The organism is Paenibacillus sp. FSL R10-2199 (assembly GCF_038000235.1).
Lineage (GTDB): Bacteria > Bacillota > Bacilli > Paenibacillales > Paenibacillaceae > Paenibacillus_AQ > Paenibacillus_AQ phytohabitans.
This window is the reverse complement of sequence record NZ_JBBOBO010000001.1, coordinates 402,982-460,652: the sequence shown is the minus strand read 5'-3', so window position 1 is coordinate 460,652 and position 57,671 is coordinate 402,982. Positions and strand designations below refer to the sequence as shown.

General features: G+C 54.3%; 53 protein-coding genes and 1 riboswitch (2 of these 54 only partly in view). Of the genes, 35 read left to right on the top strand and 18 right to left on the bottom strand.

The window, feature by feature from the left end; translation table 11 throughout:
* The 3 genes in view from NYE33_RS01980 to NYE33_RS01970 are tightly spaced (at most 6 nt apart) and all read left to right on the top strand, a layout consistent with a single transcriptional unit that may run on beyond the window.
* Positions 1-726 carry the 3' portion of an ABC transporter permease gene (locus NYE33_RS01980; RefSeq protein WP_340949019.1) on the top strand. Its footprint begins 12 nt before the window's first position, so 726 of the gene's 738 nt are visible here — the last part of the coding sequence; its start codon lies off the left edge, out of view; the stop codon is at positions 724-726.
* 6 nt (positions 727-732) lie between these two features.
* Positions 733-1,929, top strand: coding sequence for a sensor histidine kinase (locus NYE33_RS01975; protein ID WP_076243548.1), 1,197 nt, complete (start codon positions 733-735; stop codon positions 1,927-1,929).
* Positions 1,926-2,528: a response regulator transcription factor gene (locus NYE33_RS01970; RefSeq protein ID WP_042133048.1), complete on the top strand. Its 603-nt coding sequence runs from the start codon at positions 1,926-1,928 to the stop codon at positions 2,526-2,528. The genes NYE33_RS01975 and NYE33_RS01970 overlap by 4 nt, the downstream gene beginning before the upstream one ends.
* Before the next feature lie 622 nt (positions 2,529-3,150).
* On the opposite strand, the gene NYE33_RS01965 is transcribed toward NYE33_RS01970, so the two are convergent.
* From NYE33_RS01965 to NYE33_RS01930, 8 genes are all read right to left on the bottom strand, one after another.
* Entirely contained in the window at positions 3,151-3,996 is an 846-nt protein-coding gene (locus tag NYE33_RS01965; protein ID WP_081969800.1) for an ABC transporter ATP-binding protein, read from the bottom strand.
* Between the two features lie 89 nt (positions 3,997-4,085).
* Positions 4,086-4,847 carry an ABC transporter permease gene (locus NYE33_RS01960; RefSeq protein WP_039299509.1) on the bottom strand — a complete coding sequence of 254 codons (762 nt, stop codon included), beginning with the start codon at positions 4,845-4,847 and terminating at the stop codon, positions 4,086-4,088.
* Positions 4,844-5,137, bottom strand: coding sequence for a thiamine-binding protein (locus NYE33_RS01955; RefSeq protein ID WP_042133050.1), 294 nt, complete (start codon positions 5,135-5,137; stop codon positions 4,844-4,846). Before NYE33_RS01955 ends, NYE33_RS01960 begins: the two co-directional genes overlap by 4 nt.
* Positions 5,138-5,190: 53 nt before the next feature.
* Entirely contained in the window at positions 5,191-6,276 is a 1,086-nt protein-coding gene (locus tag NYE33_RS01950; RefSeq protein ID WP_341064575.1) for an ABC transporter substrate-binding protein, read from the bottom strand.
* A 131-nt stretch (positions 6,277-6,407) separates the two neighbouring features.
* A riboswitch (TPP riboswitch) is annotated at positions 6,408-6,518 on the bottom strand.
* Positions 6,519-6,590: 72 nt separating this feature from the next.
* Complete coding sequence (locus tag NYE33_RS01945; RefSeq protein WP_042133055.1) at positions 6,591-7,991, bottom strand: hypothetical protein; 1,401 nt, start codon at positions 7,989-7,991, stop codon at positions 6,591-6,593.
* On the bottom strand, positions 7,985-8,578 hold the full coding sequence (locus NYE33_RS01940; RefSeq protein WP_042133057.1) for a sigma-70 family RNA polymerase sigma factor: 594 nt from the start codon (positions 8,576-8,578) through the stop codon (positions 7,985-7,987). The genes NYE33_RS01945 and NYE33_RS01940 overlap by 7 nt, the downstream gene beginning before the upstream one ends.
* A gap of 135 nt (positions 8,579-8,713) precedes the next feature.
* The gene (locus NYE33_RS01935) at positions 8,714-10,174 is read right to left on the bottom strand and encodes a hypothetical protein (protein ID WP_042133059.1); all 1,461 of its coding nucleotides are present in this window, start codon (positions 10,172-10,174) and stop codon (positions 8,714-8,716) included.
* A 46-nt stretch (positions 10,175-10,220) separates the two neighbouring features.
* Positions 10,221-11,429: an MFS transporter gene (locus NYE33_RS01930; protein ID WP_042133060.1), complete on the bottom strand. Its 1,209-nt coding sequence runs from the start codon at positions 11,427-11,429 to the stop codon at positions 10,221-10,223.
* 135 nt (positions 11,430-11,564) lie between these two features.
* On the opposite strand from NYE33_RS01930, the gene NYE33_RS01925 reads away from it, so the two are divergent.
* The 8 genes from NYE33_RS01925 (at position 11,565) to NYE33_RS01890 (ending at position 18,583) form a co-directional block, all read left to right on the top strand.
* Complete coding sequence (locus NYE33_RS01925) at positions 11,565-12,029, top strand: pyridoxamine 5'-phosphate oxidase family protein (RefSeq protein WP_341064571.1); 465 nt, start codon at positions 11,565-11,567, stop codon at positions 12,027-12,029.
* 296 nt (positions 12,030-12,325) lie between these two features.
* A complete protein-coding gene (locus tag NYE33_RS01920) occupies positions 12,326-13,363 on the top strand; it encodes an EAL domain-containing protein (protein ID WP_042133064.1) in 1,038 nt (345 codons plus the stop codon).
* A 97-nt stretch (positions 13,364-13,460) separates the two neighbouring features.
* Positions 13,461-14,135 (top strand): response regulator transcription factor, encoded by a 675-nt coding sequence (locus tag NYE33_RS01915; protein WP_042133066.1) that lies wholly within the window; start codon positions 13,461-13,463, stop codon positions 14,133-14,135.
* A complete protein-coding gene (locus NYE33_RS01910; protein ID WP_042133068.1) occupies positions 14,132-15,565 on the top strand; it encodes a sensor histidine kinase in 1,434 nt (477 codons plus the stop codon). Before NYE33_RS01915 ends, NYE33_RS01910 begins: the two co-directional genes overlap by 4 nt.
* A 70-nt stretch (positions 15,566-15,635) precedes the next feature.
* Complete coding sequence (locus NYE33_RS01905; RefSeq protein ID WP_042133070.1) at positions 15,636-16,547, top strand: ABC transporter ATP-binding protein; 912 nt, start codon at positions 15,636-15,638, stop codon at positions 16,545-16,547.
* Positions 16,544-17,260, top strand: a complete 717-nt coding sequence (locus NYE33_RS01900) for an ABC transporter permease (RefSeq protein ID WP_042133072.1) — start codon at positions 16,544-16,546, stop codon at positions 17,258-17,260. The genes NYE33_RS01905 and NYE33_RS01900 overlap by 4 nt, the downstream gene beginning before the upstream one ends.
* 2 nt (positions 17,261-17,262) lie before the next feature.
* Positions 17,263-18,000 carry an ABC transporter permease gene (locus NYE33_RS01895; protein ID WP_042133074.1) on the top strand — a complete coding sequence of 246 codons (738 nt, stop codon included), beginning with the start codon at positions 17,263-17,265 and terminating at the stop codon, positions 17,998-18,000.
* A 217-nt stretch (positions 18,001-18,217) separates the two neighbouring features.
* Positions 18,218-18,583 carry an ArsR/SmtB family transcription factor gene (locus NYE33_RS01890; RefSeq protein ID WP_039299548.1) on the top strand — a complete coding sequence of 122 codons (366 nt, stop codon included), beginning with the start codon at positions 18,218-18,220 and terminating at the stop codon, positions 18,581-18,583.
* Between the two features lie 311 nt (positions 18,584-18,894).
* On the opposite strand, the gene NYE33_RS01885 is transcribed toward NYE33_RS01890, so the two are convergent.
* Positions 18,895-19,893 (bottom strand): cation diffusion facilitator family transporter, encoded by a 999-nt coding sequence (locus tag NYE33_RS01885; RefSeq protein WP_341068568.1) that lies wholly within the window; start codon positions 19,891-19,893, stop codon positions 18,895-18,897.
* Between NYE33_RS01885 and NYE33_RS01880 the strand changes: the two genes are divergently transcribed.
* The 3 genes from NYE33_RS01880 to NYE33_RS01870 all read left to right on the top strand — a co-directional run bounded on the left by NYE33_RS01880 (position 19,819) and on the right by NYE33_RS01870 (position 25,004).
* Positions 19,819-19,980 carry a hypothetical protein gene (locus NYE33_RS01880; RefSeq protein ID WP_341068760.1) on the top strand — a complete coding sequence of 54 codons (162 nt, stop codon included), beginning with the start codon at positions 19,819-19,821 and terminating at the stop codon, positions 19,978-19,980. The two genes, NYE33_RS01885 and NYE33_RS01880, sit on opposite strands and share 75 nt — an antisense overlap.
* A 453-nt stretch (positions 19,981-20,433) precedes the next feature.
* Positions 20,434-22,758 (top strand): heavy metal translocating P-type ATPase, encoded by a 2,325-nt coding sequence (locus tag NYE33_RS01875; RefSeq protein ID WP_076243555.1) that lies wholly within the window; start codon positions 20,434-20,436, stop codon positions 22,756-22,758.
* A 251-nt stretch (positions 22,759-23,009) separates the two neighbouring features.
* On the top strand, positions 23,010-25,004 hold the full coding sequence (locus tag NYE33_RS01870; protein ID WP_341064566.1) for a methyl-accepting chemotaxis protein: 1,995 nt from the start codon (positions 23,010-23,012) through the stop codon (positions 25,002-25,004).
* 106 nt (positions 25,005-25,110) lie between these two features.
* Here NYE33_RS01870 and NYE33_RS01865 read toward each other — a convergent pair whose 3' ends face one another.
* The 3 genes from NYE33_RS01865 to NYE33_RS01855 form a co-directional block, all read right to left on the bottom strand.
* On the bottom strand, positions 25,111-26,073 hold the full coding sequence (locus NYE33_RS01865; RefSeq protein WP_341064564.1) for an L-lactate dehydrogenase: 963 nt from the start codon (positions 26,071-26,073) through the stop codon (positions 25,111-25,113).
* Between the two features lie 405 nt (positions 26,074-26,478).
* A complete protein-coding gene (locus tag NYE33_RS01860) occupies positions 26,479-26,985 on the bottom strand; it encodes a CcdC family protein (RefSeq protein WP_042133080.1) in 507 nt (168 codons plus the stop codon).
* Between the two features lie 198 nt (positions 26,986-27,183).
* A complete protein-coding gene (locus NYE33_RS01855) occupies positions 27,184-27,444 on the bottom strand; it encodes a GlsB/YeaQ/YmgE family stress response membrane protein (protein ID WP_036732764.1) in 261 nt (86 codons plus the stop codon).
* Between the two features lie 254 nt (positions 27,445-27,698).
* Between NYE33_RS01855 and NYE33_RS01850 the strand changes: the two genes are divergently transcribed.
* Positions 27,699-28,748, top strand: coding sequence for a lactonase family protein (locus tag NYE33_RS01850; RefSeq protein WP_341064562.1), 1,050 nt, complete (start codon positions 27,699-27,701; stop codon positions 28,746-28,748).
* Positions 28,749-28,989: 241 nt separating this feature from the next.
* Here the strand turns inward: NYE33_RS01850 and NYE33_RS01845 are convergent, their stop codons facing one another.
* Complete coding sequence (locus NYE33_RS01845; RefSeq protein WP_341064561.1) at positions 28,990-31,329, bottom strand: poly(ethylene terephthalate) hydrolase family protein; 2,340 nt, start codon at positions 31,327-31,329, stop codon at positions 28,990-28,992.
* Positions 31,330-31,790: 461 nt separating this feature from the next.
* Between NYE33_RS01845 and NYE33_RS01840 the strand changes: the two genes are divergently transcribed.
* The 4 genes from NYE33_RS01840 to NYE33_RS01825 all read left to right on the top strand — a co-directional run bounded on the left by NYE33_RS01840 (position 31,791) and on the right by NYE33_RS01825 (position 35,278).
* A complete protein-coding gene (locus tag NYE33_RS01840) occupies positions 31,791-32,912 on the top strand; it encodes a sulfate ABC transporter substrate-binding protein (RefSeq protein ID WP_340990323.1) in 1,122 nt (373 codons plus the stop codon).
* 114 nt (positions 32,913-33,026) lie between these two features.
* Entirely contained in the window at positions 33,027-33,878 is an 852-nt protein-coding gene (cysT, locus tag NYE33_RS01835) for a sulfate ABC transporter permease subunit CysT (RefSeq protein WP_336101227.1), read from the top strand.
* A gap of 204 nt (positions 33,879-34,082) precedes the next feature.
* The gene (gene cysW, locus NYE33_RS01830; protein WP_341064560.1) at positions 34,083-34,946 is read left to right on the top strand and encodes a sulfate ABC transporter permease subunit CysW; all 864 of its coding nucleotides are present in this window, start codon (positions 34,083-34,085) and stop codon (positions 34,944-34,946) included.
* A 110-nt stretch (positions 34,947-35,056) separates the two neighbouring features.
* The gene (locus NYE33_RS01825; RefSeq protein ID WP_039299580.1) at positions 35,057-35,278 is read left to right on the top strand and encodes a YezD family protein; all 222 of its coding nucleotides are present in this window, start codon (positions 35,057-35,059) and stop codon (positions 35,276-35,278) included.
* A 127-nt stretch (positions 35,279-35,405) separates the two neighbouring features.
* Here NYE33_RS01825 and NYE33_RS01820 read toward each other — a convergent pair whose 3' ends face one another.
* A complete protein-coding gene (locus tag NYE33_RS01820) occupies positions 35,406-35,714 on the bottom strand; it encodes a hypothetical protein (protein ID WP_042133093.1) in 309 nt (102 codons plus the stop codon).
* A gap of 271 nt (positions 35,715-35,985) precedes the next feature.
* On the opposite strand from NYE33_RS01820, the gene NYE33_RS01815 reads away from it, so the two are divergent.
* The 3 genes from NYE33_RS01815 to NYE33_RS01805 all read left to right on the top strand — a co-directional run bounded on the left by NYE33_RS01815 (position 35,986) and on the right by NYE33_RS01805 (position 39,226).
* A complete protein-coding gene (locus NYE33_RS01815; RefSeq protein WP_042133096.1) occupies positions 35,986-36,402 on the top strand; it encodes a GNAT family N-acetyltransferase in 417 nt (138 codons plus the stop codon).
* A gap of 51 nt (positions 36,403-36,453) precedes the next feature.
* Positions 36,454-37,086: an NAD(P)-dependent oxidoreductase gene (locus NYE33_RS01810; RefSeq protein WP_042133097.1), complete on the top strand. Its 633-nt coding sequence runs from the start codon at positions 36,454-36,456 to the stop codon at positions 37,084-37,086.
* A gap of 202 nt (positions 37,087-37,288) precedes the next feature.
* Positions 37,289-39,226: an NAD(P)H-hydrate dehydratase gene (locus NYE33_RS01805; RefSeq protein ID WP_341064557.1), complete on the top strand. Its 1,938-nt coding sequence runs from the start codon at positions 37,289-37,291 to the stop codon at positions 39,224-39,226.
* 146 nt (positions 39,227-39,372) lie between these two features.
* Here NYE33_RS01805 and NYE33_RS01800 read toward each other — a convergent pair whose 3' ends face one another.
* Both NYE33_RS01800 and NYE33_RS01795 read right to left on the bottom strand, forming a co-directional pair.
* Positions 39,373-39,828, bottom strand: coding sequence for a hypothetical protein (locus NYE33_RS01800; RefSeq protein ID WP_039310540.1), 456 nt, complete (start codon positions 39,826-39,828; stop codon positions 39,373-39,375).
* Positions 39,829-39,895: 67 nt separating this feature from the next.
* The gene (locus NYE33_RS01795) at positions 39,896-40,792 is read right to left on the bottom strand and encodes an SDR family oxidoreductase (RefSeq protein ID WP_042133103.1); all 897 of its coding nucleotides are present in this window, start codon (positions 40,790-40,792) and stop codon (positions 39,896-39,898) included.
* 146 nt (positions 40,793-40,938) lie between these two features.
* Here NYE33_RS01795 and NYE33_RS01790 point away from each other — a divergent pair, with 146 nt between their 5' ends.
* The 3 genes from NYE33_RS01790 to sdaAA all read left to right on the top strand — a co-directional run bounded on the left by NYE33_RS01790 (position 40,939) and on the right by sdaAA (position 43,064).
* Complete coding sequence (locus NYE33_RS01790) at positions 40,939-41,355, top strand: GNAT family N-acetyltransferase (RefSeq protein ID WP_076243563.1); 417 nt, start codon at positions 40,939-40,941, stop codon at positions 41,353-41,355.
* Positions 41,356-41,478: 123 nt separating this feature from the next.
* A complete protein-coding gene (sdaAB, locus tag NYE33_RS01785) occupies positions 41,479-42,189 on the top strand; it encodes an L-serine ammonia-lyase, iron-sulfur-dependent subunit beta (RefSeq protein ID WP_042133105.1) in 711 nt (236 codons plus the stop codon).
* On the top strand, positions 42,186-43,064 hold the full coding sequence (gene sdaAA, locus NYE33_RS01780) for an L-serine ammonia-lyase, iron-sulfur-dependent, subunit alpha (protein ID WP_042133107.1): 879 nt from the start codon (positions 42,186-42,188) through the stop codon (positions 43,062-43,064). The genes sdaAB and sdaAA overlap by 4 nt, the downstream gene beginning before the upstream one ends.
* Positions 43,065-43,102: 38 nt before the next feature.
* Here the strand turns inward: sdaAA and NYE33_RS01775 are convergent, their stop codons facing one another.
* On the bottom strand, positions 43,103-43,405 hold the full coding sequence (locus tag NYE33_RS01775; protein ID WP_039310552.1) for a hypothetical protein: 303 nt from the start codon (positions 43,403-43,405) through the stop codon (positions 43,103-43,105).
* A gap of 79 nt (positions 43,406-43,484) precedes the next feature.
* Between NYE33_RS01775 and NYE33_RS01770 the strand changes: the two genes are divergently transcribed.
* Positions 43,485-43,679 (top strand): YwbE family protein, encoded by a 195-nt coding sequence (locus NYE33_RS01770; protein ID WP_042133109.1) that lies wholly within the window; start codon positions 43,485-43,487, stop codon positions 43,677-43,679.
* Positions 43,680-43,789: 110 nt separating this feature from the next.
* Here the strand turns inward: NYE33_RS01770 and NYE33_RS01765 are convergent, their stop codons facing one another.
* The gene (locus NYE33_RS01765; RefSeq protein WP_076243579.1) at positions 43,790-44,593 is read right to left on the bottom strand and encodes an HNH endonuclease; all 804 of its coding nucleotides are present in this window, start codon (positions 44,591-44,593) and stop codon (positions 43,790-43,792) included.
* A 290-nt stretch (positions 44,594-44,883) separates the two neighbouring features.
* Here NYE33_RS01765 and NYE33_RS01760 point away from each other — a divergent pair, with 290 nt between their 5' ends.
* From NYE33_RS01760 to NYE33_RS01720, 9 genes are all read left to right on the top strand, one after another.
* Positions 44,884-45,366, top strand: a complete 483-nt coding sequence (locus tag NYE33_RS01760; protein WP_340948186.1) for a hypothetical protein — start codon at positions 44,884-44,886, stop codon at positions 45,364-45,366.
* A 53-nt stretch (positions 45,367-45,419) separates the two neighbouring features.
* Positions 45,420-46,436, top strand: coding sequence for a LacI family DNA-binding transcriptional regulator (locus NYE33_RS01755; protein WP_076243580.1), 1,017 nt, complete (start codon positions 45,420-45,422; stop codon positions 46,434-46,436).
* Positions 46,437-46,538: 102 nt separating this feature from the next.
* Positions 46,539-47,882 (top strand): glycoside hydrolase family 30 protein, encoded by a 1,344-nt coding sequence (locus tag NYE33_RS01750; RefSeq protein ID WP_341064555.1) that lies wholly within the window; start codon positions 46,539-46,541, stop codon positions 47,880-47,882.
* 326 nt (positions 47,883-48,208) lie between these two features.
* Entirely contained in the window at positions 48,209-51,436 is a 3,228-nt protein-coding gene (locus tag NYE33_RS01745; RefSeq protein WP_341064553.1) for a cellobiose phosphorylase, read from the top strand.
* A gap of 880 nt (positions 51,437-52,316) precedes the next feature.
* Entirely contained in the window at positions 52,317-52,451 is a 135-nt protein-coding gene (locus NYE33_RS01740; RefSeq protein ID WP_256704074.1) for a hypothetical protein, read from the top strand.
* Positions 52,452-52,590: 139 nt separating this feature from the next.
* Entirely contained in the window at positions 52,591-53,580 is a 990-nt protein-coding gene (locus NYE33_RS01735; protein WP_039309713.1) for an ABC transporter permease, read from the top strand.
* Positions 53,581-53,598: 18 nt separating this feature from the next.
* Positions 53,599-54,489: a carbohydrate ABC transporter permease gene (locus tag NYE33_RS01730; protein ID WP_042133123.1), complete on the top strand. Its 891-nt coding sequence runs from the start codon at positions 53,599-53,601 to the stop codon at positions 54,487-54,489.
* 100 nt (positions 54,490-54,589) lie between these two features.
* A complete protein-coding gene (locus NYE33_RS01725; protein WP_042133124.1) occupies positions 54,590-56,287 on the top strand; it encodes an extracellular solute-binding protein in 1,698 nt (565 codons plus the stop codon).
* Positions 56,288-56,386: 99 nt separating this feature from the next.
* Positions 56,387-57,671, top strand: the 5' portion of a protein-coding gene (locus NYE33_RS01720) for a cache domain-containing sensor histidine kinase (protein ID WP_042133126.1). Its footprint extends 608 nt past the window's final position; 1,285 of the gene's 1,893 nt are visible here — the first part of the coding sequence; it begins with the start codon at positions 56,387-56,389; its stop codon lies beyond the right edge, outside the window.

The window sequence follows — 57,671 nt, the reverse complement described above, 5'->3', positions numbered from 1 at the left end:
ATGGCCCAGTGCAAAGCGGAGCTGCTGCGGATTATCCGCAATCCCTATTACGTGTTCTGGTCGCTGCTGATGCCGATTATGTTCTATTTCATCTTCACCAGAGTGGTTAATACGGGAACAGACGATACGCAGGAGTGGCAGGCGCATTACCTGATGTCGATGGCCGCCTTCAGCGTAATGGGCTCGGCGATCATGACCCTCGGCATCCGGCTGGTGCAGGAGCGCACCCAGGGCTGGAATACGTTCATCCGTATCACTCCGCTGCCGGGTACTGTTTATTTTCTGGGTAAAATGTTTGGCATGGCGGTGATGCATCTGTTCTCGGTGCTGTGTATCTTTGCTGCGGGATATCTGATCAACGGGGTATCGCTGACGTCAGGGCAATGGCTGCTTAGCGGCCTGTGGCTGCTCGCAGGCTCGCTGCCTTTTCTGGCGCTGGGTACGATTATCGGCTCAATGAAGCGGGTGGATACGGCGAGCGGGGTGAGCAATGTGCTCTATATGGCGCTGGCGGTGGCCGGAGGGATGTGGATGCCCCTGGATATTATGCCGGATGTAATGCAGCGGATCGGCCGCTGGCTGCCTTCCTATAATTACGGAGACGGTGCCTGGGAGATTGTGGGCGGAGGGGTTCCGCAGTGGAATTCCGCGCTGCTATTGCTCGGATACCTGGCAGTTTTTATGCTATTATCGGTCTATATCCGAAAAAAACAGGAAGCGGTGTAATGTACAATGGCATGTGAGCAGTTCCGGTTATTTCCGCGCAGATTTGGGTTCTACCCGTATATTTGGCTGATCTATCTGGTATTTCCGATCTTAAATCTTAAGGGATACAGCGGATACAAATTGTTGGCGGGTTATGTACTGGTGGGGCTGTTTGTGGTTACCTACCGCCAGCTCTACTGGTCGGAGGGCAAGACCTACTCGGCCTGGCTGGGATTGCAAATGCTGCTGATTGCCGTGTTATGCATCGTCTACAGTCCTTACAACTTATATATGGGCTTCTTCGCCAGCAACTTTATCGGCTGGTATACCGAGCTGCGCAGGTTCAAACAGGCTTTTATTGTGTTTACAGTGATGATAATCGGGCTGGCGCTGCTGTCTTTGGCCAAAATGTACGGTACGGAAGGCATATTCCTCTTTCCCTTTGTGCTGATGATGCTGATCTCCCCCTTTGGCATCCGCTCCATGAACCGCCGGCGGATGCTGGAGAAGGAGCTGGACCAGGCGAATGAGGTCATCAAGGAGATGGTCAAACGCGAGGAGCGGATGCGTATCGCCCGTGATCTGCATGACACGATGGGGCATACGCTGTCGCTGATTACGCTGAAAAGCCAGCTGGTCGAGAAGCTGGCCGTCAAGAATCCCGAACGGGCGCAGGCGGAAGCGCGGGAGATCCAGCGCACTTCACGGGCTGCGCTGCGGCAGGTGCGGGAGCTGGTCTCGGAGATGCGCGCGGTCTCTGTTGCCGAAGAGCTGGCCGAGGCCGGGGAGATGCTGCGCAGCGCGGAGATTCGGCTTGAAGTGGACGGAGATGCAGCGCTTCCGGGCGTATCTGATCTGACGCAGAATATTCTCAGCCTCTGCATCAAGGAGGCCATCACGAATATTGTGAAGCACAGCGGTGCGAACCTGTGCCGGATTGGCATCGGGATGACGGCTGGGGAGGTACGGATCACGGTGGAGGATAACGGAGTTGGCGCCGGGCTGCAGGACCGGGGAGCTGAGGGGGCGGCGCAGCGCCGGGACGGCAACGGAATGAAAGGGATGGCGGAGCGGCTGGCCCTGATTGACGGTTCTCTGACCCTGGGCCCGGGAACGGGCAGTGGCATAGGGTCAGGAACAGGAACTGGGACAGGGGCAGGAACATTGTTAACTGTGGTGACGCCAAGAGTAGTCAAGGATAGAAAGGACGGGGAAACGGCATGATCAGCATCGTAATTGCCGAGGATCAGCGGCTGCTGCGCGGAGCGATGGCTTCACTGCTCGATTTGGAGGATGATATCGAGATGGCCGGGGAAGCCGGAGACGGGGCAGAGGCACTGGCGCTGATTGAACGTCTTCAGCCGGATGTATGTCTGATGGATATTGAGATGCCGCTGATGAGCGGTCTGGAGGTTGCGGAGATCCTGAAATCGCGGGGCTGTGCCACCAAAATCATCATCCTGACCACCTTCGCCCGGCCCGGCTATTTCGAGCGGGGCGTGAAGGCCGGGATTCAGGGCTATCTGCTGAAGGATGAGCCGGTGGACAAGCTGGCGGAGGCGATCCGCCGGGTGATGGACGGGTACCGGGAGGTGTCCCCCGAGCTGGTCTTCGGCAGCCTGCGGGAAGAGAACCCGCTGTCGGAACGGGAGCGGGAGATTCTGAAGCTGGCCGGCGCGGGCCGGAGTGCCGGGGAGATCGCCTCGGCGCTGCATCTCTCCTATGGTACCGTCCGCAATTACATCTCGGAGATTCTCGGCAAGCTGGAAGTGAAGAGCCGGATTGAGGCGGTGCGGCTGGCTGAGGAGAAGGGCTGGATGTAGGCCGGGGCATTGGATGAAGGCGGGGGCAACGGATGCAGGACGGGTTACTGGAGGTAGGTGGGTACTAGATGTAGGATGGGGCACTGGTGCAGGTAGGTACTGGATGTAACGGGTTAAATGTAGATGTCCTGGATGAACGGTGGAGCCGGATTTACTGCCAGTTCTGTTGTACTTTGTACAGCAGAACTCTGCAAAGATGGAGTTTTTGGACGAATATTCAGAAATCTGTTGTACGAAATACAGCAGAATGGGATTTATCTCAGAATATTGGGAATTCTGTTGCACCAAATGCAATCACTGGGACAATTGAGCATCTTAAGCTCACGCTGAATAGGCAATATGTTGTACGTAGTGCAACTCTGGTACCCCTTTAATAGGGTGTTTGGGAGAATTGTTGTACGAAATACAGCAATTCTCCCGCTAAGAGGCTTGGAGAAGGAGAAATGCTACCTTTTGTACAACAATCTTGGATCAGAGGCGGGGATTAGGAGAGGAATGTTGTATTTAGTGCAGGATTTCTCCGGATTTCCGGGAAATGTGACTCCCCATCGCAGACGGCAGGTCATCGGGAAATGTGAATAGCTAGGTTAAGCATACATGGGCCAAATAGCGGCGACTCACGTCAGAGGCTCTTGGCCTGCTCCTCGCGCATCCACAGCGAGAGCTGGCGCTTGAGCTGCAGGAACTCCGGCGCATCGGTGATTTCATCGCGGCGCGGACGCGGGAACGGCACATCTACGGTATGCAGGACGGAGCCGGGACGTCCGGAGAAAACATAGATGCGGCTGGAGAGCAGCAGCGCTTCTTCGATGTTGTGGGTGATGAACAGCACGGAGCGGCGGTTCTCCTCCCACAGCTCCAGCAGCCAGCGCTGCATCTGCTCGCGCGTCAGCGCGTCGAGTGCGCTGAACGGCTCGTCCAGCAGCATCAGCTCCTGCGGAGCGAGCATGGCCCGCAGGAAGGCGGCCCGCTGCTGCATGCCGCCGGACAGCATATGCGGATAAGCGCGCTCGAATCCGCCCAGGCCGACCTTGGCCAGCCAGTGGCGCGCGGCTTCGCGCGCCTCCGCTTGCGGCGCGCCCTGCAGCTCGGCGCCGAGCAGGACATTGTCCAGTGTGCTGCGCCACGGGAACAGCGCGGGCTGCTGCGGCATATAGCTGATCTTGCCGCGCTGCCCGGTAACCGGGATGCCGTCCATGCTGACGGTTCCGGCGTCCGGCAGCGTCAGGCCGCCGATAATGTGGAACAGGGTGCTTTTGCCGCAGCCGGAAGGACCGACAATCGAGACGAATTCCTGCGGCTCTACCGTCAGCGACACCTGATCCAGCACAGGCGTCTCCCGGCGGCGGTGCGTGAACGATTTGGAGACGCTGCTGACTTCAAGTGCAGGCGGTGCGCTTCTGGGCTCGTCAAGGCTGCTGCCGGGGACGTCCTTCTTGAGCTGTACAGTATTCGTGAGTGGAGACACTTCGGTCAGCTCCTTCTATATAGAATTTTTGTACTTAAGGCTTTATCTCAAACGTGCTCAGTATAGCGTGTATTGTTACCCTGTGCGTGTTAAGCTTCCTTGCGCGGTTTCCAGCGCACGAGCCATTTCTCCAGCAAGGCAATCAGTGCAAACAGCACCAGACTCAGCAGCACAATAATGACAATGGCCACGAACATCCGGTCCGTGCGGTAAGAGGCCTTCTGCAGCAGCATATAATAGCCGATCCCTTTGTCCGCGCCAATCCACTCGGCAACCACTGCGCCCATGACGGCATAGGTCGCGGAGATTTTGAGCCCTGAGAACAGGGAGGGCAGGGAGCCGGGTAGCTCCAGCTTGGTGAAGATCTGCCAGTTGCTTGCACCGGCCATTTTCATATAGTTCAACATTACCCTGTCGCTTTGCGCCAGCCCGCCCATGGCCGCTACGGCAACCGGGAAGAAGCAGACGAGGGTGATCAGGACGATTTTGGGCAGCAGGCCGAAGCCGAACCAGATAATCAGCAGCGGTCCAAGGGCAATGGAGGGCACATTCTGGCTGAGGATCAGCAGCGGGTAGAGCGCTCGCTTAAGCCAGGGCAGCAGATGGAGCAGCAGAGCCACAATGAGGCCGATGCCGGTGCCGACCGGGAAGCCGATCAGGGTCAGCCGCAGCGTTGCGGCCGTATGCGCCCAGATCCCGGAGGCATTGCCGCGTGATTCACGCGCGATATCGGACGGGCTGGGCAGCTGCCAGGCCGGGATATGGAACACCGATACCGCAATTTGCCATGCGCCCAGAAAAAAGATGACCGCCACAAGGGGCGGCCAGATTTGTCTCCAGGTGCTTCTCACGGCCGGTATTTCTCCGTCAGCTTGTCCATGCTGATGCCGCTGGGATTATGGGCGATCTTGATCTGGGAGATCACGCTCGGGCTGCCGGAGGCAATCAGTGCCTCATGCATCTGACGTACAACTTCCAGCAGCTCCGTGAGCTCGCCTTCCATGGTGGTATCAAGCGGATTCACCTGGTGTTTAACCCCCGACTTCTGAATTACCTCAATCGCAGTGTCCACGTAAGGGATCGAATCCTCATTGTTTGGAGCCTTGGGAATTACCTGAATGCTAAGCAGTGTATTAGCCATTTATTATTCATTCCTCTCATGTGAGTTAGTGTCATTACTATTCCAACCGGTGTTTATGGGCCTTCCGGCAAAAATTCATTCGTAAATGTACTTGCGGCATCGAGCGGTTTGTCCAGCAGCTTCAGGCCGTACATCCACTCGGCATAATTCTGCCAGATTTCTAGCTTCTGCTCACCCCAGCGGGCGGCATCGTCCTTGTATTTCGGGCTGAGCCATTTCTGGCTGGCCAGCACCAGCTCGGGATCAAGATCAGGCACGGCATCAGACAGGACCGTGGCCGCTTCTTCCGGATGGTCGATCGCGTATTGGTAACCTTTCGACGTAGCTTTGAGGAAAGCCTTCACCACTTCCGGATGCTCGGCGATTTCCTTCTCACTGGTGGTCAGCACCGGTGTGTAGTAATCCAGCTGCGGCGCATAATCCTTCAGGTACAGCATATCCAGCGGCTCGCCGCGCAGCTCGGCTTCGATCCCGGTCCAGGCGTAGAAGATCCAGGCAAAGTCGATATCGCGTTTCACCGCAGTGAAGAAGTCAGCTTCGCCGATATTCACCAATTTCACTTTGGAGACGTCTCCGCCATCGGGGTCCATGATGGCTTTCATAGCTGCTTTTTCCGCTGGAGAGCCCCAGCCTCCGTAGGTTTTGCCTTCGAAGTCTTTCGGCGTCTTAATGTTGCGGTCCTTCGGAGCGGCAAAGCCGGAGGTATTATGCTGAATGATAGCGGCGATGGAGACGAGCGGCACATCCTGCAGGCGGGCCAGGGTGAGCGCCTCCTGTGCACTGATGCCAAACTGGGCTTCACCGGAAGTAACCATGGTGTCAGATCCGGCAGCACCCGGCTGCACGATCTCCACGTCAAGACCTTCCTCCGCGTAATATCCCAGCTCCTTGGCGGTATACAGGCCGGTGTGATTCGTGTTCGGCGTCCAGTCCAGCGCAATCTTAACCGGGGTCAATTCTTTAGGCGCGTCGGTGGTACTGGCGGCTGCGGTTGCTTCAGGTGCAGCGGTGCTGTTCCCGGCGGCAGGTGTGCTGCCTCCGGCATTGCTGCCCGGGTTGACGTTCCCGTTGCCGCATCCGGCCATCACGAGCACAAGCATAGAGCTGAGCAGCAGCGGTAATACTTTTTTGACTCCCATTTCTCTTCTCTCTCCTTCCAGCAATCCCTAGTCTTCCAAAATTCAGAGTAACCCATACCAAAAAGCGCCCCGGAGACCGGGACGCCAGTTACTTGCGCAAGGTGAGTTCAACTTCAGGCCCATGAAGGGGCTCGGGGTTGAATGAAGATTCCTACGCTGGCATTATCCAGATCAGGTATAAGGGTCAGTATCTTGTGGGATACAATCTCAGCCGGCCAATTCCAGCACCCCTGGTTCTATGAAGTTCACGGGTATTGCTATGTTCTTACGGTGTATTATAGACGCCGCTCTTGCGGTTGTCCAGTCTCCCCGTCCTAATCTTCAAGCTTTAGCGGCAGAATCCAGGGGCCTTTGAGCAGGAATAGAGGCTCCGACATTCTAAAACGCAGCGTATCCGCGCCGGGCTCTGCATCCAGAAGAAGAGTCTTCAAGATTCTTGGGAATGTCTCGGTATCCTGCCAGCCGTATGAATATTTGTCCCCAGAACCCGGATAGCGGATGAAGAAATGCGTCAGTGACTTTGCCGCTCCCGGGTCAAATTTCACATCCACATCTACACTGACAGCCGTTTCGCTGCTGCGTTCAATGCGGGTGAATTCTACCGGGAAACCGGCAATTTCAGCGGTAATATGAAGGGGCGCACTCTCCCCGCTGGCGGGCAGCGGCAGAACGACCTCCCGGGAGAGTGCCTTTCGTTCCGCTATTTCGATGTAAGGGATGACGACCCTGTAAGACTGTTCTTCAGCTGATGCCAATTCCCGGAACGAGAACTCCGACGGGTAGACCATGGTTGAAGGAGGTTCAACCTTTGCTTTGACTCCCTCTGCATTCTCGACATACAGGCCATTCCAGGATACCAGCGGCTCCAATGAATAAGAATGGACGGCAGAGAACGAATCTGAAAGGGCCGGAACTAATTCAACGCGGACAAGTCCGTCATCCAGACGAACCGGAAAAGCCGTAATCCGCACATCCTGGTGCACATCGCTTGCGCCTAAATGCTGCAGATCATCGGCGGTCACCGGTGCTTGAAGCACCAGTGGCCCGACTGCTGCTGCATTGATATACAGAGTAACCGGTTCAGCGGTTTCAAGCTCCAAATTTCCGGGAAGTGCAGCACTGTAGCTTGCATACCAGTCTCCGGATGCAGAAGACCGCATATTGGAAGTAAAGGTATAACGGTCCCCTCCAATGTCTGCCTGAAATTCAGTAATGACGGGAGTCTGCTGTCCACGCAGCGTAATGGTCCCGCTGTTCTCCTGCAGAAGTACGGCATTGACTGTCAGCTTTCCCTTGCCTATGGAAGCAGTGTAGGGCTTCTCCAGAACATAAAGCTGACTGCCCGGGCTGCTCTCCAGAACCGTACCGAAGCCGGGCAGGAAGCTAAGGGCTTGCTTTAGACCTGCCTGGACGTCAGGGGAGAACGCCAGCAGGCCTGCGGCCATAAGGATCGCGGCCGCCGCCGCTCCAATAGCTGCCCGCCGCCGCGGCTTGCGGACAGCAGCAGGCAGTTCAGGCGCCGGTTCAGTCTGAATAAGGTCGAGGGTACGGCTCTTGATCCGCTCAAGCGAAGCAATCTCTTCTTTAGACCCGGGTACGGGGCTTGACTCAGGCTCCGACAGTAATCCGTCCAGTGCAAGTTCAGCCTCGCTGAATTCCAGAAGATCGAGCTGATCAAATATGCTTTTCTCGCCGCTGTTCATATCCTTTACCATGACCCGAGTTCCCCCTTTCCATCTTCGCCAGTCAGATGTATAGCCTGCTTCAGCATTGTCCGGCAGCGGTACAGACGGCTCTCGACAGCTTTTTTACTGAAGCCAAAGGCCGCAGCCAGTTCATCCAGACTCTCGTATAGGTAATACCTGCGCAGAAACAGGCTGCGGTCCGGTTCACGGAGCTGCCCGATATAGCGGAGCAATTCCCCCGTTGCCTCACGTTGTAGAAATTCCTGTTCGGTGTTGGTCCCGCTCTGCATGTTAAGTGCTGCTTCGTTCAGCGTCCTGCCAAGTCCCGGCTGCAATTTACGCCTCAGATCCAGCGCCTTGTATTTTGCGAGCAGGAATATCCAGGTGCGGAAGGAAGCGCGTGACGGGTCGTAACGTCCGATATTGTTCCAGGCCGCCAGAAACACATCGCTGACACATTCCTCGGCATCCTCTGCACTCCCGCAGCCGGCCAGAATACGCCGGACCAGTCTGTGCACATCGGGTCCGTAGAAGTCGATGGCATCCGCGAGAGCTTGCTTATCTTTAGTTCTGAACCGGCCGGGCCAGTCCAGGCTGTCATGATCATTACGCGTCATAGGAACCTCCGGCATTTCTTTTCATTAGTTACCCACTAATAAGTCGTATATGTATTACTACGCATGCCTGCGGGAAGATCACTCAGAAGATTTGTGAAGTGAATAATAAAAAAAGCCGCCGTCACCGGCAGCTCCTCAATCCTTATCATAGAACCGCTTCTTACGGCGGCTGCGTATTCCGTTCCACGCCTCCCTCAGCGTCAGGCCCAGGCTGACTGCGATCCCGGAGAAGGTGAGGAACAGCGCCAGGTACTCAAACGCAGAGTACTCCAGCATTTTGCTCCAATCGATGGGTGCCTTCAAGTCCTCAATGACCTGATTCATCCCGTAAATCCCGCTTATTACCGTAAATACAGTCAGGACCATCAGCAGCGTATCCCGGCGTTTGGCCTGGAATTTATCCTGATACTGGAACAGGTCATTCAAAGTCATCTTCACTTCATCGAACAGGGCGTCATTGCCGTAAACCTTGCGCAGCTGGAAGAAGATCTCCCGTCCCTGCGACTGAGAAATCAGCTCCAGAAAGTAGAATTTGGCCGAGAACTTATTAATCAGGAAGATCAGATTCTCGATCTCGTCATAATCGTGGTTGATGCGCAGCCGGGAATGCAGATTGGCCAGCTTCAGCAGCACGATTTTATGAAAAATACTCAGCAGCAGCCCGTAATAATACTCCCCGTACATCTGGTTAATCAACTGGGTGGCGATGTCGGATTCAGCCCGGCTCAGGCAGCAGAAGGTCTGCTCATTGGTCATATAATAGGTGTCCGGCCCCCAGCGGCTGTAGCAATGTTCAGAGGTATACTGTTCGATATATTCGGGATCGCTGGCACTGGTATAGGGTTTACCCTCCATATTCAGCCCATCCAGCTGGGCGGCACGGTAGCGCAGCTCGATACCGATCTCATCCGATTCTTCCCCGCGGTTGAAGCCATAGAAAGCCTGCACCAGCATCCGTTCATCCACGAAAAAAGGCAAAGTCTCGAAATACGCGCCATCGATCTCCGCAGGGTCAAGAAACGGCTCCAGCCCGGCAACCAGATTCTTGAATACGAAATCCTCCACCTGACCGAAAGACTTCTTATGACAATGGATATAAGTCTGTTTATCCTGATAAGACACATCCTCCAGCGTACGGAAGCGGTCAGCGAATTCCAGCGCAGTGCTGTAGGTGAGGTGCTCCTCCTCTATGGCTACTCGTACAGTCAGGAAGCCCAGCTCAAACGGGCACAGGAACACATCCGTGGACAGCACGCGGAAATTCACGGATTGAAACGGCATTTCAAGCTGGCACTGCAGATTGTTCACCCGGGAAAAGCGGCGGAAGGAATCAGCATCCTTCTCACGAGGAAAGAGAACATGAGCGGCAAACGGCAGGTAGCTGCGCTCCATTTTCTCATGAGACACGCAGTAGCCCTCCCCGTAATAAGCATGCTCAAGATCCTTGTTATCAAGAAAAAAACGCGTAAATCCGCCCTGCTGCAGACGCCCGATCAGCTCTTTGTCCTGCCCGGCCTTGATGGAGAAGGGGAAAATGAATTGCAATAATGCAGTATGCAGTGTGGGTTCGGGTCTCTCGGAGTGCAGCTCAGCCATATAGGGGTTCCGTCCTTATTCACAGGATATTAATCTCGTTGCTATATTACCCGATTTTCCAGGCGGCCACGCTAAGCAGGAATAATACGGCGGCAAAAGCGGCCAGAAGCCCCGATGTCTGGGCCACCTGCATATGGTCCATGGACCAGCCGGTCAGCAGCGGCAGCACCGCGCCGCCGATCCCGCCCGAGGCGATCATGATGCTTGGCGTGGATTCCTCCGCACCGGGCAGCAGCTTGCTTGCGAAGACCAGGGCGATGGAGAAGATGCCGGACATGAACAGCCCGAGCAGCAGAATGACGGTGAATGCGGCAATCCGGTGCTCTGCGAACGGGAAAATAACCAGCAGCAGCAGAGCGGCGAAGCAGCTGATGAGCACATAGATGCGGTAGGAAATCCGCTCGGCAACCACACCGGCGAATAGTCTGCCCGCCGACATAGCCAGCCAGAAGAAGGTAACTGTCAGCGCTGCCGCCGCTTCGCTCATGCCGAGCTTGGCGATGAAGATCGCCGGCATGAAATTGACCAGACTCATCTCGGTACCTACATAGAGAAAGAAGAAGACGATGAACAGGCCAAGCAATACCCACTGTTTACCCTTGTAAGGCAGACGTCCGGATTTGCCGGCGGCGGGTACTGTTGCGGTTGCTGTTGCGTCTGCGGGGGCCGCGGCAGCGGCAGGGCGTGACGGCCGCTCATCCAGCACACGCTGGAGCGGACCGAAGCTGCTCTTCGCCCAGAAGAGCAGTGAAACCAGAGAAAAGGCGGCAACGATCAGAAAAGCCAGCCTCCAGCTGCCGGCGGCAATCAGCGGACTTGCGGCCAGCGGCATGAGCAGCGCGCCTACACCGAACAGCACCTCCAGCCGGCTCATGGCAATTGCCGTCCCTTCGGTGATCGCGGCGATAATAATCGTGCCGATGACGGCTTCGATCATGCCGAAGCCGAAGCCTGCGGCAACCGCAATCACGTACATCCAGCCCCAGGGCGGGAGGAAGGCGTACGCCGTTTCGGCGCAGACCAGCAGCCCGGTGGCGATCAGGATGCCGCCGCGTTTGCCGAAGCGGCGGTTCAGCAGCGGCGAGACCAGCACACCGGCGAGGAAGCCGCCGAACTGGCTGAAGATCAGCTCGCCCCCGGCACTGTAGCTGCGGTCATAATGCTGGAGCAGCACAGGCAGAATAGAGCCCAGCACCACATGGGCAAGGCCGATGACGAAATAGGAGAGACAGCCGATCCAGATTAATTTTTTCAAGGGGAGAAGACTCCTTCTGGGTGAATTTATGAACATAGTCCGGGATTCATTATGAACCGAACGGGTACACTATAATAAGCACAGTTTTTATAATAAATCCAAACTGCGGATGTGAATATATAAACTTATATTCACATGAATTCGAAAGGAGCTTTCTCGTCAATGGATAACAAAGAGCTGGAGAAAACGATCATACAGGTGCTGGATGACAACAAGTTCGGGTCCTTCGGCACGATAGAAGCCGGCAACAAACCTAAGGTGCGTTATATGGCGGTATTTCATGACGGATTGAACATTTATCTGGCTACGAACCGCAAGACCCATAAGGTAGAGGAGCTTAAGGATAATCCGAATGCTTGTCTGCTGCTGGGTTACGAGCAGGGCGGCGGCAAGGATGTGCTGGAGATTGAGGCTACAGTAGCTGTCACCAAAGATGAGGGTTTGCGTTCGAAAGTATGGAACACTTCCTTGGAGCAATGGTTCAAGGGACCGGATGATCCCGATTATGTAATCCTGGAGCTCTCCCCGACACGGATTGAATATATGGGCAAAAATAAGGAACACGGAGTATGGCAGGGGGCTGCTGCGGTATCCAAGTAAGTAAGCAGCGGTACTGAAAGGACCCAGTCCATTATAATAATAGAGGTAATGTTTATGATCAGGCCTTTCCTGAGCCTTAGGGTTCGGGAAGGGCCTTGCCGCGTTGTGCAAATATAAGAAGTTACAGGTTTCACACGATAACTTATCCTTCTATTTCCCGCTGAAACGGTACCGTCCTTACAAAAGGACGGCAAAGGCGTTTCCACTTGTGCATGTCCGTAAATAATAGATGGAACATGGGGAATCATGCTATACTTGCCTCAGTATTTTGACATCCTGAGGCGGAGGCGATTGCCATGAATTGTGTTGACTGCGCTGACATAGACCCGATTGAAGATGAAGGGGAGCTGAAGCTGCGCCCCTATTCTGTTCCGCTTGCCGCTGCGGTAAGGAATGCAGGATATGAAGTATTCGGGACAAGCAGGACCTGTATCATTCCCTACCGCTGCAAAGAAGAGTTGCTGGAGCTGTTAGGACAGCTGGAGGTATTCGAGCAGCAGCAGCAGATCTCCTTGTCCTTATGCATTAAGGGCAGAGGAGCCCGCATTTCTCTGGAGCGCTGGCTGACTCTGGATCAGCTGAAGGTCCGCTTTTCCAGCGGGAATCTGGTTTCGATTATTATGAGCCATGATTTCTGCAGCCACATGCAGCCGATTGTGAATTTCTCCGAAGAGATTATTGGCTTTGAACTGCTGCTGCGGCCACTGCCGCAAGGGAATCATTTTCAGCCGTATGAGTTGTTTGAGATTGCCCGGCGTACAGGCTTCCATTCCTTTCTTGACCGCGCAGCCAGGATTTCAGCCATTGAGACAAGTACAAGAATGCTGCCGAAGGGCATCAAGCGGTTCATTAACTTCCTGCCCTCCTCTATTTATAATCCCAAGTATTGTCTCACGCATACGTTCGAGACGATTCAGCGGCTGGATCAGAATCCGGAGGATTATGTATTTGAAGTGGTGGAAACGGAAAAAATAAACGATATGCCGCATCTCCGCGCCATTTTTGCCGAATACCGCCAGCAGGGTATGCTGGTTGCGCTGGATGATGTCGGAGCGGGGTATTCGACTGTAGAAGTGATGTCCAGCCTGCAGCCCGATTATGTCAAAATCGACCGTGATTTGATCAGCTTCTGCGATCAGAATAAGGACAAGCAGAACGTTCTGCGGGATATTATCTCCCGGGCAGGGGATTTCGGTGCAAAGGTGCTCGCCGAGGGAATCGAGCGCCGGGAGGAGTTTCTCTTCTGCCGTGACCTCGGCATGGATCTGGGGCAGGGGTATCTCTTCGGGAAGCCGGAAGAGAAGCCGCCGGCACATTTCGGATTCAGTGCCTGAATCAGCAAGATCCATTCTCCCCGGAGCGCAGCCTTGAACACTGCCTGTTTCCGGGGATTTGTTATGTTATTTGAAGGAGAGAGGGGAGAAGCTCTGCATGGGTGTTACAGTACTATATGTAGAAGATGACCGTGAGATTGGCAACGCAGTATCTGCGGATCTGCGGGAACGGGAGTATGCTGTCCGCTGGCTGGAGAGCGGAGAAGGCGCACTGGAAGCAGCTGAGGGCTGCCAGCTGGTGATACTGGATGTGATGCTGCCGGGACTTGACGGGTTCACCGTCGGTCAACGGCTGAAGCGGGCCTATCCGGAGACGCCGATCCTGATGCTCTCTGCACGCACCTCCATTGACGATAAGCTACAAGGACTGGATTTCGCCGATGATTATCTGACCAAGCCGTTTCATCCCGATGAGCTGGCGGCCAGAATGGAGGTCCTGTTAAGAAGAAGCGGCACTGCTGCACCTGCTCCCATGATGCTTAAGCATCTGGTGGTCAGGCCGGGCAGCAGTGTGGTTATGGAAGCTGCGAGCGGGCGGGAGATTATGCTTACAGGCAAGCAGTTCCAGATCTTCTCTTACCTGCTGCGGCATCTTGGGCAGGTTCTGACCAAGGAGCAGATCTATGAAGCGGTCTGGGGAGAGAGTTATATTGAAGGCGACAAGACACTTATGGTACATATCCGTTATCTGCGCGAGAAGCTGGAGCTTGATCCGGCTGCGCCGGAGATTATTGAGACGGTCAGGGGTATCGGTTACCGGGTGAGAGGATGAAGAGGGCGGGGCGTTTCCAATCTCTGCGCCGTTCCCTGCTCTTCCGGTATCTGCTCATTCTTTTGGCCGCGTTGTTGTTTATCCCCGTTATCGTTCCATTGACTGTTATGCTGTACAGTATCTTTGGCGGACTCACCCATGAAGCGCCTCCCAAGGAGTATGCGCTGTATTCCAGTGTCGATAAGCTGGAGATCATGTGGCATGAGGAAGCGCGCAGGCTCCTTGACCAGCCGCCTAAGGGTATCACTCAGCGGCTCCGGACACTCAGTGAAACCTACCATCTGGCCAGAATATTCTGGGTAGATAACGAGGGCAGAACACAGCTGGTTACAGAGCCCTCGGGTCCTCAGCTGCTGCAGGATGGACAGGCGGCACGGGATATCCCTGCTTATTGGGACGCCGCCGAGGCAATATCCTTCATGAAGGACAGCATGGCGCTTAAACCACTGGCGATTGTTGCTTTTGTAGGGGATCAGGCTGAAGCCGGAGAAGGCTTCATGGTCATGCAGATTCCGGAAGAAATCAGGAATGGGAAATATGCCCCAGGGCTGGATAGGTGGTATTCGATTACGATGCTGGTATTCTTGATCGTCTTCGTCGTCAGCTCCTGGTTCTTCTTTATTATGATCCGCAGAAGACTGCTGCGGCTGCAGACCGCTATGGTTTTTACCGGACGTGAAGGTCTTCCTAAGGCGGTTATTCCGGGCAAGCCTGATGAAATCGGGCGGCTTGAAGAGGCATTCAATACGATGGTGACAGAGCTTGCCGCCAGCCGCTCCAGAGAGACGGAAGAAGAGGGCCTGCGTAAGCGCCTGGTTGCCGACCTGTCACATGATCTGCGGACTCCGCTCACCGTGATCCGCAGCCACCTGCATGTGCTGGGCAAGGAGGATTTATCGGCTCGCGGCCAGGAATCCCTTGAGCTGATGGATCAGCGGATCGAGAGTCTCGGAGGGCTGATTGACAATCTGCTGGCCTATAATCTGCTGAACAGCGGACGGATGACGCTCCAGCTGGAGCAGAAGGATGTGCTTAGACTGCTGCGTGAGAGCGCTGCGGCCTGGTACCCGCTCTGGGAGAAGGAGGGGTATCAGATTGAGATTGATCTGGAGGCAGCGCCGCTCTACTGGAATGTTGATGTCAGCTGGTTCCGCAGGGTGCTTGATAATCTGTTCCAGAATATACTGCGTCATGCGCGCAGCGGCCTATATGTAGGCATTTTTACAGAGATCCGCGGCGGTATCCGTGTCCTTGTAATCTCGGACCATGGCGGCGGCCTGGACGGGAGTACCGATTCCAAAGGGGCGGGCCTTGGCCTGTCCATTGTTGATCTGCTGCTGAAGCGGATGGAGCTGGAATGGAGTATGGAGAGTACGGGGCAGGGCACCGAGATTACAATCTGGAAGCGGCTGCCGGACCGGAAAATTTAAACAAAATTTAAACTTGCTGCTTCCGCGCTTTTAACCTTGGGACGTTATGCTGAATACCGAGGTGAAGAGAATGAAGGATACAGTAATAGAAACAAGAGCTCTGCTTAAGGAATACCGTGGCCGTGCGGCCGTGAAGGAACTGAATCTGAATATCAGACAAGGGGAAATCTATGGATTCCTCGGTCCGAACGGCGCCGGCAAAACAACAACGATCCGTATGCTGCTGGGTCTGATTAAGCCGACCTCCGGCAGTATCGAAATTTTTGGCCGGGAGCTGCGCCGGAACAAACTGCAAATCCTGCGCAAAGTAGGCTCTCTGGTGGAGTCCCCTTCCTATTACGGGCATCTGAGTGCCCTGGACAACCTGGAGGCAATCCGCCGGATTCTGGATGTGCCGAAGCCGCGCATTGCCGAGGTGCTGGATATTGTCTCGCTTACCGGGGAAGAGAAACGGCCGGTCAAAGGCTTCTCGCTGGGCATGAAGCAGCGGCTGGGCATTGCCGCTGCGCTGCTCGGCAGTCCGGAGCTGCTGATTCTGGATGAACCGACCAACGGGCTGGACCCGTCGGGCATTCAGGAAATCCGCTCACTGATTAAGCGGCTGCCGGAAGAGCAGGGAATTACGGTCCTGGTATCCAGCCATCTGCTGAGCGAAATCGAGCAAATGGCCGGAACCGTCGGCATTATCCGTGAGGGGCAGATGGTCTATCAGGATACGATTGCCCATCTGCAGGAGCAGGCGGCAGGCAATCTGAGCCTGGCGGTATCAGAGCCGGAGGCTGCCCTGGTGACTGCACTGCGGCGCGGGTGCGGCGGTGAGCTGCAGGAGGGAAGGCTGATCCTGCCCCGGATGAGTGATGCCAGAGTATCGCTCCTGGTCAAAGAGCTGGTCGAGGACGGCCATGCGGTCTACAGAGTGGAAGAGCACAGACAATCGCTGGAGGAATTCTTCCTGCAGGTGGTGGGGGGAGGGCAATCATGATGTGGCGTGCGCTGTCGGCGGACTGGCTCAAGATCCGCGGCAAAGGCTTATGGTTCCTGGTGTTCCTCGGACCGGTCGGCCTGATTGCCATGCAGGGAGTGAATTTCGGGCTCCGCTATGATTATCTGCGGGAACAATACCAGGCGGATTTGTGGGGAGGCCTGCTTCGCAATGTCTCCGATTTCGTACCGGTAGCCTTGTATCTCGGCGGGACACTGGTCTGCTCGCTGATTGCAAATATCGAGCATCAGACGAGTTCGTGGAAGCAGCTGCTGGCGTTGCCTGTCTCGCGTACGGCTGTGTTCATGTCCAAGCTGCTGATCTGCCTGATGCTGCTTGTGGTGTCTTGTCTCCTGCTGTCGGCAGGGACCGTCTTCCTGGGTCTGCTGCTCGGATTCAGTATGCAGCCCATTCCTTATACGGATGTCCTGCGGATAGGATTTGCTTCTTACGCAGCGGCTATGCCTGTCATTGTGCTGCAGCTGTGGCTGTCCTTGTCCAGCCGTAACCAGACGCTTCCTGTATCTCTGGGTATGACATTGTCGCTGCTCAGCCTGTTCTCGGTATTCCTCTCCGAGTGGATTCCGTTATCCTGGCCTTCCCTGGCCTGGAATGCTAAGCACCCTTGGTTATTCAGCGGAGCAGGCCTGCTCCTTGGAGTCATAGTGCTGCTGCCGGGAGCCCTGCATTTCGCCCGAAAGGATGTGGCCTGAAGATGAGACCATTCTTGCGGATTATGTCTGCGGAGCGGCTGAAGATGTCGGGGTCCTGGGTCTGGCTGCTGGTGCTGATCAGCCCGCTGATCGCTTTGGCCGTCGGGGCTGTCGCAGACCGGCAGCCGGACGGGGTATTCACCTGGCAGGTGTTGCTCAGTGCCATGTCGGTTATTCACGCCATGTTATTCCTTCCGGTGCTCTCGGGCATCTTTGCGGCTCTGATCTGCCGTAATGAGCATAGTGACGGCGGCTGGAAGCTGCTGCTTGCCTTGCCGGTTAGACGGACCTCGGTATACCTGGCCAAATATACAATGGTTATGGCGCTCCTGGCTGCTGTGCAGCTGTTGTTTCTTGCAGCTCTGCTAGGGATGGGATTGTACCGCGGTGCAGAAGGAGCGATTCCCTGGGAACTGTTGCTGACCAGCCTGTTCGGCGGCTGGTTCGCCTGCCTGCCGCTGGCTGCGCTGCAGCTGGCCGTATCCCAGGGCTGGAGCAGCTTTGGCGCTCCGCTTGCACTGAATGTCTGCTTCACCATCCCCAATATCCTGATCGCGAACTCAGCAACATACGGGCCGTATTATCCATGGGTGCAGCCGATGCTTGCCATGTCGCCTTTCGGGGAGGACCGGTTCGGCGCGTTCAACCTGCCTGTGGAGAGCCTGATGATTGTAGTGTCCGGGAGCCTGGCGTTATTCCTGGGAGCGGGTTTGTTCTTCTTTTGGCGTAAAGCGGTATAAAGCCCGGGTTATTGCGGAGTAGGATATAATATTTGTGCGTGTGAGTATGCTGATATTTCTAACTTATAGTTTGCTTTGCTTATACCAGTTATGTGCTGTCTCTCCTGTTCTACATTTCTCTCCATGGACATTGACCGCAGTTTTTTCTATAATTAATCGTAGAAGTAACTATTAACGCCCGGTGTAGCCGGATAAGCATATGGAGGAGGGCGAGAGCATGGAGCCAGCGGCACTTGAAGAATGCGACAACACATGCAATGGTTCCGAGCTGGAACCGGAATCTATGGCATTGATCCTGCCTGACCGCGGGACTACAGACAAGATGGCGGAGATGTTCAAGGCACTCGGCGATCCGACCAGAGTACGGCTCATTTACGCTTTATCCCAACAAGAGTTATGTGTGCATGACTTGTCGTCGATCCTGGATATGGGACAGTCCGCTGTTTCCCACCAGCTCCGTTACTTGCGCAATTTGCGGATTGTGAAACGCCGCAAGGAAGGCAAGACTGTATTTTACTCGCTGAATGATGCACATGTGGAGCAGATCTTCCTGCAGACCCATGAGCATATCCGGCATGAATAGATGACCCTGAACATGAACAAGGGAATGTCCCGGCAGCTGTGATATGCTGCTCGGTGACATTCCCTTCTTGTATTACGGGGTGAATGAATGAACTGCTTCGAGCTAAATCCTGTATGAAATACAACATTCCGCTCAGTAAAACGGCGCTAATTGAAAATTGTTGTACATAATGCAGGATTCTTCCTCTTCCAGGCGGATTAGCGGGAATATTCTTGCATTTCATACAACATTAGTCCCCTACACCCTGGTATCTATGAACCCAAGTTGCAATACGTACAACAATTATGCCCTGTCCGGCAAAAGCCTCGCAATTACACAGGAAGCTCCCTATGCTTCAAGGAAGTATTCTCAATCTGCAGGGTAGTGTGGTGAATGCCGAATTTGTCTTCCACAACCTTAAGTGCCTGCTGCAGCACCTGCTGGTGGTCAGTATGATCCCCGATCAGCAGATGGCCGCTGAGTGCATCCAATCCGGAGGTAATCGTCCAGATATGCAGGTCATGCACATCAAGGACCCCTTCGATTCCCAGCAATGTTTCCTGCACATCACGTATATTCACCGTGAGCGGAGTACCTTCCATAAGAATATGAAAGGCCTGTCTGATAACGCCCCAGGCGCTGCGCAGGATGAGAAGGGCAACCAGCACGCTGATGATAGGATCTGCGACGTACCAGGAGAACAGATTCATGATAAGGCCGGCAATCAGGGCGCCGACGGAGCCGAGGGCATCGCCCATAATATGCAGATAAGCGCTCCGGATATTGATGTTGTCTTTAGCTTCGCTCTTGCGCATCAGCGACCAGGCGCTGATGAGATTGGCCAGCAGTCCGACAGCGGCAATCACCATCATGGTTCCGCTGGCAACAGCCGGAGGCGAGAAGAAGCGCTGGTACGCCTCCCACATAATAAAGCCGGCGATAACAAACAGTGTCACCCCGTTGAACAAGGCTGCCATAATCTCAAACCGGAAGAACCCGTAGGAGTTCTTCGATGACGGCGGCTTCGCGGCAATAATCATCGCAACCAGACTCAGTGCCAGCGAGGCGGTATCGCTAAGCATATGCCCGGAGTCAGATAACAGGGCCAGACTGCCGGTGACAAGGCCGCCGAAGAATTCGAGAAACATAATGCCGCCGGTGATAATTAAGGCGATCAGCAGACCTTTCTTATTATCCGGTGCATGAGAATGAGAGTGTGAGTGTGAGTGTGAGTGTGAGTGTGAGTGTGAGTGGGAATGATCCGCAGCCTTGTGCCCGTTGTGCGGGTCTTTGCCGTTCCAATGCTCGCTGTGCTGATGCCCGTTGTGCAGGTCTCCGCCGTTCTCATGCTCACTGTGCTGATGCCCGCTGTGCAGGTCTCTGCCGTTCCCGTGCTCGCTGTGCTGGTGCTGCTCTGATTGATTTGAGTAGTCTGAGTGGGTTGAATGGCCCGAATGCCCCGAATGCCCCGAATCCTTACCATCAGGTGCCCCATTCTGCGTTGTCGTGCCGGAATTTTTAGAATGATTCATGGGTAAAACCTCTTTTCAGTTAACATATGAATGATTGCTCATATGTTAATATTATGACGTCTGAAGGTAATTTACAAGGGTTTGCAGCAAGTTTATTTTCGTTTCAGAGCTAGTTGTCGCAATAAATCCCTATCGCTTCAATTACAGGTATGCCGCATCTTCTCCAATTCAAGCTATATAAGTTTTATTTAACGTTGTTTGAATTGTTATTTTTCATGAAAAAGCCAAAAACTATGCGCGAGGTGCATTGACACTGTAAGTTTCAGGGGAATATAATATGTGTAAGTTAACATATGAACAAATACTCATATATAGGTTTTACCAAGGGAGATGAGTCATTTGAATACGGTACAAGGTAATGTGAAGCGTAAATGGGTACTCGAGGGTCTGGACTGCGCGAATTGCGCCATGAAGATTGAGAATAAGGTCAAGAAGATCGAAGGGGTATCTTCCTGTTCCGTGAACTTTGCGATGAAGACCATGACGCTGGAGACCGCTGCTTCTGCTGCAGAAGAAGTAGCTGAACAGGCGCAGCATACTGTCACTGCACTTGAACCGCATGTGAAGCTGCGTGAAGTCACCGCTTCGCGGGCGGTCAAGAAGCCGCTGGCTGCTGGCAGCCCAGGCCAGGTACGCCGCGTAGCTACTCAGGGTCAAGAGCATGACCATCCGGGCGGAGAGCCGCATAGTCATGCCCAGGATGACATACACGGTCATGCCCATGCGGCTGCGGAGCATACCCATAGTCATCCCTCTGCCGCTGAGCACGGTCATGACCACAGTCACGGCCACAGCCATGAGCACGGGGAAGGCGGTACGCGCAGAATCCTGCTGCGTTTGGCCGGTGGAGCCGTTCTGGCTGCTGCCGGGATGTTCCTCCCGGTCAGTGGAATCGCGGAACTGTTAATCTTCCTGGCAGCGTATCTTATCGTGGGCGGTGAGGTAGTCTGGTCTGCCGCGCGGAATATTATCCGCGGCCAGGTGTTTGATGAGAATTTCCTGATGGCGCTGGCGACCATCGGGGCTTTTGCCATCGGAGAGTATCCGGAAGGCGTTGCGGTTATGCTCTTCTATCAGGTAGGTGAGCTGTTCCAGGGGATGGCGGTGAACCGTTCACGCCGTTCGATTACAGCGCTGATGGATATCCGGCCGGAATTTGCCTACTTGAAGGAAGGCGGTAATCTGCGCAAGGTCTCGCCGGAAGAGGTAGCAGTTGGAGACAGCATCGTGGTTAAGCCGGGCGAGAAGGTACCGCTGGATGGCATCATTCTGGAAGGCAGCGCGATGATGGATACCTCGGCGCTGACCGGTGAATCCGTACCCCGGTCAACCCAGCCGGGCAGCCAGGTGCTGAGCGGATTCATTAACCGCAATGGTGTGGTTACCATTGAGGTGACCAAGGATTTCGGCGAATCGGCAGTCTCGCAGATTCTGGAGCTGGTGCAGAATGCGACCAATAATAAAGCGAAGACAGAGAACTTCATCACGAAATTCGCCCGTGCCTATACGCCGGTAGTAGTGATAACAGCCCTGCTGCTGGCGGTGGTTCCGCCGCTGGTACTCAGCGGAGCCACGTTCTCGGACTGGATATACCGTGCGCTCGTCTTTCTTGTTATTTCTTGTCCATGTGCGCTTGTGGTATCGATCCCGCTCGGATTCTTCGGCGGTATCGGGGCTGCTTCGCGGAACGGGATTCTGGTCAAGGGCAGCAATTTCCTGGAAGCATTAAATGATGTGAAGGTTGTTGTATTTGATAAGACGGGAACCTTGACCAAAGGGCAATTCAGCGTGACCGGGAATTATCCGGCGGAAGGATTCACCCCGCAGGAATTGCTGCGGATTGCCGCTTATGCCGAGAGCCATTCCAGTCATCCGATTGCCGAATCGATCCGCTCTGCTTACGGGGAGGTAATCCCTGGAGAAGCCATCACGGACTATAATGAAATTTCCGGCCACGGCATTGCTGTCACAGTCGAAGGCAAGGCAGTGCTCGCCGGGAATGCAAGGCTGATGGAACGGGAGGGGATTGCAAGCCCTATCCCGCAGCAGAGCGGCACAGTGGTTCATATTGCTGTCGATAAGCAGTATGCAGGTTATATCGTTATTGCGGATGAAGTGAAAGAGGATGCACAGCGGGCCATCCAGGAGCTGAGCGCGCTGGGAATCCGCAAGACCGTCATGCTGACCGGCGATGCTGCATCTGTAGCCGAGTCCGTCGGCAGACAGCTGGGCATTCAGGAGATTCATGCGGAGCTGCTGCCCGGAGATAAGGTCGAAGCGATTGAACGGCTGGAGCGGGAGAAGGGACCGAAGGAGAAGATTATTTTTGTCGGAGACGGAATTAATGATACTCCGGTGCTGGCTAGAGCCGATGTCGGGATCGCCATGGGCGGACTTGGCTCCGATGCGGCCATTGAAGCGGCAGACATTGTAATAATGACGGATGAACCCTCGAAGATTGCCGCCGCTATCGGCATTGCCAAGCGCACGCGGACCATTGTGTGGCAGAATATTATTTTTGCGCTGGGGGTCAAGGCCGTCTTCCTGCTGCTGGGAGCGTTCGGAATTGCCACCATGTGGGAGGCCGTATTCTCCGATGTCGGGGTAACCGTGCTTGCCGTGCTCAACAGTATGCGTGCATTGCAGCCTCCGAAATCAGGATAATGCTCAGCTGCCATATTTATAAATTCACTACTATTGCCGGATTCTGATTTATAAATTACGAAATAATTATGAAAAAATAAGTCATCATGATCCTAAATTTTGGGTCCTGAGGCTTATTTTTTATTGGATGTATAATGTTTTTTGTCTATTTATGCCGATATATCATTATATATTTACAGCATATGGAAGATTACAACGGTTTTCTGGGGGGACATTCGGTGAAGAAGGCAGGCTTGTGGTCAAAAATGAAAATGAATGCAAACAATGGAAAAACAGGTTCTCTGCAGAAAAAGTGGTCGTTGGTCATTTTAGCAGTGGCCATTGTACCTCTGCTGGGAGCAACCCTCTTTTTCATGCAATACTTTGGGGGCGTGACCCGGGCGGACAGTGAGGAGCTGGCTGAGAGTATCCTGGAGATGAATACTACACGAATCGATGAATGGATAAACTCCAAAACATCTGCGGTACAGGAACTGATGGCCATGCATCCTGAATTCGACACTGCACAGCCGGCCACTATATTCCCGGTAGTCAAGGTGCTGGAAGACAGCGACAGACAGTCCGAAGGCTACAGTGTCATTAATAAGGAAGGGATATTGTCGAATTCCCTTAATCTTACCGCCGATGTCAGCGGAGAGGCGTATTTCCAGGAAGCCAAGACGAGCCATGCACCGGCTGTAGCCGATATGTCTTTTTTGGAGCAGCTGAATAAAAATATCATTCCGGTCTTCGTTCCGGCAGTGGACAAAGACAATCAATTCGCCGGAGGCATCGCCTTCTCGGTAACACCTGATATTTTGACGGAGATGAGCAAGAACATCCATGTAGCCGAAACCGGTTATGGATATGTGATTTCAGGACAAGGTAATTATTATACCTCTTCGGATCCGGACCGGATCGGGAAGAACATTGCGGACTATGCCGGAACGCCGGAAATGAAGGAAGCCTACAAAAATATACTGGCAAACGACAAGGGTTCGGAGACCTACAAGGGCGAAGACGGGAAGCAGGTCATCACCTATTTCCGTACGATCCCCAGCACAGACTGGAAGCTGCTGATCAGCGTTCCAAAGAGTGAGATTACAGCCAAAGTAACTTCGGCCCAGACCATCTCCCTGATATTCGTTGTTATAGTTATGCTCGTTGTTATCGGTATTTCCCTGTATCTTACCCGCTTGATTGTGAAGCCGATAGTAGCGATCTCCGGTGTAATGAGACGGGTGGCAGAGGGTCATCTGAGTGAACGGGTAGCAGTGCGTTCGGGAGATGAGATTGGCCAGATGAGCCAGAGCATCAATGATATGATCGCAAGCCTGGCCGGAATTGTCGGCAAAATCGATGCTACAGTCGCCCAAGTGGCTGTCTCTGGAGAAGGTGTGCTGAAGTATGCCAATCAGACCTCCAATACTTCGGCGGAGATCGAGACCGTGGTCCAGGAAGTAGCAAGGGGCATGGAGGAGCAATTCAGAGGTTCGGAGCAGGCGGCAAGAGCCACAGAAGAGATGGCTATCGGACTGCAGAGAATTGCCGAATCCTCGGTCAGTGTATCAGATCAGGCGGAAACGGTCAGTACCGAGGTAGAGAACGGTTATCTGGAGATCCAGGCTACACTTGAGCAGATGACAGTAATCAGCACTACTGCGGGGAAGACTTCAGAGCTGATCAACAACCTGACCGGTCAATCAGAGCAGATTGGACAGATCGTGGATGTGATCTCGGAAATCTCCAATCAGACGGGGTTATTATCGCTTAATGCTTCTATTGAAGCTGCCAGAGCAGGCGAGCACGGGCGCGGCTTCGGAGTTGTAGCGAACGAAGTGAAGAAGCTGGCTGAGCGCACGGGCGGAGCCATCGTGAACATTGTTGAACTGATCCGCCAGATTCAAGAATCCACCAAGAATGCTGCGGTCTCTATGGAGAAGAGCGTAGTTGAAATCGGTGACGGTATGGGGAAAATGAAAAATGTGGGCGAATCGTTCAACCATATCCGTTCTTCCATCCGCGAGGTTTCCTTGCAGATTCAGGATGTATCTGCCATCAACGAGCAAATGTCGGCCGGGACGGAAGAGATTACGGCTTCCATCTCTGATATGCTGATCATTGCAAGGGATTCTGCGGAAAGTGCCGAGATGGTTGCAGAGGCTTCAACTGAACAGCGGAATCTGATGGGTAAGGTTGTAACCTCGGCTGAATCTCTAAATGGGCTGATGTCCGAATTGCGGAGCGAGATTGAGAAGTTCCATTAAGGGCTGGTTGCAATAAAAAAACACCCCTCTGCCGCACGGGTTACCGTGTGTGAAGCAGAGGGGTGTTTGCTGTTTAATGAATCAATCCGCAGACGCAAGGTCAGGCTTACAGCTTTTCTTCCAGCTGCAGACTCTCAATTCCGCCGCGGATAATGCTGCATGAGGCTGCGAATTTCGCCATTTCAGCATCGCTGAGGTTCAGCTCCAGCAGTTCCTGGATACCGCCGCTGCCAATAATGGCCGGTACACCTGCGCAGACGCCGCTTTGCCCGTACTCGCCGTCCAGAATCGCCGAAACGGCGATGATTTTGTGCTCATCATTCAGAATGGAGCGCGTGATGTAGGCCAGTGCACTGCCGATCCCGAAATGCGTGGAGCCTTTGCGGGTGAAGATCTCCCAGCCGGCATCCTTCGTCTTTCGGGCGATATCCTCAAGGTCCAGGCTGCTGAAACGCTCGCGGTGCTGTTCCATGATCTGCAGAAGCGGCTTGCCGCCGATCGTTACATGAGACCAGGCCACGAACTGGGATTCCCCGTGCTCGCCGAGTGCGTATCCGTTGACGCTGCGCGGATCGATGGTGAATACCTCGGACAGCAGCGTCTTCAGGCGGGAAGAATCAATCGAGGTACCGGTGCCGATGATCCGGTGCCGCGGCAGGCCGGATATTTTCCATACCATATAGGTGACAATATCAACGGGGTTCGCGGCTACGACAAAGATACCGTCGAAACCTCCAGCCATAATTTCGGTAACAATCTCCCTGGTAATAACAGCGGCGGCATCCAGCACATCCAGCCGGGTCTGCCCTGGTTTGGGATTGGCGCCTGCCGTCAGAATGACGACATCCATCCCGGCGCAATCGCTGGAGGTGCCTGCGTACACCTTAGTACGTGTTCCGGTGAAATCCATGCAGTGCGAGAGGTCAAGCGCTTGTGCCATGGCACGGTCGTAGGTGCGGTCGATCATCATGATCTCATCGCAGATGGCCTGATTAACCATGGAGTAGGCGCAGCTGGAACCTACCATACCAGAGCCGACGATTGCCACTTTTCTCGATTTACTTTTCAATTGCCTTGTCCCCACTCTCTAGAAGTATGCTTTTATTCTAACTGATCTTATTGGAAGTTACCTGACATGAAGTTGAAAAAGTCATGCGTCGCCTGCCCGTTTTTCGACACAATTGACATCGGAGGTTAGAAATATGGCGGTCCAGCCTTATACTGCTTCACTGCTATAATTATTATGTGATCCGGGCTGTTAAGAACCATGCAGAAAGCCCGGCGCCTATTAAATATGAAAGGGGATGTCCCAAGCAGTCATGATCATGGCTGTTTGAGACACCCCCTGTTTGTGAATATAAGGATGTGTGTCATTCCACGAATCATCCTTATACTTCCCGCTGAAACGTGGCCGCTCTTTGAACAAGACGGCAAAGCCGTTTCCACCCTGCTGTCCAGGATGTATGTATCCTGCTTACCCTCTGGTCTGTGGTATTTGGGCCTCTGCAGGCAGCATCCGGGTGTAGTGCTTATACATGAACACTCTCCAGTGGAGAATCATGCCAAAGGCCAGAATAAAGAATAATCCGCCGGATTGCGGGACGGATACATATTGATTGATAAACTCATGGAGAAGGGTGCGGATCAGCAGCAGTCCAAGCAGAATGAAGGCGAAGCTCTTGGAGCGCTGGGCATAAATCTGTCCTTCCCGTTCCTCGAACCGGGTGCTGCGCATTAGCGGATAGGCGAAGATAAACCAGCCGACCAGGAAAGCTGCAACAGCCCACCACCAGGGAAATCTGACTTCCGGGACTACAAACATGGCGAATCCGGTGGACATGCCAAGCGGCGGAATCCATATTTTGCGGACGGTTACCGGACGGGCACTAGCCTTCAGGCGGATAAAAATAACCATCAGCGCCATGAACACGGCTCCCAGCGTGGAGCCCACATGCAGAAGTGAGGGGTTGATATTGCCCATGATTCACTTTCCTCTCTGTGATTTGGGTCACTTATTTCTTCATTATAGCAGAAAAAAGATCCAATTCAGAATGGATCACCGGCCGTGGTGAAGGCGGCCCCTGGATGGCCCACACAGCAAACCCGCCAGGGTTAACCCTGGCGGGTTTGCTTGATAAGTGTATTTCAGCAGCTTCAGCTATGAATGCTGCCATAGGGCTTAAGAACGGCTACGTCCGCCAACCGAACGCAGGATCAGGCTGACGATGAAGATCAGAACTACGGCACCAATCAATGAAGGGAAGACATAGTAGTCGCTGATCTTAGGTCCCCAGCTTCCCAGCAGCATGCCGCCGAGCCATGAACCCAGAATACCGGCGATAATGTTGCCGATAATGCCACCCGGAATATCTCTGCCCATAATCAGGCCAGCCAGCCAACCAATCACGCCACCAACAATCAACATCCATAATAAACTCATTATTCTTCAGCTCCTTTGTGTTTGTTATCTTCGATGGTTACTATTAACCTTCTGCAAGACGTTTAAACCAAGTGTCAAATATTGCTTGCACACTTAGAATTAGTATTCTATTGTATCCATATTTATGCTGTTTAAGCCTGGTAATGTCTTGGGTACATAAACATGTTATAGTAAATTTTGCGGAGATCAGCTGAGTGAAAACACCGCTATGCAGGTTATATATTTGTACACTATACAATAAAGGAGCCGTTGCCATGCACCAGCCTAATGAAGTGTTGTTCTATATCGGAACCTATAGTAGTGAGAAGGAAGAAGCCATCCTGTTGGGGGCGCTGGATAAGGAAACGGGCGAAATGAGAATTATGGGCGGCACCCGCGGAATTGAGAATCCCTCCTATCTGGCTGTAAATGCAGCGGGAACCGTATTATATGCGGTAAGTGAACAGGATGAAGGCCAGGTGCACGCCTACGCCATTGAATCCGGCAGCAAAGCGCTGCGCCCGCTGGGCAGCAGAGCTACCGGAGGCGGTGCGCCGTGTTATGTTTCCGTGGCTCCGCAAGGAGATTACATATTCGTATCTAATTATACGGGAGGAAATGTGAATGTATTCCCGCTGAACAGTGACGGCTCGCTGCAGGACATGTCCTCCCAGGTTAAGCATGAAGGTTCAGGAATCCGTGCAGACCGTCAGGATGCGCCTCATCCGCATTCCGTTATTCCCGATAAAACCGGGGATCATGTGCTGGTCTGCGATCTCGGACTGGATCAGATTGTGTTCTACCGCGTGGAGGAGGGCAAGCTGGTCACCCACCGCGAAGTGGATCTGCCGCCGGGCTCGGGGCCGCGTCATCTGGCTGTACATCCTTCACGGCAATGGATCTATCTGGTGAATGAATTGAATAATATGGTTACCGTATTTGCGGATGACGAGCAGCAGGGCAACCTCAAGATCCTGCAGAATGTCAGCTCGCTTCCTGAGCATTACACGGCCGGAAGTGATGATACAGCGGCGGATATTCACGTCTCCCCATGCGGAAGATACCTGTACGTATCGAACCGGGGACATGACAGCATCGCCCTGTTCCATATTGATAATGCGACAGGTCTGCTGGAAGCGGAGGATTGGGTCATCTCCGGCGGCCGGACACCGCGGAATTTCGCCATTATCAGCGGCATGCTGCTCGCTGCTAACCAGAACAGCGGCAATATCGTATCCTTCAGGATCGACAGTGAGAGCGGCCGGCTGATTCCTACAGGTAATGAACTGGAGATTCCGTCTCCGGTCTGTGTAGTGGCTGTTTGATAGAGCGGATTACGCCGCCATCTGTGGATCTAAGTTGTAATTCATACAACATTTAAGCCAATGGACTTATCTATAGAAAGTGGGCTTAAGAATAAGAATAAGGATTTGCCTTTTCCGGGTTCACGCCAAAAGAACGTCCCTCTGCCCGCTGGCAGTCTGGGACGTTCTTCGTTTGGGCTCATTATATACCCTTGTGGCACAAGTCACACGGAACAGTAATTTTATCATCTGAGTATGCTCTTTACTGCATCCCCAGCTGGTCATCCCGCTCATAGAAGCCGATGTCATCCAGCATAATCTTGTCATCTTCCCCTTGCAGGTAGAAGGTGATTTCGGTCAGCTTGTCCGGATCAAGCGCTGGCTCTTCTTCAAGGAACAGCTCAAAGGGCAGCTCATAGGTCTGGAAGACGGCTTCCGAGCGGTCGCCGAACTTGCCGTCGCTGATCCGCTCCTCCAGCCATGGGCTGATCGTGAATTCGGTCTGGGGCAATGGCAGAATCTCCATTACCTCATCCAGGGGCAGCCGTGCCGTGACCTCATTGCTGTCGGTCAGCTCCACCTCCACATCGGGGGAGAGAGCGCCCGCAGAGGGTGCAGCCGCATCCTCTGCGTCATCAGCGTCGGAATTAAGGTTAGCCAAGGAGAAGGCTAAGCCCTCTGCGGCGGAAGCGGCAAGATTACGGGTGAGTGATTCACTAAGCTTAATCTTGTAGGAGGCTTCAACCGCATCCGCACCAGCATCCGCATCACCAGCTCCAGCCTGGTTCTGAGCGGTGCTGCCGCGCTCCAGCAGAATACCGTATGAAGGTTTATTCTTGGACTCGCGGTCCTTGGCTGCTTCTTCGCTCCAGGTGAGGCCTTCAGCAGTGGCAGTGCCGCCCTTCACCGTATTTCTTTTGCGGTCTTCCTCGTAGTTCGCTACCGTAAGGTAAGTCCCGCTCTGGAACCGGTTATAATAGGCGGTATCCGGCAGCCACTGCGCACCGCTGCGGTAATCACGGAACAATTGCTGATATTCCTTCTTCCCGTTCAGCGTAGTCTCCAGAAATGCAGAGACATAGACCTTGGCAATCTGCCGCTGGTCACCACCATCCATTATATCTGTACGTTTCAGGAACAGCCCCGTCGGCAGTGCCTGGTCAAACAGCCCCCAGTCTGTGTTGAACTGGCTGTGATTGGCATCGGCAATGTAGAGCGAGCTTTTGAAAGCCGGAGTGCTGCCGGTGTAGGAAGCACGCATATACTGCCGGTCCCCGTAGAAGTCATGCACATCGCCGTCACGGGCGCCCTGCAGCGTCAGATAGTTCACATCCACCAGACTGGCCTGTTTGCTGTCAATGGCTTTATCCGTAGGAGCCAGCGCAATAACGGAAGTGATGTTGAACTGCTTCGTTGCCGCCAGTGCCGGATCACCGGTGAACCAGCGCGAGGCATCCGCAGCCATGGCTACAGCCTGACCGCCGCGGCTATGGCCCAGCAATGCAGTCTGGTCATAATCGACCTTCTGATAGAAGGGTGTGCCGGATTGCTCCGCGAAGCTTGCGATCTGCTGCAGATGCTTCAGAATCATCCAGGTCCGCACCTGGAAGTCATTATCCGGAATGCCGGACCACGCAGAATAATTCAGGAAGTTCTCATCCAGCGAGACGGCGATAAATCCCCGGCTGGCCAGCAGTTCCCCGAGATAGGCGTATCCGCCCTCGGAATAATCCTCCATCATATGGTTGCCATGCACCATAAGCACGAGGGGATAAGGCCCGTCACCGTCAGGCATCCAGACCCGGGCATTCAGAGGAAGCGCTCCGGGATCGAATCCCCAGAATAAGGTACGCAGCGCAGGCCATGATTTGATGAATTCCGTAGCATCCACAGAAGCAGAGAGGAGCGCGGCATCCGCGCCATACTCTGTACGGTGCAGGTCCTGGCCGCTCCCATAGGTGAAGCTGTGGAACGTATAGTCCCCCGGCTGTCCGGGATCAGCCGCCGCCGCAGGAAGAACCTCTCCATCCGCAGCCAATGTCTTAACCGATGGGGAGGGAGCAGGGCTGCTTCCCGTCCCATAGGCCAGTGCCAAGGGGGTCAGGACAAGAACCGCTGCCAGAAGCCCGCCGGTGAGGGTTCTCCGCGTCCGCAGCAGACCGGCTGCAAGACCTCCCAGCCCCCCGGCCAAAGCTGTGATACCAGCGATGGCTGCTGCAGCCTCAAGCTCCAGATCGGCGTAATACAGAATAAGCAGCACGGCGCTCAGTGCACTGAGCCAAGAGCCCGTGAACAGCCGCGGAATGCGCAGTCCGGTTAAGGAGAGCAGTACAGCCAGCAGGTTGCCGGCCAGCGCCATTACAAGGGTTCCCGCGCCGGCAGCCAGTATAATATCCGCTGCGCTCCCAAGCCCTGTAGGGATGCCCATAACGGCTATAGTAAAAGCCAGAATACATAGAATCCAAGGACCGCAGAGCGCAATCCTCCATAATGCTGTATCGTACCGGTACGTTTCTAAGCTGCGTCTTCCCATTTCTCTGAGTATGCGCCTATGCAGGCGTGGTCCCTGCGGTGCGGGTACATACTCCAAATCCATTCCCATGATAGTTTCCCCCGACAATTTGTGGCAAATAGAGGCTGCAGAAATCCGGCAGAACTCATCTCTAGTAATTCAACTTATATCTAGTAATTTGACCTATAAGATGTAGCAATAATATTACTTTAAGACATCAATAACAAGTGGGTCTTACAGGAACGGCCGCCACTTGCTGCCGCCGGGCGGAATAGAGCCATCTTTCATCCAAATTGAAAAAAAGGTTTGACAGCGCGCAGGGCTTTCAGTATTATGTCTGTATAACCTACTAAATGGGTAGGAATAATCAAATAAGTTCTTACCGTACAGACGGAGGAACGCCTGCTTCAGGCTCGCAGATACGCGTCCATAGGACCGGTTTGACCAGCCACAAGTGGGCTTTCCTGCGTCTTTTTTTGACGGAAATCCGACCAACAAGAAATTCACAATGATAATGCAATTACAAGAACATTATGGGGGAGTGGTTTGTGATGAAGAAAGGGATCAAGAAGGGGCTTATCGCCGGTTTCACACTATTATTGACGGCAGGGCTTACTGCTTGCGGCAACAACAATGGAGGGAACAGTGCAGGCGCGGCAACAGAAGCTCCGGCAGCAACAGAGGCGGCTGCGAATACGGCGGCTACACCGGAGGCAACAAAGGCCCCAGCCAAAGATCCGGTCGAGCTGCTGAATGTGTCCTACGACCCTACACGTGAACTATATGAGAATTATAACAAGGCATTCGCCGCTTACTGGGAGCAAGAGACAGGCCAGAAGGTTACGATCAAGCAATCGCATGGCGGATCAGGCAAGCAGAGCCGGGCTGTACTCGACGGTCTGGAAGCAGATGTAGTTACGCTGGCGCTCGGATATGACATTGATGCTCTTCAGGAAACGGGTCTTATCGGCGCGGACTGGCAGAGTAAATATGAGCATAACAGCTCCCCGTATACTTCCACCATCGTATTCCTTGTGCGTAAAGGCAACCCGAAAGGCATCAAGGACTGGCCGGATCTGCTCAAGGACGATGTAGAAGTGATCACTCCGAACCCTAAGACTTCCGGCGGTGCGCGCTGGAACTACCTGGCAGCCTGGGGATATGCGCTTGACCAGAATAATAACGATGAAGCCAAGGCTCAGGAGTTCGTACAGAAGCTGTTCAAAAATGTACCCGTACTGGACACCGGGGCGCGCGGCTCTACAACTACCTTCGTGGAACGCGGAATCGGTGACGTGCTGATCGCCTGGGAGAATGAAGCCTACCTGTCGATCAAGGAGCTGGGTCCGGATAAATTCGAGATTGTAAATCCGTCGGAGAGCATTCTGGCCGAGCCGCCGGTAGCCGTGGTGGATAAAGTTGTCGACAAGAGAGGCACCCGTGAGGTCGCAGATGCTTATCTGAAATACCTGTACACCGAGGAAGGCCAGAAAATCGCCGCCGAGAACTATTACCGCCCGACTCTGGAAAGTGTGAAGGAACAGTACAAGGACCAATTCCCTGAGATCAAGCTGTTCACACTGGCGGACAAATTCGGAACCTGGAAGGAAACCCAGGAGAAGCACTTTAATGATGGCGGAATCTTCGACAAAATCTACGTGCCGGGCAGCTGATAGCCAGTTCCGGGATGGAGCTGAGCAGAACAGGTAAGGCGAATTTTGCAGGCGGGGTCCCGCCCGGTTGCTGATCGGCCAACGAGCCGAAGGCAGGAAAGGATGAATGGGCAAATGAATGTCACCACTAAAGCTGCTGCGGGGGCTGTGTCACGGCGCAGGCTTCTGCCGGGTTTCGGAATTACGATGGGGTTCAGCGTATTGTATCTGAGTCTTGTCGTTCTGCTGCCGCTGTCAGCGCTGCTCTTCAATTCGACGGGACTCAGCTGGGCTAAGTTCTGGGATGTGGCTACGGATGCCCGTGTCCTGGCCTCCTATCGGGTCAGTCTGAGTACAGCGGCAGCTGCAGCCCTGATCGATGCTGTTCTGGGGCTGCTGCTGGCCTGGGTGCTGGTACGCTATGAATTTCCGGGCAAAAGGCTATTCGACGCCCTGATCGATCTGCCGTTCGCGCTCCCTACAGCTGTAGCGGGTGTGTCACTGACCGCACTTTATTCCCAGAACGGCTGGATCGGCTCCCTGCTGGAGCCGCTGGGCCTCCGGGTAGCCTTCACGCCGCTTGGCATTACGCTGGCGCTGATGTTTATCGGCATTCCCTTTGTGGTCCGCACGGTTCAGCCCGTGCTGGAGGATCTGGACAGGGATATGGAAGAGGCATCGGCCACGCTGGGAGCGGGACGCTGGCGGACCTTCGTGCGGATTGTTATGCCGGAGCTGTTCCCGCCGCTGCTTACGGGCTTTGCATTGGCTTTTGCCCGGGGCATCGGCGAATACGGCTCCGTTGTATTTATCTCCGGCAATATGCCGATGCGTACGGAGATTGCTCCGCTGCTCATCATGTCCAAGCTGGAGCAGTTCGATTATGCCGGAGCAACAGCGGTGGCGCTGCTGCTGCTGCTAATCTCCTTCCTGATGCTGCTGGTCATCAACAGCCTCCAGCACTGGGCGCGGAAGAGCTCGCGTTAAGGATTCAGGAGATCCGGACAACGGCGGCCATTCAAGATGGCCTATGATCCATAAAACTTAAGTGAGTGCTTCCGAAGCGAGTTATATTGCGATGTTTATCGAGGAGCGGAGGTTCCATAAAACTTAAGCGAATGCTTCCGAAGTTAGTTTTGTACGAAGCAGATTCAGGATGCCTAAGCTAACAAAACTTTAGGAGGAATAAAAATGGCCGGTACGGTTCCCTTACATGTCCCCGCGCCGCGAAAAAGCGTGTCGTCCCCCCGGACGACTGAATCCAAAGCGGTGAAATGGGTGCTCATTTCCCTTGCCGGACTTGTATTGCTCTGGCTGATTGCCCTGCCGCTGATTATCGTGCTGGTGGAGTCGCTGAAGCGGGGGCTGGATGTCTACTGGGCTGCGCTGACCGATCCGGATGCCGCCTCGGCGCTGAAGCTGACCCTGCTGGTCGCGGCCATTACCGTTCCGCTGAATACGATCTTTGGTGTAACGGCGGCGTGGGCAGTGACCAAGTTCCGTTTTCGCGGCAAGGGCTTTATGATTACGCTGATCGATCTGCCATTTGCCGTATCGCCGGTAATTGGCGGGTTGATCTTTATTCTGGTATTCGGCTCGCATGGCTGGTTCGGTCCTTGGCTGAGCAATCACGATATCAAGATTGTTTTTGCTTTGCCGGGTATTGTGCTGGCTACGTTGTTTATCACCTTCCCTTTTGTGGCGCGCGAGCTGATTCCGCTGATGGAGGAGCAGGGCACACAGGAGGAGGAGGCGGCCATTACGCTAGGTGCGCACGGCTGGCAGATTTTCTGGCGCGTGACGCTGCCCAATATCAAGTGGGGTCTGCTGTACGGCATTATTCTCTGTAATGCACGGGCAATGGGGGAGTTCGGCGCGGTATCCGTGGTATCCGGGCATATCCGGGGAGAGACGAATACCCTGCCGCTTCATGTCGAGATTCTGTACAACGAATATCAATTTTCGGCATCCTTCGCCGTTGCCTCCCTGTTGCTCCTGCTGGCCCTGGTGACGATGATGGTCAAGAGCCTGCTTTTACGTAAAAATGCTCATTGACAGTCCTTGGGGTCCGTGCTAAGTTAATTCATAGTATACAAGGTGGTAATTACGGAATAACGGGATTTAGGCGGAGATACTCCCCTGTCCGGGGAAAGGGAGGCTGGAGAATGGCTAAACCACTGAAAGTGGATGAGGTATGGCTTGCGCGGATAACGGAACTTCTCGACGATATGGAGTTCGGCTCATTGCATATTGTGGTGCATGAAGGTCAAATCGTACAGATGGAGCGCACAGAGCGCAAACGTTTCGAGAACAGCACAGCAAATGCACGTTATAGTGGAGAAACCGGAAGCCGGCGGACCGATTCCCGTTCTGCGGGACGAGGATAGCAATCTGTAGTGCACTGATAAATGATCATACATTTCCGTGAACAGAAAAAAGGGGTATCTCACAAGCCTGGAAATGGCTGAATGAGGTACCCCTTTTGTATGCCGGGACATTAGTGTAAGCTTTACTTTAGTAGCGTGTGTTGCGCCGTGATCCGCTGATTCCCTCCACCAGCAGGATGAGGGCAGTGATGGCATGCATAATCCAGCCGACAAAAGGAATCAAACCGACCACCGAGGTGATGATACCAACTGCGTTACCGATGATAGATCCGCGTTCTCTCAGCAGAATAATTACAGCTACGGCATGGAGCAGAAAAGCAACCCCCAGCGGTACCCAGGCATTGGCTACGACAAATGCCCCGCCGATGAACGGCAGTGCCAGAAAAGCCTCATAAGCGAAAGTTCCCCATTTGAATAATTTCCCTATCGGAGACATAATAACTCCACCAGCCTTCCAAGTAGTCTTATAAAGATCCTATTCCACAGTTTACCCAAGGATACGGGCTAAGAATAACCCTGTGCCGGCAACAGATGCAGAACCGTTTGTATTTCTGAGTAATTGTACGCCGGGGGGAGGCGGGACGTTTCATTTTTCCGGATAAGATAGGCGCTGCCTTGCCTCGAAACCTTGCAGTCATATATATTGGTAACAGGTTAACAGGAGTGTCCGCGTGCAGGCGGATAATCATGACAAGAGGGGATAATGTATGGACAAGACATTGCAGCCGGATATCCGGCATGAGCTGCCAACAGTGGAGCAATACCTGGCCCTGCGGCTGGAAGCCGGGCTTAGTCCCATGAGTGTGGAGGGAGCCGGAATCGGGCTGCCCCGCTCCGCGTTTGCTGTAACCTTGTATGAAGGAGATATATTGGCTGGAATGGGACGGGTAATCGGGGACGGGGGCTGTTTTTTTCAGGTGACCGATATTGCCGTGAAGCCTTCCTTTCAGGGGCAGGGTCTGGGGAAAATAATTATGCGGGAAATCCGCCGGTTTCTGGATACCGTGCCGGACAAGGCGTATATTAGTCTCATTGCTGACGGGGAAGCCTCCAGGCTGTATGCCCAATATGGATTCGCACCGGTCCTGCCGGATTCTCAGGGGATGTTCCTGCGGCGTTCATGATGAAAAGAGGATCAGGGCTGCAAACAAATACGAAAGTGAGGCAACAAGAGAATGGATATCGTAGTATTTGGTGCATCGGGTAAGATCGGAAGTGCGATTGTAGAAGAAGCGTTAAAAAGAAAACATGAGGTTACCGCTGCCGTCCGCAAACCGGAAGCCTTCAGTATTCAGCATGACCGGCTTAAGGTTGTTGCAGCCGACCTGCTGGACCCGGCCACGGTAACGGCAGCTCTGCACGGACATGAAGAGGTTATCAGCGCATTCGGACCGGCGCCGGGGCATGAGAATGATCTGCTGCAGGCGGCGGATTCCCTGCTGACAGGGATGCGTGCCGCCGGGCTCCAGCGCCTGATCGTTATCGGCGGGGCAGGCAGCCTGAAGACGGAAACGGGGGAGTGGCTGATGGACACGGCTGATTTCCCGGAGAACTTCCGTCCGCTTGCGTCGGCTCACGCCAATGCCTATGAAATCTACAGAGGGTCAGAGCTGGATTACACGTACCTGAGTCCGCCTGCTGCCATTAGCGCCGGACGCCGGACCGGCCAGTTCCGGATTGGTCTGGACCGTCTAATTGTGGACGAGAACGGGCGGAGCAGCATCAGCATCCAGGATTTCGCGGTAGCGGTTATCGATGAGCTGGAGGAAGGCAATTTCAGCAAGACCCGTTTTACAGTGGGGTATTAATAGCTACAGTTTAAGCTTGTCAGGAAATAAAGCGGCCTAGAATGCAGGCTTCGTAAGCTTTAAGCCCGTCCTCTTGAACGCTCAGGAGGGCTTTTTGCTGTCATTCCGGGCGCCTTAGCCGGATGAGGATGTGTCAAAGTCTGCAATTTGCCTGATTCTATAGTACTGGGTACAATCGAAGCAACTAAAGGGGGGCTTGGCTATGGATGTGGTAACTGCGGAGGAGATGCGGGCATTCGACCGCGAGACGATTGAGCGGCTGGGAATTCCGGCAATTGCGCTGATGGAGAACGCCGGGCGGGCGATTGCCGAGGAGGTCATCGCATTGTGCCGGCGGCGGGGGGCAGGCGCGGGCGGCGGCATAGGGAGCACGGATGCAGAGGGGCGATGCTACGGGGCAGGATCCGTGGGCGGCGTGGGCGGCGGAAGGCAGAGCTATGGAGCGGGCGTGGTGGGCGGCGGAGGCAGAGGAACGCAGAGCTATGGAGCGGGCCTGGCCGGTGGTGAAAGCGAAGGAACGCAGAGCTATGCGGCAGGCGTGGGCGGCGGCATAGGGAGCACGGATGTAGAGGGGCGATGCTACGGGGCAGGATCCGTGGGCAGCGCGGGCGGTGGAAGAGGAGGAACGCAGAGCTATGGAGCGGGCGCGGTGGGCGGCGGAGGCGAAGGAACGCGGAGCTATGCGGCTGGCGGGCCGGCGGTCCAGCCGCCGGGCTTCTCTGTCAGCGCCGACCCGGCGCTGACGCTTACCGCTGCCGGCGGCGAGCACTGGCTCGTCCTCGCCGGCAAAGGCAACAACGGCGGCGACGGGCTCGCCGCCGCCAGGCACCTGCGTGAGGCCGGCATCGCCGTCACGCTGGTGTATGCGGCCGCGCCGGAGTCGCTGGCCGGCGAAGCCGCGCTGCAGCGGGATGCCGCTGCAGCCATGGGCATCCCTGCTGCAGTCTACGGCAGGGATGCTGTGGACCTTGCCGCATGCAGCGGCATCGTAGATGCGCTGCTCGGCACAGGCAGCGCGGGCGCCCCGCGCGGTGCCTATGCGGAGCTGATTGCCGCTGCGAACGCCAGCGGCAGGCCTATTGTATCCGCGGACATCCCCAGCGGGCTGGACGCGGACACGGGCGAGACGCATGAGCCCTGCATTCATGCGTCGGTAACCGTCTGCCTCGCGTTCCTCAAACGCGGGCTGCTGCAGTATCCCGGCGCCGGAGCAGCCGGGCAGGTGGTGGTCCGCTCCATCGGCATCCCCGCTGCCCTGGCGCGTGAGAGCGGCGTCCCGGTCAGCCTGCTGACGCCGGAAGTGCTGCGGACACGTCTGCAGGTCGACGTGTCGCGCCGCCGTTCGCCCGAAGGCCACAAGGGCACTTACGGGCATGTCCTGCTGGCAGCAGGAAGCCTGCGCATGAGCGGCGCCGGCCTGCTGTGCGCCTGCGCTGCGCTGCGCGCCGGCTGCGGGCTGGTGACGTGGGCGCTGCCGGATAAGCTGCTGCCCTATGTGATCGGCTGCGCACCTGAGCTGATGCTGGCCCCGGTATCCGGCGGCGACGGGGAATGGAATGCCGGTACGGCGGCCGAAGTGCTGCAGCTAAGCGGAAGCCGCGATTGTATAGCTGTCGGTCCCGGTCTTGGCCGGTTCGAAGGAGATACGGATTGGCTCCGCAGGCTTTGGGAGGAGACGGAGTCTCCCCTGATTCTCGATGCGGATGCGCTGAATATACTGGCGGATGCCGATTACGGGTCCTGGACCCGCCGCCATCCGGTAATTCTGACCCCGCATCCCGGGGAGATGGCCCGGCTGGCAGGGACTACAACGGCCCAGGTGCAGCGTGACCGGATCGGACTGGCGCTGTCTTATGCCGCAGCGCACGGCGTAATCCTGGTGCTTAAGGGAGCCCATACAGTAATAGCAACGCCTGAAGGACAGGCTTATGTGAACATCACGGGTCATCCGGGTATGGGAACCGGCGGCGCGGGGGATGTGCTGACCGGAATCATCTCCGGCCTGCTGGCCCAGGGCCTGGATACTGCACAGGCGGCAGCCTTTGGGGTCTATCTCCACGGGCTGGCGGGAGAACGTGCCGCCCGGAAACGGGATAACCCGGCGGCCTTGATCGCCGGGGATATTATTGAGGCGCTGTGAACCGTAACTCCGGAGCTGCTGCGGCTCATTATCTATACACCATACCCGTGATCCTGCCGCTTCTGCTGCGCCAGTGCGAGTCTAAGGGTAGCACTGCTCTGCCCTGAATGGATTAGTGTTACAGCTCTGCCAGCGGAAGCACTGTATCAGAACAAGACCAGGCAGAGCAGCGGAATAAACAAGGCGAAGAAGGGAAGCAGGAGCGGGTAGCGTTCGCCGGCAATCTGGGCGAACCGGAACAACAGCAGCACTACAAGTCCGGCAAGACCGCTGGTCATTGCATCGCCGCCTTGCTCAGAAGCCAGCCACAGGCCGGCTCCAAAGCCGGCTACGGCGTATAACACCAGGGCCGGACTGAGCGAAGTGGACCGGAACATGCGCAGCAGGGCATCGGCAAGTATCGCTGCCGGTAAGCCGTAAGCGTAGATGGCATACGGCACCGATACCGGCCAGCCATCCGGTACTCCGCCTTCGTAGCCATGGCCGAGCATAAACAGGGAAACGAGAATAAAGGTCAGTCCGGCGGCCGACAGCTTGGTCAGTGCGTACATGCCCGCAGTCAGGCGGACAGAAGGCAGATCATAATCCTTATGTGTGGTCATCGCTTAACATCCTTTCGGGGTGGGTGAAGAGCACGGCCGGAATGACCGGACGAATCCGGCGCATGAATCAGCTTGTAACCATGTCCCCTCCGTTAACATGAATACAGGTGCCTGTTACATAGGAAGCATCAGGGCTGGCCAGATAGACATAGGCTCCTGCCAGCTCATAGGGCTGTGCCGCCCGCTTGAACGGGGTGTCTGTGCCGAATACACTGACCTCTTCAGCGGAATAGCTGGAAGGAATCAGCGGTGTCCATACCGGACCGGGAGCTACACTGTTGACGCGGATGCCGCTGTCCGCCAGTGAAAGAGCCAGAGAGCGGGTGAACGAGACAACGGCGCCTTTGGTGGAGGAATAGTCAATGAGCTCCTTGTTGCCCTGGTAAGCGGTAATGGAGGCGGTGTTAATAATGCAGCTTCCTTTGTGCAGATGCGGGAGTGCGGCCTGGGTCAGGAAGAAGAAAGGGAAGATATTGGTGCGGTAGGTCTGGTACAGCTGCTCCTCTGTGATATCCAGAATGCTCTTCTGCGGATATTGGACGGCGTGGTTATTCACCAGAATGTCGAGCTTGCCGAAGGTCCGCACGGTGTGCTCCACCGCTTCGAAGCAGCACTCTTTATAGCGCAGATCCGTCTCAATCCGCAGGCAGCGGCGTCCAAGCTCTTCTATCCGGTGCTGCGTAGCTGCGGCATCAGAAGCTTCGTCCAAGTAAGCGATGGCAATATCTGCCCCTTCTTTGGCAAAAGCGATGGCGGCTGCTCTTCCAATGCCGCTGTCTCCGCCGGTAATCAGGGCAACCTTTCCTTTGAGCCTGCCGCTGCTGCTCTCGGGGTTCTCGCTGATCGGACGCGGATTCATCAGACTCTCCAGCCCCGGCTGGCGGTCCTGATGCTGTGGGGGGAAGGCGATAGGCTGCACGCGGCATACCGTCTTTTCTCCGTAATAGGGGTAAACGGGATTCATCGGGTGATACTCCTCCTTGCCTGTTGGCTCTCCGTATATTGGTATGCATGCGCCCAGAAAAGCGTGCGCCGCAGTCCTCTTCTGGGTGATCCTTAAGACGCTCTTAACTTTACATACTAAAAACTTAGAAATGGAGAGAATAACTAATGCTATACAGAACAATGACAGCCGATGATTACGAGGCAGCTTATCAATTATGGAAGAATACGGACGGGATGGGTCTTAGTGAAGCGGACTCGCGCGGGGAAATTATCCGTTATCTGGAGCGTAATCCGGGAATCAGCCAGGTGTGTGTGGATGAGGACGGTACACTTGCGGGTACAGCGGTGTGCGGACATGACGGACGCAGAGGATATATGTATCATGTGGCTGTCAGCAGCAGCAGCCGGGGTAAGGGTGCCGGGCGTGAGATGGTCACACGCTGCCTGGAGAGACTGCGGGAGGAAGGCATCAGTAAATGCCATCTGATGGTCATCGGGCATAACGCTCTGGGCCGCAGCTTCTGGTCAGGCACCGGCTGGCAGGAGCGGGATGGCCTTGTACTGTTCTCGCGGAACAGCTGATAGGTCACAAACAATGTAATAGTGTAGCTTTTGTCCGGACGCAGTATAATATATAGGAGCTTTACAAATGACTTGCACTATTCTATGTGCAATGTCGAATTTTGATAGCGGGAGACCTGAGCGATGCGGTTTAAAGATGTATTCTCAATTATCGGTCCGGCGATGGTCGGACCTTCCAGTTCGCATACAGCGGGGGCGGCGCGGATCGGCAGAGCGGCACGCCAGGTGCTCGGTGAATTGCCGCGTACGGCAGAAGTCACGTTCTTCGGTTCTTTTGCGGCCACGTATCAGGGACATGGAACAGACCGGGCTATCGCCGGAGGTCTGCTGGACTTTACGACCGATGACCACCGGCTGCCGGATTCCATAGAGCTTGCTGCCGAAGCCGGAATGGAGGTTTCCTTCGGTCAGGGGACGGGCTTGTTCCCCCATCCCAATACGGTCCGCTTGCGGCTTACCGGCAGCGAGAGCGGCACAGAGCTGATGCTTACCGGGATTTCGATCGGCGGCGGCAATATCGAAATTGTTGATATTGACGGATTCGGCGTGAAGCTTACCGGCATGTATCCAACCGTGCTGATTAATCATATGGACTATCTGGGCGTACTGGCCAGCGTTACGGATGTAATGCGGCAGGGCCAGTGCAATATTGGACATATGTCGCTGGACCGCAAGAACCGCAGCGGAGCAGCCTTGACGGTGCTGGAGCTGGATGAAGCCGCTACACCGGAGCTGCTGCGGAATTTGCGGGCGCTGCCGGCTGTGAAGTCCGTGAAAGTTGTCGATTTGAATGAACAGGCACATGAGCAGAAAGGAAAGGACATTACATCATGAATTTTCAAACACTCAGCCAGCTGGCTGTATTATGTGAAGAGCGGGGTCTGGGAATCGGCGCTCTGATGCTTGAGGAGCAGAGCGCGGAGTCTGGACGTTCCAAGGAGCAGGAGTTCGCTACCATGAGCCAGTATTACGGCGTAATGAAGGAAGCGGTGCACCGCGGCATGCATGAAGACACCACCTCGCGCAGCGGCCTGACAGGACTTGACGCCCAGCGTGTGGCTGCTTACAATGCAGCGGATGAACCTTGCCTTGGCGGTCCTGCCGGCCAGGCCATGGCGTATGCTCTTGCGGTTTCGGAAGTGAATGCTTCCATGGGGCGGATTATCGCTACGCCGACCGCAGGCTCCTGCGGAATCATTCCCGGGGTGTTCCTGAGCTGTCAGGAGCGCTTCGGCTGGGATGATGACTATATGGTTACCGGCCTGTTCGCGGCTGGAGCCATCGGGTATGTTATTGCCAACAATTCCTTTGTATCGGGAGCGGAAGGCGGCTGTCAGGCCGAGGTCGGCTCAGCCATCGGGATGGCGGCAGGGGCCTTGACTGAAATGCGCGGCGGCACACCGGCGCAAGCCGTGCATGCCGTAGGGCTGGCACTGAAGAATACACTGGGGCTGATCTGTGATCCGGTAGGCGGACTTGTGGAGATTCCATGTATTGTCCGTAACGGCTTCGGTGCCGTCACGGCACTTGCTGCGGCCGATATGGCACTGGCCGGTGTCCGCAGTGTGATACCGTCCGATGAAGTGATCAAGGTCATGCTGGAGGTAGGCTCCGCCATGCCCGAGAAGCACCGCGAGACGGCGGGGGGCGGACTGGCGCAGACGCCAACCGGCCGCCGGATTATGAAGGATTTACGGAACAAGAAATAAGCTGCGGGAGCTTTCGGACGTCAGCCATTTTTGCGGGGCTATAGCATACGGAACCGTTCAAGCTGATCCCACAGCCCCTCACGCCGGAGGATTTCCTCCTGCTTCGGTCCCATCAGGTCGAAGTGGGGAAACGGCTGGCGGTTATGAATATATTGCGGCGGAAGACCGTTCTTCCTGCACCACTCCCTCAGGCGGGGGAGATCACTGCACCCGACCTTGGTCACTGTGGTGATGTCAGGAAAACGCTTGTCCAGCCAGTAATGCGTAAGGAACGCGATTTCACCAGCGGAGACCGCTTGTTTCCAGCGGGCTAGTTCTGCTCTGTTAATGCCAAAGGCCATAGCTGTCATCATCCTTATTGATCATAGTGAATTGATTAAATACAAGAATATAAGATATTTCCGGAAAGGGGAGAAGAACATGAACGGGCAAGTTAGAGCGGATATCCGCCCCGGACTTCAGGTTGATATTGTACTGAAGCAGGATCAGGCGACCGGCAAACTCACACATGGCGCGGTTAAAGACATTCTGACCAATTCGCCCCGCCATCCGCACGGAATCAAAGTGCGGCTGACTGACGGACAGGTAGGACGGGTCAAGAACATTACAGGTTAAGCAGTATACAGAAGAATGAAGAAGCGCCGCGAGCCGGGGCGGCTGTGTCCCTTGGGCAGCCGCCGGGGTAAGAGGCGCCTTTTGATTTGCGTACAGGATCATGAGCCTGCTTAACGGCCCATGAACTCCTCTACATACTGGTCGGCCTTGGTCTGATTACATAAATTGCAGGCGCAGACACAGTTGTCCGGCGTAGTGTGCCCGCCCTTGGCACGGGGCAGCAGATGGTCAATGGTATCCCCGTATAAGCCGCAGAAATAGCAGATATACTGGTCCCGGGTCAGAATATAGGCGCGGAAATCCTTATTGCTGTATAAGCGGCGGATTGTACGGCGGTTCACGACAACTGCGGCATGCTCCCGGACAAGCGTTACCGCAAGCGCAAGATCAATCTCCTGATGCCAGCGCCGGCCTTTGTCGCTGTGCCCGCGCATCAGAATCATACCCTTGCCTGAAGGGATGAGCGCAGAGGCATCCTGGGGATCGGGCTTCGGTCCGCGCTGCTGGGGGATCGTGCGTCCCGTTTCCGCACTGCGCGGACGGGACTTGCCCTTGAGGCCGGAGGTACCCGCGCTGCCGCGGCCTTCCTTGGCACGTTCGGGCAAGGAAGGCTGACGGCCCAAGGCAGCAGGCGGTTTGGCAGCTCCGGAGCCCGCTGCAGAGATCGAGACCAGTGTCTTATCCCGCTTGGCAGTCCCTGTGCCGGGCGGACGCTCCGGCAGTGCGGGTGCCGCGCTTGCACGCGGCGGCGCAGCCGCAGCCCCTGCTTCACGTAGCTTGCGGCATTCCCGGCAGGCTCCGCGCCGGGAGATACCCTTGGAGCGCTTGCCTGTACGTCTGCGGAATTCGGAGAGCGGCTTAAGCTGATGGCAATAGGCACATTGTTTGGATGGAGGAAGAATAGTTTCAGTCATAAGTATACTTGGCAGGACGGCCCTCAGCCGCAACTGTCCAATCCCTTCTGTATTTTGAAATAGAAACTTATTTACGGTATACCGCCATGTGATTTCATTGATTTGATAATAGTATAGCGTAAAGCACAGGTATTCACACAGCATGCGCCAAAAGCGCAAATCTCCAGGGCTGTGACATCCTTCTTCGCAGTCTTGAGGAAAAACCCGTAAACTCGCAAAGTAAGGCCGTAAATCGATGATGAGGCTTGTATAGGAATACAATAATTATGAACCAGAGAGGAGGAAGCTGAATGACCGTTAGTGAAAAAAAGCCCGGGGCCGTAAGACTGCTATTTGTGCTTCAGGCATTCTTAGGCCTTGGAGCTGTCGCCGGAGGGCTGGTCCTGCTCGCCGATCCCAGTGGTGAAATGATTGGAATGCCGGCGTCCATACTGGAAAGATCGCCCTTTGACAGTTATGCAATTCCCGGTATTCTGCTGCTGGTCATTTTTGGGCTGCTGCCGCTAATGGTGCTCTATGGTCTTTTTAAGCAGCCTGAGTGGTCTTGGGGCTATGCGCTCACTCCGTTTAAGGCGCTGCATGCAGCATGGAGCTTCTCGCTTTATATCGGCTTTGGCCAGATTATCTGGATTATGGTGCAGACGTATATGATGGATACAGTCAGTATTGTTCATGTTTTCTACATGTCTCTGGGCATGCTGGTTCAGATCGTTACGCTGCTGCCTGCGGTACAGAGATATTTTATGCTGGACGGCCGTTCTGAAAGAAGTTAGAATGACAGTGAACATAAAAGGGCTTTCATTTGGGCCGCGGGAGTGAACCGGAAGTGACTACCATATACGATATTGCCAAAAGAACCGGCTATTCACCAACCACGGTATCCAAGGCGTTCAATAACTACTCTGACGTGCGGGAGAAGACGCGGCAGGAAATACTGCGTACCGCCCAGGAAATGGGATATCTTCCTAATGCGCATGCGCGTACACTGACGACCAAGAAATCCTGGACGATCGGTGTGCTGTTTGTGGAGAATACGGGAGCGGGTATCCGCCATCCTTTCTTCAGTGCGGTTATTGAGAGCTTCAAGCAGGTTGCCGTAGCCAAGGGTTACGCCCTCATGTTTATCTCGAAGGATGTCGGCGGCAAGCAGAGCGGATATCTGGAGAACTGCCGGATTCGCGGAGTCGATGGGGTTGTAGTGTTCCTTTCCGATTATGAGGATCCTTATTTCCGGGAGCTTCTGGAGAGTGATATTCCTACAGTGGTTCTCGATTTCGAAACGGCGTTGTCGCATACGGTCTGCTCGGATAATATGACCGGTGCACTGCAGGCAGTGGAATATCTGGTATCGCTCGGACACCGCAGAATTGCCCATATTTCGGGAGGCGGGAATACGTATCCGGGACAACAGCGGGAGCTGGGGTACAGAGCGGCGATGGAGCAGCAGGGTCTTGAGGTGCCGGACGAATATGTTGCCGAGGGAGCATTCTACTCTCTGGAGAACGGTTACGGCGCAATGAAGTCTTTGCTGGAGCTGCCGGAACGGCCAACTGCCGTGTTTGCTTCAGGTGACTTGCTTGCACTGGGTGCCGTAATGGCTGCCAAGGATCAGGGCCTGTCTGTACCGGAGGATATTTCAGTCATGGGTTATGATGATATTGAGCTTGCGGGATATGTTACCCCTGCGCTTACCACCGTCCGCCAGAACACGGAGCTGCTGGGTACCCGGGCGGCGGAGCTTTTACTGGCTTCGATGAACGGGCCGCGTACAAATCAGGAGGCGCTGGTTCTGCCTGTAGAGATCATCGTCAGAGATTCCTGTGCACCGCCGGTCAAGAGATAAAAGTGCGTTCAACCGGGAATGCATTTTTTTTCAGCAAAATCGAAACCGGTTTCGATTTCTTTCGTTTTATTTCGAATTCAAATGATGAAGGAGTGAACCCACATGCCAACCGTTCAAACCGTAGTAACCGCCAAAGATACAGCAGATCGTCTGAGTTCCAAAGAAAGCATTCAATTCAAAGCAGCAACCCCTGGTACAACAGCAGATATACTGCTGCAGCCGGAGCAGGAGTTTCAAAAGATCATTGGTTTTGGCGGCGCTTTCACTGAAGCGGCTGCCTATACGCTGTCACGGATGAGCCCTGGGAAACGGGCAGAGGTCATCCGGCGTTATTTTCACCCGGTGGATGGGCTGAATTACACTATGGGCCGCGTGCATATTCATAGCTGTGACTTCGCGCTCGGCAACTATACCTATGTGCAGGATGAGGATACGGAGCTTGCGACCTTCGATATTTCGCATGATCTCCAGTGGGTCCTGCCGCTCATTAAGGATGCTATGGAGGTCAAAGGCGGGCCCTTCACGATGCTGGCTTCGCCTTGGAGCCCGCCGGCCTGGATGAAAACGAACGGGGAGATGAATAACGGCGGTTCGCTCAAGCCGGAATATGCTGCGGTCTGGGCGCGCTATTATACCAAATTCATCGAGGCTTACCGCAAGGAGGGAATTCCGGTCTGGGCAGTATCCGTGCAGAACGAGCCGGCAGCAGTGCAAGTATGGGACTCTTGTGTATATAGTGCCGAGGAAGAGCGCGATTTCGTCAAAAACCACCTCGGCCCTGTAATGCGTGAGGCCGGAATGGAGGATGTGAACATCGTCATCTGGGATCACAACCGCGATATTATGATCGAACGCGTGACACCGATTCTATCCGATCCGGAAGCAGCGCAGTATGTATGGGGAACCGGAATCCACTGGTACGGCGGTGAGGAGTTCGACAAGGTGGAGAAGGTGCATGAGCTTTTCCCGGATAAGCATGTGCTCTTCACCGAAGGCTGCCAGGAAGGCGGCGTGCGTCTGGGGGAATGGTTCACGGGTGAGCGCTACGGCCGGAATATGATCGGCGATCTGAATGCCTGGACAGAGGGCTATCTGGACTGGAATCTGGTGCTGGATGAGACGGGCGGACCGAATCATGTGGGGAATCTCTGCGATGCTCCGGTGATTGCGGATACGGCTACGGACGAGGTTCACTATAACAGCTCGTATTATTACATCGGGCATTTCAGCAAATTCATTGCACCGGGTGCTGTGCGGATCGGGCTGCAGTCGGCTGCGGAAGGCGTGCTGTCAGCGGCGTTCCGCAATCCGGACGGCAGCATCGCTGTTGTATTGATGAACGAAGGCGAAGCAGAACGCTCCCTGACGCTTGGCCTCGGCGGCGAAATCGCTGAGTGCACATTGCCTGCACATTCCATTGCCACACATCTGATTTCGCAAGGTTAAGCCAGCTGGCAGCAGACATGAAGAAGATGAACAGAAACGAAGCGGATGGGATCGATTCAAAGGCTGATTCAGCGCGAGTTGAGACACTCTTGCTTGAGGCCGTCTATTGTACTATCTACAGCAGATGTCGCCTAAATCCGCCGCAAAAAAACGGAAATCAAATGTATGAAATACAACAGAATGATGTTCAGGCATAATAAAGCAATTTCTAATGCAGGAAGTGCAATCATTCAGGAACTGCATAGGAAGCAGAGGCTGCCTTGAGCAAACTTGCCGCAACAGAGCAACAAAAGCATATATCAACAAACTTTTAGGAGGACTTAAGCATGAGCCATTATTATTTCGATTCAGGTAAATTTGTCATAGAGCAGTTCCACGAAGGCAAACCGTTCGCCAGCTTCCTGCCCGGACTTGCCGGATTGAAGGGGATCCCGATGTGGACGTTCTACGTGAACCGGGGTCAAGGAATCAGCAGCTTCGGAGTACGGGACAAAAATTCGCCGATTATGGAGTTCTCTCCGGCCAATATTTCGTATAAGAATGTAGCCTCCACCGGATTCCGCACCTTCATCAAGCTGAAGGGTACAGCAGAAGTCTATGAGCCGTTCCAGTCGGCACGCCCTGACCCGGCGGCCAAGCGGATCATGACGATCCTGCCGAACGGACTGACCATTGAGGAGTCACATGCAGGACATGGGCTGAAGACGACGGTCCACTACTTCAACCTGCCGGGTGATGATTATGCCGCGCTGATCCGGCAGGTGGAGATCGAGAATATCAGCGGGACAGAGCTGGAGCTGGAGCTGCTCGACGGTCTTCCGGAGGTTCTTCCCTTCGGCGTAGCGAACGGGGGCTACAAAGAGATGGGCAACCTGCTGCGCAGCTGGATGGATGTGTATAACCTGGAGAACGGAATTCCGTTCTACAAGCTGCGCTCCAGCACGAATGACGATGCGGAAATGAGCCTGATTGAGAGCGGGCACTTCTATCTCTCCTCCACAGCGGAAGGAGAACAGCTGTATCCGGTCGTAGATTATGAAGTAATCTTCGGCGGCAATACTTCGCTGACGTATCCCGACCGCTTCGCGGAGCTTCCGCTGGCGGAGCTGCTTGCACAGGCCCAATACCCAACCAACAAGGTGCCGTGCGGCTTCAGCGGCGTATCCAGAACACTTGCACCGGGAACTTCGCTGAAGCTGAATACAATCATTGGGCATGTAAATGATATTGCCAGAATCAATCATCGGGCGGCTGAGCTCTGCCGGGAAGATTATTTTACCGCCAAGGCACAGGAAGCGGCCAGTTTGACCGAGGATTTAACGGCTGATATTGCTACGCATACCTCCTCGCCGCTGTTCGATGCTTATTGCCGCCAGTCTTATCTCGACAATTTTCTGCGCGGGGGCTATCCGTTTATTTTTGATAACGGCGGTGAAGGCTTCGTTGTACATCTATACTCGCGCAAGCATGGCGATATGGAACGGGATTACAACTTCTTCTCGCTGGCGCCTGAATATTATTCGCAGGGCAACGGCAATTTCCGAGATATGAACCAGAACCGGCGCAGCGATGTGTTTTTCCACCCGAAGGTAGGCAGCTTCAACATCAAGATGTTCTACAGTCTGATTCAGGCTGACGGCTACAATCCGCTTAGCGTGCAGGGTACCAGCTTTGAAATTCTGCCGGGTGAGGGAGAGAAGCTTAAAGCATGGGTTACCGGGGCGCTTGCGGAGCATCATGCCGGATTTGAGCGGCTACTGGCCGGACGCTTCACACCAGGCAGCCTGATTAACTACATTGCGGATCACAATCTTGCTTTGAACATCAGTGAGCAGGAATTCCTCAGCGGAGTGCTTGCCCTGTCGCAGCAGAACATTGAAGCCGCCTTCGGAGAAGGCTTCTGGTCCGATCACTGGACCTACAATCTTGATCTGGTGGAAGGTTATCTGGATATTTATCCGGAACGGCAGGAGGCGCTGCTGTTCGGGGACGAGACTTATACGTTCTATGACAGCCCGGCTTATGTGCTGCCGCGCAGCGAGAAATATGTAATCAGCGGCGGGCAGGTGCGGCAATTCGGGGCGCTGCTGGAGGATGAAGAGAAGCTGCACAAGCTGAAGCGCAAGGCCAGCGATACCCAGTGGCTGCGCACACAAGGCGGGCACGGGGAGATCTACCGGACCAGCCTGTTTGTGAAGATGCTGTCGCTTGCCATGAACAAATTTGCCACGCTTGATCCTTACGGGATGGGTGTAGAGATGGAAGGCAACAAGCCGGGCTGGAATGATGCTATGAACGGTCTGCCGGGACTGGTCGGCTCCGGAATGAGCGAGACCTTTGAACTCAAGCGGATGCTTGTGTTCATGCTGGAAGCGCTGGAGAGCGGCGCGGATCTTCCTTCAACAGTAGCGCTTCCGTTAGAGATGGCTTCGCTGCTTGAGCAGGTGAACCGTGCTGTAACTGAAGTGCTTGACGGTTCACTGGCCCAATTCCCGTATTGGGACCGCGTAGCTTCGGCGCGCGAGGCTTACCGGGCAGAGATCCGCTTCGGAATTACAGGCGAGACCGCCGAAATCTCCCTTTCGGTCATCCGTGAGGCACTGGGCAAATGGCTGCGTAAGGTGGATCAGGGTATTGAGCGTGCGGTAGGGATTGGCGGCGGACTGGTTCCGACCTATTTCCGCTTCGAGGCAACACGGTTCCAGCCTGTAACGGATGAAGCCGGAGAGCCGGTCATCAGCGGCTACGGGCTGCCGAAGGCTCTGGTTGAAGAGTTCGAAGCTGCTGCCCTGCCGTATTTCCTGGAAGGCCCTGCCCGCTGGCTCAAAACGCTGGACAGCAAGGGAACCGCCAAGGGAATCTACAGCAAAGTGAAACAGAGCGGGCTCTTTGATCCGGTTACATCGATGTACCGGACTTCAGTGTCGCTGGAAGAAGAATCGCATGAGATCGGCCGCATCCGTGCCTTCACACCGGGCTGGCAGGAGCGGGAGTCCAACTTCCTGCACATGTCGTACAAATATTTGCTTGAGCTGCTGAAGGCGGGGCTGTACGAAGAATTCTACAGCGAGCTGAAAACCTCGCTGATTCCGTTCCTTGACCCTGAGGTCTACGGTCGCAGTACACTGGAGAATTCCTCGTTCATCTCAACAGGCGGCAATCCCGATCCTGCAACGCATGGCAGGGGGTTTGTTGCCCGGCTGAGCGGCTCTACGGCGGAGTTCCTGAGCATGTGGAGAACGATGATGGCCGGCAGCCGGCTGTTCTCTGTGGAAGACGGCGAGTTAACCCTGCAGCTGAATCCGGCCCTTCCCGGCTGGCTGTTCGATGAGCAGGGGCATGTATCCTTCACGTTGCTGGGAAGTACGGAAGTAACGTATTATAATCCGCGTCATGCCGATACCTTCGGCGGCAGCAAGGCGGTCATTCAGAATCTGACGCTGCAATTCCGCAGCGGCGAGGAACGCCTGATTGCCGGCGGCCTGCTGCGCGGCGGGGATGCCGAGGCATTGCGGCGCGGAGAGATTGCCGCCATCCGTGCGGTAATGGAATAATCAGGCGGATTTCCACCGCGAAACAGCGGGTTAAATTCAAGAAATTTGTAGACAACAGCGGCTGGAGGGCCAAATATTCTTTGGAGCCACGGCAATCCCATAATAGCAAAAATACAAGTTCAATCTATATATTCATTCAAGTTGATAAAGGTACAGGAAGGAGGCCCGGTTGGGCCTCCTTTTAATTGCCCGGGGTTAGGTGGATTAAAGGTGAATACTCTTGAATCCGCCAGTTGTCGGCGATACGGGGAATGAGGAGCAGAAGCTCTTAAGCCCTCTGATTCCGCCGGAAGTAGGCGGAATGAGCAAATTAGAGGGATAAATCCCTCTAAATCCGCCGTAAGTGGGCGGAATGAGCAAATTAGAGGGATAAATCCCTCTAAATCCGCCGTAAGTGGGCGGAATGAGCAAATTAGAGGGATAAATCCCTCTAAATCCCCCGTAAGTGGGCGGAATGAGCAAATTAAAGGGATAAATCCCTCTAAATCCCCTGGAAGTAGGCGGAATGAGCAAATTAAAGGGATAAATCCCTCTAAATCCCCCGGAAGTAGGCGGAATGAGCAAATTAAAGGGATAAATCCCTCTAAATCCGCCGGAAACAGGCGGAATGAGCAAATTAAAGGGATAAATCCCTCTAAATCCGCCGGAAACAGGCGGAATGAGCAAATTAAAGGGATAAATCCCTCTAAACCCGCCAGAAGTAGGCGATATGGAGGAATGAGGAGCACTAGTGCCCCTGAATCCGCCGGAAGTAGGCGATAGGGTAGAATGAGGGGCAGAAGTGCCCCTGAATCCGCCGGAAGTGGGCGATAGGGAGGAATGAGGAGCAGAAGTGCCCCTCATTCCTCTAAAAGTAGGCAAAACCAGCAGCCCCGAGGGATTGGCAGCTTTGAATTTGTCCCAAACGGGCAGAGTAGCACTCACCCATGCAAGCGCGGAAGGGGTTTCGATCGGGAAGAGACAATGGCTGCCGGAAGTTCAGGGCTTCCGGCAGCCGATCTCCGATGGCGGTTGAGTTTTTGAGCCAAGCCGAAAAATGAGCCCCCAAATACGAAATCTGGGACCTTACGCCCAAATACTAAAACGCATACAATAAATACATAGAGATGAAAACGCTTCACACATTAAAGTTGGGGATTTTGGAGGTCCATACGATGGAGAACAAACAAAGCACCAAACCAAATCCGGTAATGGGGCCGCTCATTCCGGCGTCAATCGAAACCGGTTCAGTTCGCAAAAATACGCTCTGGAGGAAATTTGTAGCCCAGCGTCATCTGCAGACCATGGCACTGCTTGGTGTAGTGTGGATGATCATATTCAACTACATCCCGATCTACGGCTTGATTATTTCCTTCAAGGAATATAATATCGTCAAGTCGATCGCTGAAGCCCCTTGGGTGGGCCTGGAGCATTTCAGGGAACTGTTCGCAGATGAGGATCTGCCGAATGTTATCCGCAACACGCTGGGGATCAGCTTGATCAAGCTGCTTATCGGGTTCCCGCTGCCGATCATATTCGCCCTGTTCCTCAATGAGGTCCGTTCCATCAGATTCAAGAAGACAATTCAGACGATCTCCTATCTGCCGCATTTCCTCTCCTGGGTTGTGCTTGGCGGCATTCTGGCCACCTGGCTCGCGGATATAGGGATTATCAATAATATTCTGCTTGCCCTCAATCTGATTGACAAACCGATCACTTACCTGGCTGAACCGAGTTACTTCTGGACGATAATCATCACTTCCGACATTTGGAAGGAGCTTGGCTGGTCAGCGATTATCTACCTCGCGGCGATCGCCGGCGTGTCTCCGGAAATGTATGAGGCAGCAACGATAGACGGCGCAGGACGTTTCCAGAAAATGTGGTTTGTCACTCTGCCGGCCATCCGGGCCACGATTAGCATCCTGTTCGTTCTGGCAGTCAGCGGTGTACTGAACTCGAACTTCGACCAGATTCTGGTGCTGCGGAATTCGCTTAACGACAGTACATCCAATGTAATTGATTACTATATCTATCAGACAGGTATTGTCTCCAACCGCTTCTCCTATTCTGCGGCGGTCACCCTGGTCAAAGCGGTCATTGCACTGATTCTGCTGCTGATTGCCAATCAGGTATCCAAAAAAATCAACGACACGTCGCTGTTCTAGGACAAGGAGGACCTATATATGTTTGCTCTTAAACGTAAAACCAAAGGCGAAGCAATTTTCGATATCGTCAACAATCTGGTTATGCTCTGCGTCTGCTTCCTGACGCTGTATCCGATCTGGTATGTGCTCGTCAACGCTTTCAATGACGGTAATGACGCCATGCTGGGCGGGATTTACTGGTGGCCGCGGATGTTCACACTGAAGAACTTCGATGCAGTATTTGCAAGTCCGGGGATTATGCTGGCGATGGGGGTTACCGTACTCAAGACAGTCCTTGGTGTGGCTCTGCATGTATTCTTTACAGCGATGGTAGCTTATGCCTTGTCCCGCAAGGATCTGGTTGGCGGCAAGCTCTACATTCTGATCGGCACCATTACATTATTCTTTAACGGCGGCCTGATCCCAACCTTCCTGCTGATGCGTGATCTGCATTTACTCGATAACTTCATGGTCTTTATCATTCCTGTCATGTTCAGCTTCTTCGATCTTATTATCTTCATGACCTTCTTCCGGGAGATCCCCGAGGGTCTGGAAGAAGCAGCGCGGATTGACGGAGCCAATGACTGGTCCATCTTACTGCGGATCGTGCTTCCGGTCTCCATGCCGGTTATTGCCACCATCGCGCTGTTCCACGGCGTGTATCAATGGAATGATTATTTTGCCGGCATCATCTATGTGAACAATGTGGACCTGCAGCCGATTCAGACCTATCTGTTCCGGGTTGTGGCCCAGTCCAGCTCGAATACGATGATGGTTGCTGTCCAGGGCAGCGCGGCCACAAGATCGGTAACCTCCCAGTCCATCAAGCTGGCAACCATGGTTGTCACAACGCTGCCAATCGTGTTCGTCTATCCGTTCCTGCAGCGCTATTTCGTTAAAGGCATGATGATCGGCTCCATCAAAGGCTGAGCATCTGCGAACCACAAGGTAACTCCTCCGGAGCCCATTGTCTTGCGGGCAGCGGGGTTGAGCTTATAATTACTATTTTCTAGAAAAGGGGTAAACAAGCATGGGCATGAAACATAAGCCAAAGAAAATGGTCCTGCTGCTCTTGGGACTAATGCTGACATTCTCTGCAGCGGGTTGTTCAAGCAATAATAATGCCGCAAACGGAAATACAGCAACGGAGAAGCCGGCTGAAGCTACAGAGGCACCGGCAACCAATGCAACAGAAACGACAGCTCCGGCAGCAACAGGCGATGAGCCAGGCTGGATGAGCGACACTTCACCAATCACCTTCGACTGGTATCTGAACTTTGCCTGGTTTGCCAACAAATGGGGCGTAGATCCAACTTCGCAATATGTTTCGAAGAAGACCGGCGTTAATGTTAACTTTATCGTGCCTGCAGGGAATGAGAATGAGAAGCTGAACACGCTGATTGCTTCCGGCAAGCTGCCTGACTTCATCACCCTCGGCTACTGGGAAGATGCCATCAAAAAAATGGTAGAAGGCGAATTGGTGCTTCCGCTGAACAAGCTGGCTGATGAATACGACCCGTACTTCTACAAAGTTTCCGATAAAGATAAGCTTGGCTGGTACACTCAGCCGGACGGCAATGTATACGGCTATCCTAACTCCTCCTCTTCTCCTGCCGACTATGAAAAATATGGCGATACCTATGTATCGAACCAGACGTTCGCAGTCCGCAAGGATATTTATGAAGCCATCGGCAGTCCGGATATGCGTACCCCTGAAGGCTTCCTCGCTGCGCTGAAGACTGCACAGGAGAAATTCCCTGAAGTCAACGGCCAGCCGCTGATTCCGCTGGGTCTGCATGAGTTCACTGAGAACGGCAACGACTCGCTGGAAGGCTACATTCAGAACTTCCTGGCGATTCCTTGGGAAAAAGACGGCAAGGTATATGACCGTGAAACCGATCCTGAATATGTACGCTGGATGAAAACACTCCGCCAGGCTAACCAGGACGGATTGCTGGCAAAAGATATCTTCATTGACAAACGGGCACAAATGGAAGAAAAAATCGTACAGGGACGCTACTTCGCAATGCTGTATCAACGTACAGACTTTGCTTCCCAGCAAGGAACTATTTTCCAGAAGAATCCTGAGATGGTCTACATTGCTGTAGATGGACCAGCCAACACCAAACTGGATCAGCCTACACTGAATGGCCCTGGGATCTCCGGCTGGACCGTTACCCTGATCTCGAAGGATGTTAAGGATAAAGCACGCGCAATTAAATTCCTCAGCTACCTGAACAGTGAAGAAGGCCAAAAGGATCTTTTCCTGGGCGAAAAAGGGGTCAGCTATGATACAATTGAGGGCAAGGATCAATTCCTCCCTGAAGCCCTTAAGCTGATGAACTCGGACCGTGCAGCATTTGATAAGCAATACGGCTCTTCGTTCACCTTCTGGATGATGCAAAATACGAATATTACTGACCAATGGGCACCAAAATCCGTTGAGCCGTTCAAACAACTGGAAGACTGGACCCGCGGGAAATCTATTAATACTTCGGAATTCCAGCTGATTGATCCTAGCGGTAACTCGCCGGAGGGCATCATCGCGACCAAGCTGAAACAGCTGCGCGGCAAAACCATGCCGAAGCTGCTGATGGCTGAATCCGATGCGGAATTCGATAAGATCTGGTCTGAATATCTCACCAAAAAAGAGAAGGAAGGTCAAGCGACCTTCGATGCATACCGCCAGACTAAATATGAAGAGAACAAGAAAAAACTCGGAATGTAGTCTCCAATATAAGACCCAATTGCCCGCTAACCGCGGGCTTTTGGGTTATTTTCTAGTAACGGGATCTACAAGGCTCCAGCTATTAACGGAGAGGTGAATATGCGCAAACGAACAGGAGCATTATGGAATTCCTTCCGTTATTGGCTCGGACGGAGATCACTGCAAAGCCGGCTGGTTGTGGCTTATATCTTTATTATTCTGGGACCCAGTCTGCTGGTGTCCTTCTATTCGTACAAGGCCATTAACAATACGTATATGCAGGATGCGATCGAGAAAAACGACTATCTGCTGCAGATGGAGAAGCTGCATGTACTCAATCAGATTGAGGCGATGGAGCGGGCGCTCCAGATGGCGTATAGTGATAAAATCACCCGGGAGTATCTGATCAGCGAAAGTGATCCTACACTCGGAGAGCTGATTGATTACAACACAACCAGCTTCATGAACCTCAGCCAGATCCAGTTCAATAATCCGAATATTGAGCATTTGTACCTGTATTCCAGCAGCAAAAATGTATATGAGATGTGGCCGGTTATTTTCCGTGAGTCCCGGGTCTCCATGGAGCCCTGGTTTCAGAAGGCATTGGAGCTGGAAGGATTGCGGAATCTGTGGTCCTTTCAGAACTCGGATATCGACCTGATGAAGCGCTTCTCGGGGGAAACAGAGCAGGGGCAACCGAAGGTATCGGTGCTGCGGGAGATCAGCATTCCGGCGGGCAATCACATCGGGATGGTTCAGGTAGATATGCTGCTGAGTAAATTCACACCCAAGACGTATACCTCCGTGCAGGATAATGAATCCCAGATGATTCTTGCGGATGATGAGCTGAACCTGTTCACCCGGACAGACAACTCTTTTCTGGAGAATAATAAGGGGCTGACTGCGGCAATCAAAGACCGGCTGGCAGAGTTCGGAAAGACCGGTAAATGGGTGATGGATTATAAGGAGAACGGGAATTCCTTCATGCTGATTCAGGCGCCGCTGGAGCAGATCAATGCTTCTCTGGTCACTGTGGTCTCGATGAAAGGTGTGATGATGGATATTTCGCGTACCCGTAATCTGATTATTGGGGTCAATATCGGCTTCATCTTCCTGGTCACTGCCATTGCTTACGTGCTGAATGCATTCATCCTGAAGAATCTCCGCCGGCTGACCGAAACGATGAAGAGAGTCCGCCGGGGAGAGCCGTATGGAAGTATCCGCGTCAGCGGAGGCGGCGAGGTCGGCGAGCTTGCCCATCACTTCTCCAAGCTGATGAACACAATTAATACGCTGGTGGCTCAGGCTGTCCATAAACAGGCGCTGTCGAAGGAAGCTGAGCTGCGGACGCTGCATAATCAGATCGATGCCCACTTCCTCTACAATACACTGGAGAATATCAAAA

Excerpts from the sequence above, each read along its gene's own strand:
- NYE33_RS01975 (WP_076243548.1), top strand. The coding sequence starts at position 733 with ATGGCATGTGAGCAGTTCCGGTTATTTCCGCGCAGATTTGGGTTCTAC.
- NYE33_RS01970 (WP_042133048.1), top strand. The coding sequence starts at position 1,926 with ATGATCAGCATCGTAATTGCCGAGGATCAGCGGCTGCTGCGCGGAGCG.
- NYE33_RS01955 (WP_042133050.1), bottom strand. The coding sequence starts at position 5,137 with ATGGCTAATACACTGCTTAGCATTCAGGTAATTCCCAAGGCTCCAAAC.
- NYE33_RS01950 (WP_341064575.1), bottom strand. The coding sequence starts at position 6,276 with ATGGGAGTCAAAAAAGTATTACCGCTGCTGCTCAGCTCTATGCTTGTG.
- NYE33_RS01945 (WP_042133055.1), bottom strand. The coding sequence starts at position 7,991 with ATGGTAAAGGATATGAACAGCGGCGAGAAAAGCATATTTGATCAGCTC.
- NYE33_RS01940 (WP_042133057.1), bottom strand. The coding sequence starts at position 8,578 with ATGACGCGTAATGATCATGACAGCCTGGACTGGCCCGGCCGGTTCAGA.
- NYE33_RS01935 (WP_042133059.1), bottom strand. The coding sequence starts at position 10,174 with ATGGCTGAGCTGCACTCCGAGAGACCCGAACCCACACTGCATACTGCA.
- NYE33_RS01925 (WP_341064571.1), top strand. The coding sequence starts at position 11,565 with ATGAATTCGAAAGGAGCTTTCTCGTCAATGGATAACAAAGAGCTGGAG.
- NYE33_RS01920 (WP_042133064.1), top strand. The coding sequence starts at position 12,326 with ATGAATTGTGTTGACTGCGCTGACATAGACCCGATTGAAGATGAAGGG.
- NYE33_RS01915 (WP_042133066.1), top strand. The coding sequence starts at position 13,461 with ATGGGTGTTACAGTACTATATGTAGAAGATGACCGTGAGATTGGCAAC.
- NYE33_RS01910 (WP_042133068.1), top strand. The coding sequence starts at position 14,132 with ATGAAGAGGGCGGGGCGTTTCCAATCTCTGCGCCGTTCCCTGCTCTTC.
- NYE33_RS01905 (WP_042133070.1), top strand. The coding sequence starts at position 15,636 with ATGAAGGATACAGTAATAGAAACAAGAGCTCTGCTTAAGGAATACCGT.
- NYE33_RS01900 (WP_042133072.1), top strand. The coding sequence starts at position 16,544 with ATGATGTGGCGTGCGCTGTCGGCGGACTGGCTCAAGATCCGCGGCAAA.
- NYE33_RS01895 (WP_042133074.1), top strand. The coding sequence starts at position 17,263 with ATGAGACCATTCTTGCGGATTATGTCTGCGGAGCGGCTGAAGATGTCG.
- NYE33_RS01890 (WP_039299548.1), top strand. The coding sequence starts at position 18,218 with ATGGAGCCAGCGGCACTTGAAGAATGCGACAACACATGCAATGGTTCC.
- NYE33_RS01880 (WP_341068760.1), top strand. The coding sequence starts at position 19,819 with ATGATCCGCAGCCTTGTGCCCGTTGTGCGGGTCTTTGCCGTTCCAATG.
- NYE33_RS01870 (WP_341064566.1), top strand. The coding sequence starts at position 23,010 with ATGAATGCAAACAATGGAAAAACAGGTTCTCTGCAGAAAAAGTGGTCG.
- NYE33_RS01860 (WP_042133080.1), bottom strand. The coding sequence starts at position 26,985 with ATGGGCAATATCAACCCCTCACTTCTGCATGTGGGCTCCACGCTGGGA.
- NYE33_RS01855 (WP_036732764.1), bottom strand. The coding sequence starts at position 27,444 with ATGAGTTTATTATGGATGTTGATTGTTGGTGGCGTGATTGGTTGGCTG.
- NYE33_RS01850 (WP_341064562.1), top strand. The coding sequence starts at position 27,699 with ATGCACCAGCCTAATGAAGTGTTGTTCTATATCGGAACCTATAGTAGT.
- NYE33_RS01845 (WP_341064561.1), bottom strand. The coding sequence starts at position 31,329 with ATGGGAATGGATTTGGAGTATGTACCCGCACCGCAGGGACCACGCCTG.
- NYE33_RS01840 (WP_340990323.1), top strand. The coding sequence starts at position 31,791 with ATGAAGAAAGGGATCAAGAAGGGGCTTATCGCCGGTTTCACACTATTA.
- cysT (WP_336101227.1), top strand. The coding sequence starts at position 33,027 with ATGAATGTCACCACTAAAGCTGCTGCGGGGGCTGTGTCACGGCGCAGG.
- cysW (WP_341064560.1), top strand. The coding sequence starts at position 34,083 with ATGGCCGGTACGGTTCCCTTACATGTCCCCGCGCCGCGAAAAAGCGTG.
- NYE33_RS01825 (WP_039299580.1), top strand. The coding sequence starts at position 35,057 with ATGGCTAAACCACTGAAAGTGGATGAGGTATGGCTTGCGCGGATAACG.
- NYE33_RS01820 (WP_042133093.1), bottom strand. The coding sequence starts at position 35,714 with ATGTCTCCGATAGGGAAATTATTCAAATGGGGAACTTTCGCTTATGAG.
- NYE33_RS01815 (WP_042133096.1), top strand. The coding sequence starts at position 35,986 with ATGGACAAGACATTGCAGCCGGATATCCGGCATGAGCTGCCAACAGTG.
- NYE33_RS01810 (WP_042133097.1), top strand. The coding sequence starts at position 36,454 with ATGGATATCGTAGTATTTGGTGCATCGGGTAAGATCGGAAGTGCGATT.
- NYE33_RS01805 (WP_341064557.1), top strand. The coding sequence starts at position 37,289 with ATGGATGTGGTAACTGCGGAGGAGATGCGGGCATTCGACCGCGAGACG.
- NYE33_RS01800 (WP_039310540.1), bottom strand. The coding sequence starts at position 39,828 with ATGACCACACATAAGGATTATGATCTGCCTTCTGTCCGCCTGACTGCG.
- NYE33_RS01795 (WP_042133103.1), bottom strand. The coding sequence starts at position 40,792 with ATGAATCCCGTTTACCCCTATTACGGAGAAAAGACGGTATGCCGCGTG.
- NYE33_RS01790 (WP_076243563.1), top strand. The coding sequence starts at position 40,939 with ATGCTATACAGAACAATGACAGCCGATGATTACGAGGCAGCTTATCAA.
- sdaAB (WP_042133105.1), top strand. The coding sequence starts at position 41,479 with ATGCGGTTTAAAGATGTATTCTCAATTATCGGTCCGGCGATGGTCGGA.
- sdaAA (WP_042133107.1), top strand. The coding sequence starts at position 42,186 with ATGAATTTTCAAACACTCAGCCAGCTGGCTGTATTATGTGAAGAGCGG.
- NYE33_RS01775 (WP_039310552.1), bottom strand. The coding sequence starts at position 43,405 with ATGGCCTTTGGCATTAACAGAGCAGAACTAGCCCGCTGGAAACAAGCG.
- NYE33_RS01770 (WP_042133109.1), top strand. The coding sequence starts at position 43,485 with ATGAACGGGCAAGTTAGAGCGGATATCCGCCCCGGACTTCAGGTTGAT.
- NYE33_RS01765 (WP_076243579.1), bottom strand. The coding sequence starts at position 44,593 with ATGACTGAAACTATTCTTCCTCCATCCAAACAATGTGCCTATTGCCAT.
- NYE33_RS01760 (WP_340948186.1), top strand. The coding sequence starts at position 44,884 with ATGACCGTTAGTGAAAAAAAGCCCGGGGCCGTAAGACTGCTATTTGTG.
- NYE33_RS01750 (WP_341064555.1), top strand. The coding sequence starts at position 46,539 with ATGCCAACCGTTCAAACCGTAGTAACCGCCAAAGATACAGCAGATCGT.
- NYE33_RS01745 (WP_341064553.1), top strand. The coding sequence starts at position 48,209 with ATGAGCCATTATTATTTCGATTCAGGTAAATTTGTCATAGAGCAGTTC.
- NYE33_RS01735 (WP_039309713.1), top strand. The coding sequence starts at position 52,591 with ATGGAGAACAAACAAAGCACCAAACCAAATCCGGTAATGGGGCCGCTC.
- NYE33_RS01730 (WP_042133123.1), top strand. The coding sequence starts at position 53,599 with ATGTTTGCTCTTAAACGTAAAACCAAAGGCGAAGCAATTTTCGATATC.
- NYE33_RS01725 (WP_042133124.1), top strand. The coding sequence starts at position 54,590 with ATGGGCATGAAACATAAGCCAAAGAAAATGGTCCTGCTGCTCTTGGGA.